The 57,671-nt window shown below is 55.9% G+C and carries 47 protein-coding genes and 4 pseudogenes (2 of these 51 running past the window's edge); 13 read left to right on the top strand and 38 right to left on the bottom strand.

Annotated elements, in window-relative coordinates; genetic code table 11:
- Nucleotides 1-1,501, bottom strand: the 5' portion of a protein-coding gene (locus KI237_RS14640) for a TerC family protein (RefSeq protein WP_212800426.1). It extends 47 nt beyond the left edge of the window; only the first 1,501 of its 1,548 coding nucleotides appear in the window; the start codon lies at nt 1,499-1,501; the stop codon falls past the left edge of the window.
- Between the two features lie 425 nt (nt 1,502-1,926).
- Between KI237_RS14640 and KI237_RS14645 the strand changes: the two genes are divergently transcribed.
- The 4 genes and pseudogenes from KI237_RS14645 to KI237_RS14660 form a co-directional block, all read left to right on the top strand.
- Nucleotides 1,927-2,829, top strand: coding sequence for a substrate-binding periplasmic protein (locus KI237_RS14645; protein WP_212800427.1), 903 nt, complete (start codon nt 1,927-1,929; stop codon nt 2,827-2,829).
- A gap of 31 nt (nt 2,830-2,860) precedes the next feature.
- Nucleotides 2,861-5,914, top strand: a complete 3,054-nt coding sequence (locus tag KI237_RS14650) for a hybrid sensor histidine kinase/response regulator (protein ID WP_212800428.1) — start codon at nt 2,861-2,863, stop codon at nt 5,912-5,914.
- Nucleotides 5,911-8,502 (top strand): EAL domain-containing protein, encoded by a 2,592-nt coding sequence (locus KI237_RS14655; protein WP_212800429.1) that lies wholly within the window; start codon nt 5,911-5,913, stop codon nt 8,500-8,502. Before KI237_RS14650 ends, KI237_RS14655 begins: the two co-directional genes overlap by 4 nt.
- A gap of 631 nt (nt 8,503-9,133) precedes the next feature.
- Nucleotides 9,134-9,372, top strand: a pseudogene (locus KI237_RS14660) (zinc-binding dehydrogenase); the annotation flags it as partial.
- A 163-nt stretch (nt 9,373-9,535) separates the two neighbouring features.
- On the opposite strand, the gene KI237_RS30990 reads toward KI237_RS14660, so the two are convergent.
- The 4 genes from KI237_RS30990 to KI237_RS14675 all read right to left on the bottom strand — a co-directional run bounded on the left by KI237_RS30990 (nt 9,536) and on the right by KI237_RS14675 (nt 13,339).
- Nucleotides 9,536-9,718 carry an outer membrane protein transport protein gene (locus tag KI237_RS30990; RefSeq protein ID WP_502937121.1) on the bottom strand — a complete coding sequence of 61 codons (183 nt, stop codon included), beginning with the start codon at nt 9,716-9,718 and terminating at the stop codon, nt 9,536-9,538.
- Between the two features lie 187 nt (nt 9,719-9,905).
- Nucleotides 9,906-11,213: an OprD family porin gene (locus KI237_RS14665; protein ID WP_212800430.1), complete on the bottom strand. Its 1,308-nt coding sequence runs from the start codon at nt 11,211-11,213 to the stop codon at nt 9,906-9,908.
- Nucleotides 11,214-11,303: 90 nt separating this feature from the next.
- On the bottom strand, nt 11,304-12,956 hold the full coding sequence (locus tag KI237_RS14670) for an AMP-binding protein (RefSeq protein ID WP_212800431.1): 1,653 nt from the start codon (nt 12,954-12,956) through the stop codon (nt 11,304-11,306).
- On the bottom strand, nt 12,953-13,339 hold the full coding sequence (locus tag KI237_RS14675) for a nitroreductase (protein WP_249410735.1): 387 nt from the start codon (nt 13,337-13,339) through the stop codon (nt 12,953-12,955). Before KI237_RS14675 ends, KI237_RS14670 begins: the two co-directional genes overlap by 4 nt.
- Before the next feature lie 138 nt (nt 13,340-13,477).
- On the opposite strand from KI237_RS14675, the gene KI237_RS14680 reads away from it, so the two are divergent.
- A protein-coding gene (locus KI237_RS14680) for an IS3 family transposase (protein ID WP_376741864.1) occupies nt 13,478-14,697 on the top strand; the annotation gives its coding sequence in 2 pieces (ribosomal slippage) (nt 13,478-13,823 and nt 13,823-14,697; 1,221 coding nt in all).
- On the opposite strand, the gene KI237_RS14685 is transcribed toward KI237_RS14680, so the two are convergent.
- From KI237_RS14685 to KI237_RS14695, 3 genes are all read right to left on the bottom strand, one after another.
- On the bottom strand, nt 14,669-15,031 hold the full coding sequence (locus KI237_RS14685; RefSeq protein ID WP_212800432.1) for a nitroreductase family protein: 363 nt from the start codon (nt 15,029-15,031) through the stop codon (nt 14,669-14,671). The two genes, KI237_RS14680 and KI237_RS14685, sit on opposite strands and share 29 nt — an antisense overlap.
- 45 nt (nt 15,032-15,076) lie before the next feature.
- Nucleotides 15,077-16,420, bottom strand: coding sequence for an MFS transporter (locus tag KI237_RS14690; RefSeq protein ID WP_212800433.1), 1,344 nt, complete (start codon nt 16,418-16,420; stop codon nt 15,077-15,079).
- Between the two features lie 354 nt (nt 16,421-16,774).
- Entirely contained in the window at nt 16,775-17,794 is a 1,020-nt protein-coding gene (locus KI237_RS14695; RefSeq protein ID WP_212800434.1) for an AraC family transcriptional regulator, read from the bottom strand.
- 461 nt (nt 17,795-18,255) lie between these two features.
- On the opposite strand from KI237_RS14695, the pseudogene KI237_RS30490 reads away from it, so the two are divergent.
- The 3 genes and pseudogenes from KI237_RS30490 to KI237_RS14710 form a co-directional block, all read left to right on the top strand.
- Nucleotides 18,256-18,468 (top strand): annotated as a pseudogene (locus tag KI237_RS30490) (acetyl-CoA C-acetyltransferase); the annotation flags it as partial.
- Between the two features lie 39 nt (nt 18,469-18,507).
- Nucleotides 18,508-18,945: a MaoC/PaaZ C-terminal domain-containing protein gene (locus KI237_RS30995; protein ID WP_212800436.1), complete on the top strand. Its 438-nt coding sequence runs from the start codon at nt 18,508-18,510 to the stop codon at nt 18,943-18,945.
- Nucleotides 18,946-19,071: 126 nt separating this feature from the next.
- A pseudogene (locus KI237_RS14710) lies at nt 19,072-19,650 on the top strand (TonB-dependent receptor domain-containing protein); the annotation flags it as partial.
- Between the two features lie 156 nt (nt 19,651-19,806).
- Here KI237_RS14710 and KI237_RS14715 read toward each other — a convergent pair.
- The 24 genes and pseudogenes from KI237_RS14715 to KI237_RS14825 all read right to left on the bottom strand — a co-directional run bounded on the left by KI237_RS14715 (nt 19,807) and on the right by KI237_RS14825 (nt 47,436).
- Nucleotides 19,807-20,217, bottom strand: a complete 411-nt coding sequence (locus KI237_RS14715) for an ester cyclase (RefSeq protein WP_212800437.1) — start codon at nt 20,215-20,217, stop codon at nt 19,807-19,809.
- Nucleotides 20,218-20,257: 40 nt separating this feature from the next.
- Nucleotides 20,258-21,025, bottom strand: coding sequence for an MBL fold metallo-hydrolase (locus KI237_RS14720; RefSeq protein WP_212800438.1), 768 nt, complete (start codon nt 21,023-21,025; stop codon nt 20,258-20,260).
- A gap of 67 nt (nt 21,026-21,092) precedes the next feature.
- Nucleotides 21,093-21,674: a TetR/AcrR family transcriptional regulator gene (locus KI237_RS14725; RefSeq protein WP_212800439.1), complete on the bottom strand. Its 582-nt coding sequence runs from the start codon at nt 21,672-21,674 to the stop codon at nt 21,093-21,095.
- A gap of 234 nt (nt 21,675-21,908) precedes the next feature.
- On the bottom strand, nt 21,909-23,108 hold the full coding sequence (locus KI237_RS14730; RefSeq protein WP_212800440.1) for a benzoate/H(+) symporter BenE family transporter: 1,200 nt from the start codon (nt 23,106-23,108) through the stop codon (nt 21,909-21,911).
- Between the two features lie 84 nt (nt 23,109-23,192).
- Nucleotides 23,193-24,119, bottom strand: coding sequence for a catechol 1,2-dioxygenase (gene catA, locus KI237_RS14735; RefSeq protein WP_212800441.1), 927 nt, complete (start codon nt 24,117-24,119; stop codon nt 23,193-23,195).
- A gap of 54 nt (nt 24,120-24,173) precedes the next feature.
- A complete protein-coding gene (gene catC / locus KI237_RS14740) occupies nt 24,174-24,464 on the bottom strand; it encodes a muconolactone Delta-isomerase (RefSeq protein WP_212800442.1) in 291 nt (96 codons plus the stop codon).
- Nucleotides 24,465-24,490: 26 nt separating this feature from the next.
- Nucleotides 24,491-25,612: a muconate cycloisomerase family protein gene (locus KI237_RS14745; RefSeq protein ID WP_212800443.1), complete on the bottom strand. Its 1,122-nt coding sequence runs from the start codon at nt 25,610-25,612 to the stop codon at nt 24,491-24,493.
- A 222-nt stretch (nt 25,613-25,834) separates the two neighbouring features.
- Nucleotides 25,835-26,596, bottom strand: a complete 762-nt coding sequence (locus KI237_RS14750; RefSeq protein ID WP_212800444.1) for a 1,6-dihydroxycyclohexa-2,4-diene-1-carboxylate dehydrogenase — start codon at nt 26,594-26,596, stop codon at nt 25,835-25,837.
- Between the two features lie 31 nt (nt 26,597-26,627).
- Nucleotides 26,628-27,641, bottom strand: coding sequence for a benzoate 1,2-dioxygenase electron transfer component BenC (benC, locus tag KI237_RS14755; protein WP_212800445.1), 1,014 nt, complete (start codon nt 27,639-27,641; stop codon nt 26,628-26,630).
- Nucleotides 27,642-27,706: 65 nt separating this feature from the next.
- Entirely contained in the window at nt 27,707-28,192 is a 486-nt protein-coding gene (gene benB / locus KI237_RS14760) for a benzoate 1,2-dioxygenase small subunit (RefSeq protein WP_212800446.1), read from the bottom strand.
- A complete protein-coding gene (gene benA, locus KI237_RS14765; RefSeq protein ID WP_212800447.1) occupies nt 28,189-29,547 on the bottom strand; it encodes a benzoate 1,2-dioxygenase large subunit in 1,359 nt (452 codons plus the stop codon). The genes benB and benA overlap by 4 nt, the downstream gene beginning before the upstream one ends.
- A gap of 147 nt (nt 29,548-29,694) precedes the next feature.
- Nucleotides 29,695-30,651 carry an AraC family transcriptional regulator gene (locus tag KI237_RS14770; protein WP_212800609.1) on the bottom strand — a complete coding sequence of 319 codons (957 nt, stop codon included), beginning with the start codon at nt 30,649-30,651 and terminating at the stop codon, nt 29,695-29,697.
- Nucleotides 30,652-30,823: 172 nt separating this feature from the next.
- Nucleotides 30,824-31,579 (bottom strand): methyl-accepting chemotaxis protein, encoded by a 756-nt coding sequence (locus tag KI237_RS31000; protein ID WP_502937122.1) that lies wholly within the window; start codon nt 31,577-31,579, stop codon nt 30,824-30,826.
- A 102-nt stretch (nt 31,580-31,681) separates the two neighbouring features.
- Nucleotides 31,682-32,962 (bottom strand): annotated as a pseudogene (locus KI237_RS31005) (PDC sensor domain-containing protein); the annotation flags it as partial.
- A gap of 97 nt (nt 32,963-33,059) precedes the next feature.
- Nucleotides 33,060-33,728: a subtilisin-like serine protease QhpE gene (qhpE, locus tag KI237_RS14780; protein WP_212800449.1), complete on the bottom strand. Its 669-nt coding sequence runs from the start codon at nt 33,726-33,728 to the stop codon at nt 33,060-33,062.
- Nucleotides 33,728-34,816, bottom strand: coding sequence for a quinohemoprotein amine dehydrogenase subunit beta (gene peaD / locus KI237_RS14785; protein ID WP_212800450.1), 1,089 nt, complete (start codon nt 34,814-34,816; stop codon nt 33,728-33,730). Before peaD ends, qhpE begins: the two co-directional genes overlap by 1 nt.
- Nucleotides 34,817-34,821: 5 nt before the next feature.
- Nucleotides 34,822-35,148: a quinohemoprotein amine dehydrogenase subunit gamma gene (gene qhpC, locus KI237_RS14790; protein WP_011334374.1), complete on the bottom strand. Its 327-nt coding sequence runs from the start codon at nt 35,146-35,148 to the stop codon at nt 34,822-34,824.
- Nucleotides 35,145-36,578, bottom strand: coding sequence for a quinohemoprotein amine dehydrogenase maturation protein (gene peaB / locus KI237_RS14795; protein WP_212800451.1), 1,434 nt, complete (start codon nt 36,576-36,578; stop codon nt 35,145-35,147). The genes qhpC and peaB overlap by 4 nt, the downstream gene beginning before the upstream one ends.
- Nucleotides 36,579-36,585: 7 nt before the next feature.
- Entirely contained in the window at nt 36,586-38,133 is a 1,548-nt protein-coding gene (peaA, locus tag KI237_RS14800; RefSeq protein WP_212800452.1) for a quinohemoprotein amine dehydrogenase subunit alpha, read from the bottom strand.
- Between the two features lie 553 nt (nt 38,134-38,686).
- Entirely contained in the window at nt 38,687-40,486 is a 1,800-nt protein-coding gene (locus tag KI237_RS14805; RefSeq protein ID WP_212800453.1) for a sigma-54-dependent Fis family transcriptional regulator, read from the bottom strand.
- Nucleotides 40,487-40,634: 148 nt separating this feature from the next.
- Nucleotides 40,635-42,110, bottom strand: a complete 1,476-nt coding sequence (locus tag KI237_RS14810; RefSeq protein ID WP_212800454.1) for a benzaldehyde dehydrogenase — start codon at nt 42,108-42,110, stop codon at nt 40,635-40,637.
- Nucleotides 42,111-42,409: 299 nt separating this feature from the next.
- Nucleotides 42,410-43,714: a flavin-dependent monooxygenase QhpG gene (gene qhpG, locus KI237_RS14815; RefSeq protein ID WP_212800455.1), complete on the bottom strand. Its 1,305-nt coding sequence runs from the start codon at nt 43,712-43,714 to the stop codon at nt 42,410-42,412.
- A 73-nt stretch (nt 43,715-43,787) separates the two neighbouring features.
- Entirely contained in the window at nt 43,788-45,506 is a 1,719-nt protein-coding gene (locus KI237_RS14820; protein WP_212800456.1) for an ABC transporter ATP-binding protein, read from the bottom strand.
- A 682-nt stretch (nt 45,507-46,188) separates the two neighbouring features.
- The gene (locus KI237_RS14825; RefSeq protein ID WP_212800457.1) at nt 46,189-47,436 is read right to left on the bottom strand and encodes an MFS transporter; all 1,248 of its coding nucleotides are present in this window, start codon (nt 47,434-47,436) and stop codon (nt 46,189-46,191) included.
- 102 nt (nt 47,437-47,538) lie between these two features.
- Between KI237_RS14825 and KI237_RS14830 the strand changes: the two genes are divergently transcribed.
- The gene (locus KI237_RS14830) at nt 47,539-48,504 is read left to right on the top strand and encodes an AraC family transcriptional regulator (protein ID WP_249410736.1); all 966 of its coding nucleotides are present in this window, start codon (nt 47,539-47,541) and stop codon (nt 48,502-48,504) included.
- Between the two features lie 51 nt (nt 48,505-48,555).
- Here the strand turns inward: KI237_RS14830 and KI237_RS30745 are convergent, their stop codons facing one another.
- Nucleotides 48,556-48,855 (bottom strand): zinc-binding dehydrogenase, encoded by a 300-nt coding sequence (locus KI237_RS30745; RefSeq protein ID WP_212800610.1) that lies wholly within the window; start codon nt 48,853-48,855, stop codon nt 48,556-48,558.
- Here KI237_RS30745 and KI237_RS14840 point away from each other — a divergent pair.
- The 4 genes from KI237_RS14840 to KI237_RS14855 all read left to right on the top strand — a co-directional run bounded on the left by KI237_RS14840 (nt 48,845) and on the right by KI237_RS14855 (nt 52,997).
- Nucleotides 48,845-49,450, top strand: a complete 606-nt coding sequence (locus tag KI237_RS14840; protein WP_212800459.1) for a TetR/AcrR family transcriptional regulator — start codon at nt 48,845-48,847, stop codon at nt 49,448-49,450. The two genes, KI237_RS30745 and KI237_RS14840, sit on opposite strands and share 11 nt — an antisense overlap.
- A gap of 19 nt (nt 49,451-49,469) precedes the next feature.
- Entirely contained in the window at nt 49,470-50,453 is a 984-nt protein-coding gene (locus tag KI237_RS14845; RefSeq protein ID WP_212800460.1) for an aldo/keto reductase, read from the top strand.
- 219 nt (nt 50,454-50,672) lie between these two features.
- Nucleotides 50,673-52,298 (top strand): methyl-accepting chemotaxis protein, encoded by a 1,626-nt coding sequence (locus tag KI237_RS14850; protein ID WP_212800461.1) that lies wholly within the window; start codon nt 50,673-50,675, stop codon nt 52,296-52,298.
- Nucleotides 52,299-52,361: 63 nt separating this feature from the next.
- Nucleotides 52,362-52,997: a LysE family translocator gene (locus KI237_RS14855; protein WP_212800462.1), complete on the top strand. Its 636-nt coding sequence runs from the start codon at nt 52,362-52,364 to the stop codon at nt 52,995-52,997.
- A 66-nt stretch (nt 52,998-53,063) separates the two neighbouring features.
- On the opposite strand, the gene KI237_RS14860 is transcribed toward KI237_RS14855, so the two are convergent.
- From KI237_RS14860 to KI237_RS14880, 5 genes are all read right to left on the bottom strand, one after another.
- Nucleotides 53,064-53,852 carry a hypothetical protein gene (locus KI237_RS14860; protein ID WP_212800463.1) on the bottom strand — a complete coding sequence of 263 codons (789 nt, stop codon included), beginning with the start codon at nt 53,850-53,852 and terminating at the stop codon, nt 53,064-53,066.
- A gap of 147 nt (nt 53,853-53,999) precedes the next feature.
- Entirely contained in the window at nt 54,000-54,419 is a 420-nt protein-coding gene (locus KI237_RS14865) for a group I truncated hemoglobin (RefSeq protein ID WP_502937095.1), read from the bottom strand.
- The gene (locus KI237_RS14870; protein WP_212800611.1) at nt 54,419-55,279 is read right to left on the bottom strand and encodes a DUF3034 family protein; all 861 of its coding nucleotides are present in this window, start codon (nt 55,277-55,279) and stop codon (nt 54,419-54,421) included. The genes KI237_RS14865 and KI237_RS14870 overlap by 1 nt, the downstream gene beginning before the upstream one ends.
- A 5-nt stretch (nt 55,280-55,284) precedes the next feature.
- A complete protein-coding gene (locus tag KI237_RS14875) occupies nt 55,285-57,642 on the bottom strand; it encodes a putative bifunctional diguanylate cyclase/phosphodiesterase (RefSeq protein WP_212800465.1) in 2,358 nt (785 codons plus the stop codon).
- Nucleotides 57,626-57,671, bottom strand: the 3' portion of a protein-coding gene (locus tag KI237_RS14880; RefSeq protein ID WP_502937096.1) for a methylamine utilization protein. It continues 632 nt past the right edge of the window; the window shows 46 of its 678 coding nt (coding positions 633-678); the start codon falls outside the window, past its right edge — the gene reads right to left on this strand; its stop codon occupies nt 57,626-57,628. Before KI237_RS14880 ends, KI237_RS14875 begins: the two co-directional genes overlap by 17 nt.

Genomic DNA, 57,671 nt, shown 5'->3' on the forward strand with positions numbered 1-57,671 from the left:
CCATCACGGTCATGTTCCATCCTTGCCAACTGAGTGTGTCTCCAATGATTGGCAAGCGATCAAGCAGGCTCATCACCAACCCGGCAAGCGTCTGGTAATCCTCCGTCGCTTTCGCCTGGAAGCCGATGTGTTCGCGAACCTGACTGAGATTCAAGGCGCCGCTGACAAGAAAACCTTCTTGTTGGGGAACAATGTTCGGGCCTTCGATTTCACTGGCATCCGGCAATTCACCTGCAATGGATTCCAGGATGTCGGTCATCGTGAGAAGCCCCACGAAGTCACCGAACTCGTTCACCACGAACGCGATATGGGTCGACTCCTTACGCATTTGTTCCAGTGCATTGAGGATCGTGAAGCTGTCGAGCAGGTTGATGGCTTTGCGCGCCATGACTTCCAGATCCGGCTGATTGCCCGCGAGTATTTCTTTAAGCAGTTCTTTCTTATGGACAAAGCCTAGCGGCTCATCCACGCGTCCCTCCCGAATCACCGGCAAGCGGGAGTAAGAAGAGTGCATCAGCGTCGTACGGATTTCTTGCGTAGCATTTGCCAAGTCGAGGTGGTCGATTTGCGCACGAGGCGTCATCACGCTGCGTATCGGGCGCTCGGCCAATTGCAGCACCCCACTGATCATGACTCGTTCGCGCCGATGGAAAACCTGTTCGGGTTCGTCGCCCTCCAGCATGTCGGCGATTTCCTCACCGACTTCATCGGCATCCAGCTTTTGACCACCCAACAGGCGCAATACCGCATGGGCGGTACGCTCGCGCATCGGCCGAAGACCTTGCAGGCTTTTCTTGCGACGGGAGCGCGCCAACTGGTTGAACAATTCAATCAGGATCGAGAAACCAATCGCGGCGTACAAGTAGCCTTTCGGAATGTGGAAACCCAGGCCCTCGGCGGTGAGGCTGAAGCCGATCATCATCAGGAAACCCAGGCACAGCATGATGACGGTAGGGTGGCCGTTGACGAATTTTGTCAGCGGCTTGCTCGCGATCATCATCAAGCCGATGGAGAACATCACCGCGATCATCATGACCGACAGGTGCTCCACCATACCCACGGCCGTGATCACCGCATCCAGGGAAAAGACCGCGTCCAGTACCACAATCTGCGCAACGATAGGCCAGAACAGCGCATAGGCGGCATTGCCGGCACGTTGCGCCACGTGGCCCTCGAGGCGCTCATGCAACTCCATGGTCGCCTTGAACAACAGGAACACACCACCGAACAGCATGATCAAGTCCCGGCCCGAGAACGTCTTGCCGAACACATCGAACAGCGGGTTGGTCAACGTCACCATCCAGGAGATGCTGGCGAGGAGGCCAAGGCGCATCAGCAATGCCAGGGACAGGCCGATGATACGGGCACGGTCGCGCTGCTCGGGCGGAAGTTTGTCCGCCAGGATGGCGATGAATACAAGGTTATCGATGCCGAGCACCAGCTCCAGCACGATCAAGGTCAGCAGGCCGAGCCAAGCCGTGGGGTCGACTATCCACTCCATGGGTTATTCGCTCCCTCGTGCGATCAATGCGAGGAAAGGGGGCTGCAACGCACATGTGCAGGCCCTAGGGGCGCAGGAGAGCAAACGGTTATTTGAAAGGCGACTGGGGGGTTCCTGGGGGGTGTTCATACAGACCTGGAAATGATTGGGGAAGAAATCCTACAACGGTTTCCAATACTTCATACGAGACGATTTATTACAGGATCTGACAGGGCAGTCCGAGAACGCAGTGATTGGCACGGACCGGTAGCCGCTGTGTTGAAAACCGTTCCATGCGCGCCAGGTGATCCCGTAGACGACAGGCCTGGCCAAATGCCAGGCTTGTTACTATTTTTTTGTGTTTCTGAGGGTTAGACTCGTTAGCGGAACTATTCGCAGACGTCGCTGCATCTGCCCAGTTCGCTGCGGAGAAGGAAACCCGGAGTATGCAAATCCCATCGTTTACGCAGAACCCCGCGGCGCATTTTTCGTGGTTCCTGAAACTTGTGGTTGTCGCCGCTATTTCGCTGAATTTGTTCGCTCATCCCGCGCAAGCCGCGGACAGCAAAACGACTCTTCGTTATTTCCCCTCCGGGCCCATCTATGAGTATCGTTGGCAGCTCCTTGAGTTGGCACTCGCGCATACACGGGCTACTGATGGCCGCGTCCGTCTCGTTCCCTATACGGAGGAGATCAGTCAGAACCGTGGCATGGAGTTGTTGCAGGCAGGGGAGATCAATGTGATTGCCCTGGGGACCAACGCCGAACGCGAATCCCATATGCTGCCGATCAAGATCGATATCTTGCGTGGCCTTATCGGCTTTCGCCTGCTGGTGATTCGCGCTGCCGATCAAGCTCGCATCGCTCAGATGGATGAGCATGCTCTGCGCCAGCAGTTGATTCTGGGCCTTAACAGCCAGTGGGCCGATGTGCCCATCATGCAAGCCAGTGGGTTCACAGTGGTCACCTCGACCAACTATGAGAATCTTTTTGGCATGCTTGCCGCAGAACGCTTCGATGCCTTCCCGCGCGGGTTGAATGAGGCGGCGCGTGAGCTTGAAGAGCGCAAGGATAGCTATCCTCAATTGGTCGTTGAAAAAACCAAGGCGCTGTTCTTCCCGTACCCTGTGTACTTCTGGGTCAACAAGAATGACACTGCACTGGCCGAACGAATTGAACGCGGGCTCAAGCTTTCCTTGGAAGATGGGTCTTTCCGCAAGCTCTTTGAGACTTACCACGCAAACGAGATTGCGACGCTTGCCAAGGAGCATCGGCAGGTCATCCGTCTTTCCAACCCTGTTCTGCCTGAAAAAACGCCAGAGCCGGATACTCGCTGGTGGTGGAAATAAGATGCCAATCACTGGGTTGGAGTAAACCTGGATGTTTTCCTCTCAGACGCTTTTCAGGCGACTGCTGTACACCATGTTTCCATGGTATCTGCTGATTGCTGTCAGCATGACGGCGGTGCAATTGAGCATCCAGTATTTCAGCGTCAGCAGGGACATCAGTAATGACCTGGCCTCCCTGGGCCGGACCATCGGCCCCAGCGTCACAAACGCCGTGTGGGAGTTGGATAAACCTCAACTCATGAACATGGTCACCGCAGTGCGCCAGAACGCCATCGTCACCGGTGTCCAGGTAGCTGCAGCCGACGGCAATGTTCTGGCGGTCTCAGGCAATGTTCCAAGCGTGATGAAAGAAGGGGAGGCTTTCTTCCCCGCCAGCTTCCGCCAGGTAGAATTGCCGCTCACGTCCCCCTCGCAGAACGGCGAGCATACTGTGATCGGGGTCCTGAAAATGTATTCCGATCGCAGCGTGCTATGGGACCGTACCAAGTACGCCAGCCTGTTCATCCTGCTCAATTCAATCGTCATTACTTCTGCACTGTGGCTGATCATTCTCTGGACCATTCGCTATCGACTGTCCAACGCCGTTACGCAAGTTTCCCTGGCTGTGACGAACTGGCGTTTCGGCCCGGACAATGCCCCCGTGGAGAAAGTCGAATATCCCTACAGCGACGAGCTGGGCGAATTGGTCAATGCCTTCAACGAAAGCCGCAGTCGACTCTTCGATTCGCTGCAGGCGCTCAACCAGCTTAATCACAACCTCGAAGACCTCGTTGCCGAGCGAACCGAAGCGCTGGTCCTGGCCAAGGAAGAAGCGGAGCGGCTGACCCAGGTCAAGAGTGATTTCCTGGCTAACATGAGCCATGAAATTCGCACCCCCATGAATGCCATTCTCGGCATGCTCTATCTTGTCCTGAAAAAGGATTTGCCGCCGGTCTTGCGTAACCAACTGGGTAAGGTGCAAACGGCCGCCCACTCACTGCTCGGTGTGATCAACGACATTCTCGATTTTTCCAAAGTCGAGTCGGGCAAGCTTAAGCTCGAACAGATCGAATTCGGGTTGGATTCCGTGTTAGAGCAACTGACGGATGCCATTGCCTTCCAGGCCGAAGAAAAAGGTGTGGAGTTTCTTATTCGCCATGACCCAACCATTCCTGCGCGGTTGATAGGCGATCCATTGCGTCTGGGCCAGATCCTCCTCAACTTGTGTGGGAACGCCGTAAAGTTCACGGATAAAGGCGAGGTGGAGTTGGCTTTCCGCAGCCTGAGCATTCGTGACGACACGCTGCATATGCAGATTAGCGTGCGCGACACGGGCATCGGCATGAGCCCCGAAACGCAGCAGCATCTCTTTGAAAAGTTCACCCAAGGCGATTCATCCACGACTCGCAGGTTTGGTGGGACCGGCCTCGGACTTGCCATCAGCAAGAGCCTGACCGAATTGATGGGCGGGCGTATCTGGATAGAAGACTCGCAACCAGGCAAAGGCAGCACGATCAGTTTCACCGTGCAGTTACCCATCGCGCGGCAAGCACAGGCCCGCCAACGAGAACTGGTCGACCAGACCGGACCGCTGCTCAAGGGCATCCGCGTTTTGCTCGTCGACGACAACGCCGTGTCTCGCGAAATTCTGGCCGAGATGTTGCGCTTCTTCCAGTTGGACGTGGTCACGGTTGCCAGTGGCCCAGCGGCCCTTACTGAGCTGCAGAGCGCCACCGCCGAACCCTATGATCTGGTCCTGATGGACTGGCGCATGCCCGGCATGAATGGCGATGAGACCACCCAGCGCATCCGCCGCGATCTCCGTTTACCTCGTCCTCCGAAGGTGATCATGATCACCGCCTACGGCCGCGAAGACGTTTTGCGCCTGGCCGAGCAGGCCGGTGTGGAAGGTTTCTTGATCAAGCCGGTTTCACCTTCGGTGCTGCTCGACTCCATTCTTTCGGTCCTCGGGCGGGGCCGCATTCTCGGCGTGGATGCTCAAAGTAGACCCGCGGCGCCTGATCCTGCGAACAGCGGACAATTGGTCGGTGCACACATCTTGCTGGTCGAAGATAACGATATTAACCGGGAGTTCGCCACCGAATTGTTGCGCAGCGAAGGCATGGAAGTGGAGGAGGCCGTGAATGGGCAGGATGCTCTCGACAGGGTTCAAGGCAATGAGTATGACGCGGTCTTGATGGACATCCAGATGCCCGTGATGGATGGACTGGAGTCCACCAGGCGCATTCGGGCGCTGGCTGATAACGAGGGGGGAGAGCGCTTTGGGGCACTGCCGATCATCGCCATGACAGCACTGGCAATGACCCTGGATACCCAGGCCAGCCATGAAGCGGGAATGAACGATCACATTACCAAGCCAATTGCGCCGGATCGGCTGATGACGGTGCTTTCCAAATGGATACAGTTACCCAGCCGGCGCAGCGGCCTGCGGCCGACGGTGCCGGATGTCGAGACATCGCCGGTGTGCGGCATGCCAGCCGACCTACAGGCAATGACCCACATCAATGCGCAGGACGGGCTGCGCCGCATCGGCGGAAAGGCTGATGCCTATCGAAAACAGCTAAGGCGATTCCGCCAGCACTATGCTAATGCGTTGGTAAAGGTGCGCGATTTTGTTGCCAGCGGTGACCAACACGGCGCCGGGAATTTCTGTCACACCCTCAAGGGCGTCACTGGAAATATCGGAGCCCAGGGCCTCTATGACATCGTCTCGAGCATCGACGACCAGCTCAAGCAAGACATTACCCCCGATGCTCGCATCCTGGATGAGGCCGAAATCCTCCTGCAGCAGGTGCTGCAGGAGATCGACGGGATTGCCAAGGATGATGGCCTCGCTCAGTCGAGTGTCGCCGAACCCTTTTCAGCACCCTTGCTGCACACCTTGCTGAGCCAGCTCGCGCAAGCCTTGGAATCGGATCTTGGTGCGGCAGAACCCATACTCGCACGATTGCTCATGGGGACTCGCGGAACCCAGATCGAGCAGGAAGTATCCGCTATTGCCGCCTTGATCGATGATTTTGAAATTGACGCGGCACATTCCCGATTACAGCACCTGAATATGATCGATCCGGACACGTCACCATGACCGAACTTGCTCCCAACAACAAACGTGCGCGCATTCTGATCGTCGATGATGTCCACGAAAACTTGCATGCTTTGATGGGGATGTTGCGTGACGATTTTTCCCTGTGCGCCGCAACCAGCGGTGAAAAAGCGCTGGAACTGGCCAACCGTCAGCCGCAGCCCGACCTCATCCTGCTGGACATCAAGATGCCCGGCATGGACGGCTATTCCGTTCTTTCTGCCCTGAAGCTCGATCCTTGCACCACGAATATCCCGGTTATCTTTGTCACCGCCCTGGCCGATGCCATGGATGAGGCGCGCGGCTTGGCGATGGGCGTCGCAGACTACATCACCAAGCCGTTCAGCCCTGATCTGCTCAAGGCACGTATCCACAATCAGCTTGAGCTCAGGCGCCTGCGCCAGAACCCCATCCGTTTCGATATTGCCGCGAACGCAGACCCGGCCAACCGTCCGACGCTCCTGGTAGTCGACGACATCCCGGAAAACATCCACGAACTGCTCGAAGCACTCAAGGATGACTACCGCATCACGGTTGCACGCACCGGCGCGCAAGCACTGGATGCCGTTCAGGGCGGCACACCGCCAGACCTCGTCCTGCTTGATATCGTGATGCCGCGCATGGACGGCTATGAAGTCTGCAAGCGCATCAAGGCAACGCCGGCAGGCAGTCGCATTCCGATCATCTTTGTCACCGTCATTAATGCTACGTCGGAGAAAGTCAAAGGCTTTGAGATCGGCGGCGCCGACTACATCACCAAACCCTTTGATATCGATGAGGTACGAGCACGTATTCGCACCCACCTGGAGCTGGCCAGACTGCATCGCTTCCTAGAGGATTTAGTGGCGCAACGCAGTGCATTGCTGCAACTGACGGAAGACAAATATCGCATTCTTGCGCACCGTGACCCTCTGACCGGCTTGCCTAACCGCGTACTTTTCGCCGAACTGCTGGACCACGCGATCCTGCATGCCGAGCGCGATCAGTCTCAATTTTCCCTGCTCAACATCGACCTCGATAACTTCGCAACGATCAATGAAAGCCTGGGCCACAAACTCGGTGACCAGTTGCTGACCCAAGTTGGCCAGCGGTTGCAAAGGCTGTTGCCCGAAAGCGATAGCATTGCACGCATCGGCGGTGATGAATTCAACATTATTCTGGAGCACCTGGATGTTCCGGTGGACCTGATGTCCCAGCGCATCATCAATGCGTTGGCAGAACCCTTCATTCTGGGCAAGCAGAATGTCTACATCGGCGCCAGCATCGGAATTACGCTCTATCCCGACGATGGGACAGACTCCGAAACCCTGCTCAGCAACGTTGACGCGGCACTCCATCGAGCCAAAGAGCAGGGGCGGGGCGTCTTGTGCTTTTTTTCGCCAGAGATGACCGATCACGCCAAGCGACGCTTGAAACTCGAAGCCGAGTTGCGCAACGCCCTTGAACAAGGAGAGCTGCGGGTTTACTACCAGCCTCAGATTGATCTGGACACGGGTAATATAGGCGGCCTTGAAGCACTGGTCCGCTGGCAACACCCCGAACGCGGGTTGATCTCTCCGGGTGAATTCATTCCCCTTGCGGAGGAGAGCGGGCTGGTCATTCAACTCGGCGACTGGGTGTTGCGCGAGGTGTGCCAACAAATCAAGACGTGGTCAGCAGCCGGGCTCGCACCGCGTCAGACAGCGGTGAACATCTCCGCTGTCCAGCTAAGCGCAGGGAACCTGGTTGAGTCCGTCAAAACCGCCCTAGCGGAAACCGGCATCAACCCCGACCAGCTTGAACTGGAAATCACTGAAAGCTATGTGATGGTCGACCGCGACCAGTCATTCAAGTCCCTGACCGAACTCAAGGCCCTGGGTGTACGACTGTCCATCGACGATTTCGGAACAGGTTACTCGTCGCTGGGCTATCTACAGCAACTGAAGGTGCACCGGCTCAAGATCGACCTCTCGTTTGTCCGCGATATGACGACTAACGCGGGCAATGCCTCCATCGTCAGGGCGATTATCGCGCTCGGGCACAGTCTCGGGCTGGAGGTGGTCGCGGAGGGCGTCGAAACGCCAGGCCAGGCGCGCTATCTTCGATCCATGCACTGTGATCTGATCCAGGGCTACCTGATCAGTCATCCCATGCCAGTCGAGGACACTAACCACTTTCTCTCTTCGTACCAATCGCCGCACGTTGTACTCGAGGATGAAACCTCATCCACCTTGTTGCTGCTGGACGACGACCCGGGCGTTTTATTCTCGCTCAAGCGCCTGCTGCGCCACGAGAACTACAACATCCTCACGGCGACGACTACGCTGGAAGCACTCACGCTGCTGGCTGAACACCGAGTTGGCGTAATCATTGTTGACCAACGCATGCCTGGCATGAGCGGTACCGAATTGCTCGCCTGTATTCGAACCATGCACCCCAATACGGTTCGGATGGTCCTTTCTGGCTCTACCGAAGTCGATAGCGTGACCGAGGCGATCAACCGCGGCGAGATCTATCGTTTCCTGACCAAACCGTGGCAAGAAACAGAACTGATCGAGACTGTGCGCGAGTCTTTTCGCCACTACCGGACGTTGGCTGGAGTGAAGCAGTAAACGCTCAAGTTGCCATGCTTCCTGAGCATGGCAACTTGAGCGGATTTCCCCGAGGTCATCCAATGACAGAGCTGATTCATGATTATGATCCTGCGAACACGCTGGATGATTCAGAAACCGTAGCAGTCTTTCTGGCCGAGGCTTACGACACAGGTGACTGGCGAAGGATAGGAGCCATCGGCCTGAAGCCGTGTTGCTACTGGCAAAACACATCAGTAGCTGGTGAAAAGCATCGAGGCAGAGGGCCACGAGGAGAATCCATGGGTTCACATAATGTATATTATGTTAAACAATGTGTTATGAACGATGTCCACTTCCACAGCATCCTCACATCCTCTAAACGTAGATGCACCACTCAGAAATTTTAGCGCGCGGGTTCACCCATGACGTGGCCGTTTATCCCATTCCCAATCTTTCCTCCGTACAGCCACTGGCGTCCTCAGTCTGCAACCCGTTTTCCGGGAAACCTTCAAGTCTCCGCTCGCTTGAGCGCAGTCACGAGTCGAGTCAGCCGTTCATTAGTTTCCTTAGTCACGGCAAGCCGCCAGAATTTCATCAGCTAGCGCAGAGTCATCGGGCACGCGCGCGACATCATAACTGCGCCTAAGGAATGAGCCATGACGTCAAGAAATTTGTCTTCGGCTTGATGAACCGGAAAATTATGCGCTTAGCGAAGAAAACCAATGTGATGTATTCGTTTTTGTTCGTTCGACCGGATGGTACTCAACTTGATGAGATTGGTAAGCTCATCAAGTGGAGCGTATCAAGCTGGTGATTGATCAAGTATTTGCTTTCGAGCAAGCCAAGCAAGCGCTTGAATATTTGGCGCAAGGCCTAGCGAAAGGTAAAGTCGTCGTAAAAATCAAATGAATTAACCAGGAAAGAGAGGCTTATCTTATCAAGAGAAGCCCTTCCCCCTTCCCCCCCTCGCCCATAAATTCAAGAGCAATGAAGATACTCGTTCAGTCATGAACAGCACACTCCCTTATGCAACCCTTCCGGTGCCTGAGGAATATGAGTACATTGGCGAGATTTAAAACTTGTTCGTTAGCTGTGCAGCCACAATATGCGCACTATTGTTGTATTCAGCTTTATAACTAGGTTGTGCGCCATTTGTATTGGCTTGATTAACTGTTGTTGAGGGCTCGCGCAAGTAGCCGTAGGCAATATCGACGGTCAACTTATTGCTCGGCGAAAAGGCTGCGCCCAGAGCTATTGTTCATAACGCCTCGCACTCAATTCGCAAGGTCGGTAGACATTTTTACAGAATTGATCGATATCCTGATCTTGTGCTTGCGACACAAAAGGCCGTTATTAGGCCTTTTGTGTGAGTCTATCAGTAGAGAGTCAAATTGACTTGCTTAAAACTCTCGAAATTAGTTTGATACGGTTATGCTGCGTTTTTAGAGAAGTGGGATGCTGTAGCTTACAAACACCCGGTTCTGATCTTGATCGCGCGCAGCTTCGCTATTGGATTTACCGTTACGCCAACCCAAGCCAACCCCTTTGAGCGCTCCCGACTGAATGACGTAGTCCAGAAAGATATCCCTTTCCCATTCCTTCTGATTGTCGCCGGATCTCGTCTTGATATTGTCCCCGGAGAGGTACATGACTGAGGCTTTCAGTCCAGGGAGACCCAAAGCGGCAAAGTCATAGGCGTACTGACCAAATGACGTACGTTCCCCAGCGCGGGTGAAGCTCTGGATCAGACGGTCTGTGTATAGATAAAGGCTACTACCACCGGCGCCTTTATCCACCAAACTCCCCTGATTTAACTGGGTGAAGCTGCTCCCGTCCGAAACGCTTTGGTAGCCCGCAGTAAATGCGTGGGCGCCAAGGCTATAAATGAACGTAGCACTCCAGAGGCGGTTGTCGATCACGCCATCAGCGTTCTTGGTGTAGCCACTGATTCGGTAACCTGATGTACCGGAGCTGTTTTCACCTGACGAGTCAGTTTTGAAGTAGCGCAGGTCTGTCTTCAGAGATTGGTTATCCGAGATTGCAAGCGTGTGGATCAGTCCGAAAAATTGCTGGTTATAGTAGTTATCGAGATGAGCGTAGTAGTACTGAGCCGTCAGGTCCTTGGTGACTTTCCAGTCGCCCCCGACGAAGTCGAACTGATTGCTTTCACGCGTTCCGCCCATAGCGGCCAGCCCTGTCTGATCCGTTGAACCGCGACCGGTGGCATGTTCAATTCGCCCGCCCGTCAGGGTCAGATCCTTGAACTCGCTCGAGGTGATTTGGCCGCCCTCGAACGTTTGTGGAAGCACCCGTGTATCGTTGGCGACAAGAATTGGAAGTTTCGGAATCAAGGTGCCGTAGCGCAGTTCGGTCTTCGACATTTTGACTTTTCCAGTCAGTCCCAGTCGGCTCCATTCGTCTACAGTACGGTCGTCACCGTCCGAGGGAATCATAGAACTACCGACGTGACGTCCCTTGCCAGTGTCCAGGGTGATGCCCAGCAACCCCAGGGTATCAATGCCAAAACCAACCGCACCATCGGTATAACCCGACTTGAAGTCCAACATGAAACCCTGCGCCCATTCTTCGGTTTTCGAAGGGGCAGCGGTACCATCTCGGTTGTCATTATTGAAGTAGAAGTTTCTCATTCCCAAGGTGGCTTTGCTATCACTTTGAAAGTCAGCAAACGCCTGGCCACTTATGGCAATACTGATAACTACCAGATTTATTGATACTTTCTTTAGGCTCACTGTTCAATGCTCCGATTTTTTTATTATTTGTAAGTAACAGAAGCAACAAGGAAATCTTTTAACTCAGCTATTTCTAAGATAATGCAAGCACTAGCAATTTGAAGCTAAACGGACAATCGCATCACGACTGCCTGCTTGCTCTCGAAGTAAAAATTTCTGGATTTTCCCAGTTGCGGTTTTTGGCAGCTCCATAAAAATTACTCTGCGCGGACATTTAAATCGAGCAAGACGAGCTTGGCAGAACATCATTATTTCTGCCTCGGTCGGAGGCTCCATACCAAGTTTCAACTCGACGAACGCGCAGGGTACTTCTCCCCATTTGTCATCAGGCTGAGCGACAACAGCGGCATGTAAAACAGCTGGATGACCGTGAATGGTTTCTTCGATTTCTACGGACGATATATTCTCGCCACCGGAAATAATGACGTCCTTGCAACGGTCGGTAATTTGCACGTAGCCGTTGGGATGCACTACGGCGACATCACCCGTATGAAACCAGCCGCCTTCAAAGGCTTTTTGGGTTGCGCTTTCATTCTTCAGATAACCCATCATTACGGTGTTGCCCTTGAGCAGTAGCTCACCCGTTGTCTGGCCGTCTTTCGGTACCGGCTGCATAGTTTCCGGGTCCGCGACCATTAAGCCTTCAAAGGCTGCTGCTCGAGCCCCTTGCCGTACACGCAAAGCGCCCTGCTCACTCGGTGTTAGATCATCCCAACCGTCTTGCCATTCGCAGCTGATTGGGGTGCCGGAAACCTCCGTAATTCCATAAACGTGGTTAACGTCGAAGCCTTGTGAGACTACGGCGTTGAGTACGGTAGCAGGAGGTGGAGAGCCAGCAGTCAGTACTCGAACCGACGTTTTAAGTGGCGGGCGATCTGCGGCGTTCGCAATCATGGCCATAACAATAGGCGCCGCACAGAAGTGATCGATACCATGGTTGTCTATCGACTCAAAAACCGTCTCTGCGGAAACTTTTCTTAGACACACATGCGTGCCCGCGGCAGCAGTGATAGCCCACGTAAAACACCATCCGTTTGCGTGGAACATTGGGAGTGTCCACAGGTAACGAGGAGCCCGAGAAAGCGGCCAGTTGGTGATCTGCAGCATACTCATCAGGTAGGTGCCGCGATGACTCGCCACGACACCCTTCGGATCACCGGTTGTGCCTGAGGTGTAGTTGAGCGCTATCGGCTGCCACTCGTCACTGGGCCATACTCCCTCGAAATCAGGGTTACCACTGCCGATGAACGTTTCGTAATCGACTTCCCCAACGCTCGCGGAAAGTGGTGCTAAGTGATCATTGATGTCGATGACCATCGGACGATGCTCAAGGAGTTCAATAGCGGCATTAGCCAGTGCAGCAAACTCTCGATCCACCAAGAGGAGCTTGCATTCCCCGTGACGAAGTATGAATGCTACGCCTTCAGCATCCAGGCGATAGTTAACGGCATTCAGAACCGCGCCGCAGAGGGGTATCCCAAAATGCGCTTCAAGCATTGCCGGGGTATTGGGAGACAGAATTGAAACGGTGTCTCCGGCACCCATTCCCTTTTTTGAAAGAGCTGAGGCCAGTCGATAGCAACGTTCGCGGGTCTCACTCCAGGTTCTGCGAAGTTCACCATGTACCACAGCTACCCTATCCGGGTGCACGAGCGCTGCCCGATCGAGAAAACCAAGTGGAGTCAGGGGCAAATAGTTAGCCTTGCAGTGTTCAAGCCCATTCTCATAAGCGCTAGGCTTCATGGTGTTGTCTCCTTATTATTGTGATGAAAAGTGGAAAACGCGCTCACCGGCTCCCGATCAGTGACCAAGGTGTTCTCGATACTGGACTCGTCGGCGTATCCCAGACTCATTCCGCAAACCAACATTTGATCTGCCGGGATCGCGAGGGCTTGCGAAATAACATGGTGATATTTCAAAAAAGCTGCTTGTGGGCAGGTGTGCAAGTTCCTCCCCCGCGCCGCCACCATCACCGCCTGCAGGAACATTCCGTAGTCAAGGAGACTCCCTTCTTTTAGGACTCGATCAATGGTGAAGATCAAACCAACAGGCGCGTCAAAGAAACGGTAATTGCGACTGTGTTGCGCATGCATTCGCTGCTTGTCACCCTTCTCAATTCCCAGCAATCCGTAGAGTTCCCACCCTACTTTCCTTCTCCGATCCACGTAGGGTGAAGTCCATTCGCGTGGGTAATTGAACGAGCCCCATGAAAGACAGGACACCGTTTCCCCCTTACGATAAGGGATAGGCAAACGGTTATGTTTATGACTAATAGCAACGATAAGAGTGGGGAGCTTTTGGGCCAGGAGCGGCGACGCCGCTGGAGTCCAGAGCAAAAGCTGGCCATGGTTCGCGAGAGCCTTGAGCCAGGGCAAAGTGTGTCGGTCGTCGCTCGACGCAACGGCATCAATGCCAACCAGTTATTCCTGTGGCGCAAGCTGTATCAGGACGGCAGCCTGTCGGCGGTCAGTGCTGGCGAAGCCGTGGTGCCGGCCTCCGAGCTGAGCGATGCGCTCAAGCAGATCCGTGAACTGCAACGGATTCTGGGCAAGAAAACGATGGAAGCCGAAATCCTCAAAGAGGCCGTGGAGATCGCCCGGTCGCGAAAATGGATTGCGCACTCACCCTTGTTGCCGGGGGACGACCAGTGAAGCTGGTCAGCGAATGTCTCGGTGTGGCGCGCTCGCAATTAACGGTTCGAATCAAGCAATCGGTATCGCCCAAGACACGGCGAAGCAGACCTGTGGACGACGCTGAGTTGGTGGTTGAAATCCAACAGCAGGTCAGCGAGTTGCCCAGCTATGGCTACCGTCGTGTCTGGGGATTACTGCGTCGGGAACGTGAAACCCATTCGCTGCCGGCGATCAATGTGAAGCGGGTTTACCGGGTCATGCGTGATCACAACTTGCTGCTGGAGCGTCGACTCAAACAGCCCGGCGTGCCGCGTCGGCACGAAGGCCGTATTGCCGTGAAAACCAGCAATACGCGTTGGTGCTCGGACGGCTTTGAGTTCCGCTGCGAGGACGGCGCCAAACTGAGCGTGACCTTCGCCCTCGATTGCTGTGATCGCGAAGCCATCGGCTGGGTGGCAAGCCCGACCGGGTACAGCGGCGATGATATCCGCGATTTGATGCTGGAAAGCGTGGAGAAGCGCTTCGGTGATCAATTGCCCACCACGCCGGTGCAATGGCTAAGCGACAACGGCTCGGCGTACACCGCCGAACAGACACGCCTGTTTGCTCGGCAGATCGGTTTGCAGCCGGTGACCACGCCAGTTCGCAGCCCGCAGAGCAACGGGATGGCGGAGAGCTTCGTGAAGACGATCAAGCGTGACTACGTGGCGCACATGCCCAAACCGGATCGGGAAACGGCGTTGCGTAACCTGGCAATTGCCTTCGAACATTACAACGAGCAGCATCCGCACAGCGCTTTGAAATATCGCTCGCCGAGGGAGTTCAGGCGCTTGGCGGCAGCATCAATTTAACAGGGAGTTGGTGTCCGGTTTTGTAGGGGCAAGTCCAGTAATATTCATAAGCATCTTCAAGGTGGTTGCTGAGTGACGGATTGTTGTCGACCTCGGCGATGGCACATGAAAGATGAGTCTTTGCTTCTCCAGTGACAACATGGACGCGCCAAGGCTGCATGTTCACTCCAGTTGCGCAGAACCGAGCGATATCAAGGATCGATTCAATTTCTTCGCGTGGTACAGGAGTGGGCAAAAAAGCCCGAATGCTGCGTCGTGAAGCTATCGCCCAATCAACCGTTTGGCTGAGAAACTCAGACGATATTGGCGGTTTGGATAAGCGATTCATTTTCATACCTTCAACTCCACGGATTCAGCTTCGGGCAGATGCATCAGGGGATTAGCTAGACAGTGCCGGGGCCTTTCTGACTTGAGTGGAGTCAGCGCGCGACTGATTGATCATGGTGACTGCGACTGCGCCGATGAGCCCAGCCAGGCTGATGGCCATGAAGTTTTTCTCAAGTGGCAGGTTTAACGACACCAGCCAGCCGATGAGAACAGGTGCGACGATTGCGCCTATCCTTCCCACTCCGGACGCAAAGCCCACGCCGGTTGAACGAATCGATGAAGGGTAGAAATCCCCAGCGTACGCATATGCCAGCAACTGGGTTCCAAGGGTCGATGCACCGACAATGAACACCACTGGGAAAAGCAAAGCCGTTGAGCGCGTATAACCTAGGATGGTTAAAGCAATTGCTCCAACGATGTAGAAGCAGACCAGTACGTGTTTGATGTTTAGCTTGTCACTCAACCATCCACCACCAAGTGCACCGGCGATAGCCCCCACATTGAAAACAATCACAAAGTTCAACGCCGAGCCAAGACTGAACCCGGCCATTGCCATCAGCTTGGTTAGCCAGGAGTTAAGAGCGTAAACCATAAACAGTCCCGTCATGAATGCAGCCCAAATCATAACGGTGCTAAAGCCTCGACCCTCCTTGAACAAATTACGAACTGGCGCGTCCTGTTTATCCAATACTGTGGCATTTCCGGTCATCACCGTGTTTTCGTCGATAATGAGTGCAGGGTCTAGCTTTCGAGCAACTGCTCGCAGCTCATCCTGACGTCCGGTTTTGAGCAGGTAGCCTATGGATTCGGGCATGGTCTTGAGAATCATTGGAATCAGCAGCACTGGTAGCAGCGCCACATAAAACACCCACTGCCATCCGTGACTCTCAATGAGTTGCTTGCCAGTCAGTGCAACCAAAATACCGCCAACGGAGTACCCCGCGAAAACGAGGGTTACCAGCCGGGTACGGAGTTTGAGTGGAGAAAACTCACCCATCTGAGCAGTGCAAATGGGCAGTACGCCGCCGATGCCAAGGCCCGCGATGAAGCGGCAAATGCTGAAGCTGATCGGGTCATTGGTGAGGCCTGCCGCAGCAGTGAACACACTGAACAGTGCCACGCAGATTGCGATCATCTTGGGGCGTCCAATACGATCGGCTAGCGTGCCAAGAAAAATCGCTCCCAACATCGTTCCGAATAGCGCAGAACCCGCCATGATGCCGGCGCTGGTGGGATCTATGTTCATGTCTTTCATGATCGCCGGAAGGGCTGCACCGACTACGGCGAGGTCGTAGCCATCGATGATCAGAATGAGTACGCACCAAAATAGAATGAGTCCATGGAAGCGGTTGAATTTCGACTCAACCGCGAGTGTATAAACGTTTACCGGCTGCATAGCGCGTCTCCTTCGATCTTGTTTTTTTTGTGAAGTGAACTTGTATCGGTATCGTCAGGCACCTGGTCTGTGATGCCATATCGAGGATGAAGACGCACCGGTTGGAAGGCTCGGTGGTTTACTTGATATGCAACGCCAGGGTGACCTGCGTCGCATCGTAGGAGTTGCCTTTGCTGCGGCCTATGCCCGACGACATCGTTCTGCTTGACCGATTTGGACACCCTAAGCTGGCCAGGAACGATCCGGGATGTTTTGGGGAGGAGATGCCGATGGCATTTGGCGCGTGAAACGCGTTGCGGATCTAAGTACGTAATCTGGAGGGGATGTATCTATTTTGTTACGAAAGAAAGGCTTTTAGATTTCACCCGGTTCATTGGAGCGGCGATAAGCGCCAGGGCTCACTCCCGTCCACTTCTTAAAGGCACGATGGAATGCACTACTTTCCTGGAAGCCCGTGAGAGCGGCCACTTCGGTTACTGTCATGTTCGGCTGGCACAGTAGATTGATTGCCATGTCACGACGCAGATTGTCTTTTAAACGCTGATAGCTAACCCCCTCGGCTTGTAGCCTTCGCTGGAGCGTCGAGTAAGACATGCGGAGCGTGTTTGCTACCTTATCCAGCTCGGGCCATTCCTCGGGATCCAGGCCTCTCAAGTTCATTCGGATCTGAGCGCTAATGCTGTCCTCGTTACGATATTTCACCAGCAGGCTGGCAGGCGACTCTTTCAAAAATACCGATAGGCTGGCTTTGTTTTGCGCGATCCTGAGGTTCAGAAAAGTGCGATCAAAACGAATCATCGTAACGGGAGCACCAAACCGAATTTCTTCACAGAAGCGCATCCGATAGTCGCTGTCGTCCAGCGGTCGATTCGGCTTGAAGCAAAGCTCCTTTATCGGAATACGCCTGTTACCCAGCCAGCAGAGCAGTCCATGAACCAAAATCAGCCATGTTCCGTAGCTAAAGAGGCGGCGCTCAATTCCATTGTCATGGATAAGAATGACGACGGTGTCATCTTCAAGCTTCAGTTCACCGTGAATATCGTCCAATACGAGGCGTAAGAATTTCAGAATCCGTCGCAACGCTTGTTCTAACGACTCGCAGTCAATTGAAGACTGGCACATCAAGCGGAAGCTGCCGCGTCGCATGGGATGGCTATCGATCCCGAAAAACTCATCGTCGAGCAGATCTGAAAGAGCGACCCACAGGCGGGAGAATGCAGCAGCCGAAACCCTGGCTTGGGGAGAAGTCAGGAGTTCCGGGTCTATGCGCGCTTGATGCAATGCGATGGATGTGTCCAGTTGGCGTCGCGATGCGCCTTCTAGAGCTTCCAGCACCAATCCAATTGAAGTCGTTCCCTTGTCCTGGATGAGCACGCTTATTCCTCTGTGCAGTTAATTTCTGACTTGATGCTGATCTTCATGTCTGTTTGGGAATTCTACTTCGAGCAACCTGACGAGCCTAAATTCTCAGTCTACGTTCCAGCTTCCCTGCATTGCATGTCAAGCGCATGTGCTCCCCTCCTCCTAGCCTTGATGCCTACCTCGATTGTCCAAAGCATTCAAACACGCTGAGGCGTTTGAGCATTGTCGGGATCAATGACCGCCGACACTATCGGTTCAACAATCTTCGGCGTGGCTGACACCAGAAGTGAACCGATCCGGCCGTTGGGCCTTTTATCTCTCAAGTAACCGCTTATGCGGTACTGCCATTTTTTTGAGGAAACATCATGCGCATCGAAAACTCAGTCTTTCTGATCACCGGCGCAGGCTCTGGACTCGGACTGGCATCGGCGCGTGAATTGGCCGGCCGGGGTGCAAACGTAGTACTGGTTCCCATGGTTGTTATTCGAGACTTGAACGTCGGACATGAGCAATTAAATGTCCACGGTGGAGCATGCGCTTTGGGTCACCCTATTGGCGCGTCCGGGGCACGTGTTGTGGTTACGTTGGTAAATGCCTTGCGACAGAACACGCTGAAGCGTGGCATCGCTTCCGTGTGCATTGGTGGTGGCGAAGCGACCGCTATTGCGATCGAACTCCTCTCATAAGCCAGCGTCGCGTGCTCAACGATGGAATCGCGGAAAAACATGACCAATAAAAAGCTGTACTGGGAAGACCTTACCCCTGGTAGGACTTGGGTTGCCACGCAATCTGTACCTATCACGTCGGAGCAGATCATAACCTTCGCTGCCGAGTACGATCCTCTCGATATTCATATAGATCCTGACCTTGCCCGTTCGAGTCCGCTTGGTGTGCACTGTGCCAGCGGGGTACAGACCTTCGGTATATCGCAGCGCTTAATGTGTGATGCCATATTGCTTCAAACAAATATCGTGGCGGGCGGGAAGATCGATGGTTTTCGAATGGTGGCTCCAGTAGTACCTGGAGACATTCTTAAGCTCTCAGCTCAAGTCGTTCGATCACTCGCCCACGCGGAAAACCGTCAACGAGGTTGGGTGGTATTCAAAGTGGACGTCACTACTACGGGGGGGAAACCGTCCTTGTTTATGAGGTCGCGGTACTGATACTGCGCAGGGAGTGGACGCCCGGTGAAGCTGTCGATACGCAGTCACCAACTGCCCCAGATTGCGCCTATTTGCCATCAAAATACGAATGACGCCTGAGGCGTCTCAGCACACACGTGGACCAAAGGCAGCAAATTCGACTTTCTCGACGGTCGCGGCTCGGCGACTGCCGCGGCCTACCGCATCGTACGCAAGGACATCTGCGTACCCTCCTCGACGGTGCCCAACACAACTGAACAGGCGGGTCAGCAAACCTCAACCGGTATCGAGCTGGCAGCATCATTCAAGGTCACTCCCAAGCTGTTGGCAGCCGGTAATTTCAGCTGGGTCAAGGCCGAATATGACGAGTTCAATGAAACCATCGCAGGCGTCGTGCACTCACGCAAAGACAAGAACTCTGTGAATATCCCAGACCGCGTCGCTAATCTCTGGCTGACCTATGACGCGGCTCCTGACTGGCAACTCGGGGCGGACGCGCGCTATGTGTCATCGGCCTATGCCAACACCGCCAACACGACGTGGGTACCTTCGTACACCGTCTATGGTTTATACATGACCCACGACCTGGACAAACACGTGCAGCTCAGCGTGCGTTTGCGTAACGTGACGGATGAGGTTTATGCCCGCTTCATCCACCAGAGCAACACCCAATATTACGTGGGCGAACCGCGTAGCTTGGAAGTCGCTGTGCAGTGGCGCTACTGATGAAACAGATGCCGTCGCATTATGAAGAGTCCCGCTGGACTAACATCCCAGCGGGACTTTTCATGTCGAGCAACCGGTCGTTCCCGTTCGATAAGTTCGAAAAAGTCGCTGAAAGAACGCAGTTGGCCAGGCTGCTTTTTTCGATTTCCTTCAGGCTCACTCAGTTGCGACCAGCTGCTTACGAATGTCCATTTGGTCAAAGTGAGCGCGCTTTTCAATGATTTTTCCATCGGCGACTTTCAGGAGCATCATCAACGAAAATCGTACTCTGGCCCCTTTCGGCTCAATCCCTTCAAGCATCCCGGTTTGCCGGCCATCGAACATCATGTATGCCGCCACCTGATCGCCCTCGGCGAGCAGTGATTGGATCTTGAAAGTGAAGCCTTCGAAAGCATCGAAATTCTTTTTCTCTGACTGGATAAATCCTGCTGTGCCTGGAATAGGAGTGTCTACTTGAGTATAGAAAACAAAATGCTCATGGCAGTAACTCGCCGCAGCCGCATAATCCTCACGTTGAATAGCGGCATAAAAATTTCGCACCAGTTCTTTGTTCGCTTCGACCGACATTAACTTTCTCCTTGCTGGATGGCTGTTTGCGTTTACTGAATCAGAGACTGCAAGTCTCGCCGTCTTCGGGAATAAGCAAGCGATCAGTCATGCCCTTCTCCATCGAGAACTCACGAAGCTCTTTACGCGTCAGCACCGCATGGTTTACAGACTCCATATGGGTAGCGATAAGCGTCGCCTGAGGCGCTGCCTGGAAAACTTCGTAGACGTCGTGCTTACCCATGATGATGGAGCCGAGCCCGATCACTTGGGCATCCCCGGCGTTTAGAATGACAACCTCGGGCTCAAACTGCCGCAGCGTGTCCTGGACGTATTGATTCCAGATCGTGTCGCCAGCGAGATACAGGGTTTTCTCATCTGAATGGCTGAACATTACCCCGCACACCTGGCCAAGAATCTCGCCCATGGCCGCCATTGCGCCGTCGGTGCCGTGTTGGCCTGCGGTCTGGGCCAGCGATACTCCATTAAATTGCGCCCCTTTGATCAGGCGAACATCGCCGAAACCCTGGGACAGGATCAACGCGCGATCTTCTTCATTCTGAACAAAAATCGGCAGTTGCTTGGGTACCAAGGCTTTAGCTGCTTCGTCCCAATGATCGGGATGGGTATGGGTCACGATGACAGCGTCAACGTTCAGGATTTCTTCAATCGACACCGGCAATGCCACCGTAGGGTTGGATAAATGGCTATTAGCCGTCCCTTCAAACCCTGGATAGGCTCCTTTCTTTGCAAGCAAAGGGTCGATGAGAAACCGAGTCCCTGCGTATTCGATAATCAACGTTGCGTTACGTATCTGGGTGACTTTCACGATATTTTCCTCGGCGTTGGTTAAGATTTGGACCGATCGGTCCATAACGTATAAAATTTTGCTACGGTTAAGAATCCAAATTCGACAGCAACAGATGCAGTGCACTGTCCAACGCTTCTTTTGTGTATCCGGCGCGTGCCATGACTTGCAATCCAGGAAAAGCCAATACCAGGAGACGGGCTAATTCTCGGGCACTCCTCTGACTACCCAATGCCCCATCTTCTTGCCCTCGTTCAATCACTTGCTCCAATGCCTCCTCAATGAGCTGAAAGTCCTCCATGACCCTCTGACGAACATCAAGGTCATGCGCCGCCATCTCCACAGCTTGGTTGATGCTCATGCAGCCACGGGATTCGCCCAGGTCACCAATGTCAGCGAAGAGAGAACGGAAGAAGGACTCGATAGACTGACGCGCAGGGCCCGCCTGCAAGGCTCTATGCATGTCTTTAGTTCGATCACGACGATAGGCGTCGAATGCCATGATGAACAACTCGCGCTTACCGCCAAATGTTGCGTACAAGCTGCTTTTGCTCAGCCCCGTGGCGCCGAGAAGATCAGTTATCGAAGTAGCCTCGTAACCTTTACGCCAGAACACGACCATTGCCTTGTGTAAAGCTTCTTGCGTATTGAATGCCTGGGGTCTGGACATGATCGATTCGAGCGCTCCGATGCGTAAGCCGATTGGACTGTATGGAGAGCTACTCTAGCCATTAAGGACCGATCGGTCCAGAACAATCTCAGACCATTGGTCGGTATGCCAAAGCTCATCAGTCACGTGGCACCACCAGGCAGATGCCATAGTCTGACCAGACATACAGGCCGTGATCATAAGGTTGCGGCACAGGATTACCGCCCGCTGAATCGACCCATGGACCAAGCCTCGCTAGCTGTCGGTTTTCCCTTTAACCAAAAGTTTTTTACATTCTGGACGCTTCAGAAAATGAACGGCCAAACCAAAAATCAGCCCCCAAAAAGGGGCGGAGAATCCACAAAAAGACACCCCAGAAGCAGTAACGAGAAAAGTGAAGAGTCCTGCGTCGAGTTCTTTAGGCTCACTCAAGCTGCGTACCAATGCGTCGCTGATCGCGCCGTACAACGCCAAGCCTGCAAGTGCTGCGATCAACGCTCGAGGAAACGCTGCAAACAAGGAAACCAGCGTGGCACCCGCTGTACCAAACAACAGATAGGTTGCGCTCCCGGAAAGTGCAGCGACATAGCGCCGCCGTGGATCCTCGTGAGCTTCGCGGCCGGTACAAAGGCTCGCCGTAACTGCCGCCAGGTTCAGACCATGACAGGCAAAGGGCGCCAACAGCATCGCGCCAATTGCACTGACACTGATAATGGGACTGGCCGGCGTGTTGAACCCTGCGTTGCGCAAAACCGCCATGCCAGGCATGAACTGGCCCGTCAGCGACACCACAACCAACGGCAACGCCAAATTCAGAATGACCGTGGCAGAAAACTGAGGAGCGATCCACTGAGCAGTGGCCAAGCCAAACACTACCGCTTCGGTTCGCAAGTGCCCACCAAACATCGTGACGGCCGCACCGACCAGCAAGACTGTCAACACGGCATAACGTGGCCAGACTCTGCGCATCAGGATGTACGCAATAAACATCGACAGGACCAAGGTTGGCTGCTCCGGTAGCACCCGAAACACCTCGATGCCGAACGAAAAAAGAATGCCAGCTTGCATGCCCGCCGCGATCGAGCCCGGCAAGCGAGCGATGATCCGATCGAAAGCACCGCTAACGCCAATCAGCAGAAGGATGGCATTGGCGACTATAAACGCCCCCACCGCTTGATTGATGGTCATTTGCGGCAACGCCGTAACGAGCAGCGCCGAACCGGGAATGGACCAGGCAATAACGATCGGCACGCGATAATACAAGCTGAGCAAAGCCCCGATGACAGCACTGCCAATCGAGATCGCCCATATCCAGGATGAAAGAATTTCTTGTGAAAGTGACGCACTCTGTGCGGCATGAAAAACCAACACAAGCGGGCCGGCATAAGAAATCAACGTTGCAATGATCCCCGCCACCAAAGCCGATAGCGAAGAATCTCTGAGCACACTTTTCATGGCATTCGCAATTTTTCAACGCAACAAGGAACGACAAATCACCTGAGCGGAGCCCGTTGCGCAGGCCCCGTTCTGTTGAGTTAATCAAGCATCCTGGAGGGCCCGTGGGCGCTGACTGCGTTGCTCAGCGGCTGGGGCAACAGCGTGCTGCAGTTGGAAGTCAAACTTGAGTTCAGCGTACCGCCCCGAGACACCTCGTGCGCCATCCTCCTTGAATGCCACCTCGCCAACCAATCCATCGCGGGTGGCGTATGCAAAGTCATCCCAGAGGTACTTGTCTCCTGAAAGGTTGATCTGAGTAGTCAGGTGCCGGTGTCCTGGAGCCGAAATGAAGAAGTGCACATGCGCGGGGCGTTGGCCGTGACGACCGAGCCCGTCCAGGCATTCCTGGGTCGGGCCCTGCGGATCGCAACCATAGCCGGAGGGCACGATACTGCGCGCACGGTAGCGCCCCTGCGCATCGGTAATGATGCGACGACGCAAGTTGTACTCAGACTGGCCCTGATCGAAAAATGAATACGTGCCCTTGGTATTGGCGTGCCACAAATCTACTGTGGCACCCGCCAGTGGATGACCCTGCGTATCGAACACTTGGCCTTCAAGGAACAACACGGTGGCGGTCCCCTCCTCGCTGCCATCGTCCATACGGACTTCGCCTTCGCTTATGGGCGCACCGGCAACGTAAAGAGGGCCCTCGATGGTACGCGGCGTACCGCCCGTCAATCCAACCTGCGCGTCCTTGGCGTCTTGAAGCAAATCCAGGAAATGCTCAATACCAAGGCCTGCGACCAGTAACCCGGCCTCACTGCGGCCGCCCAAACGGTTGATATAGTCAACCGCTTTCCAGAACTCATCCTCGGAGATCTCAAGATCTTCGATAATCCGGGCGGTATCGTTCAGTACACGCAGTACGATGCTTTTGAGGCGCGCGCTGCCCGCGGCATTTTTCAACCCAGCGGCATCCTCAAAGAACTTCTGAATCTCGGCGGTCTGTGAAATCTTCACGGTCATGGTGTTCACCTCATCTTGTTTTTTTAGAGTGATCGAATAGCTATTGCAGGATGTTCAACGGTCGTCCGCATGGATGGACGAAGGGTGGCGACACAGTCCGTCGACCTCGATGCTCATGTATGGAAAGAGAGGCAACTGCATCAGGGTGTCATGCAGCGCCTCGACGCTAGGTACATCGAACACGCTGTAGTTGGCGTAGTGGCCTGCTATGCGCCAAAGGTGGCGCCAAGTGCCCTCGCGCTGCAGACGCTGGGCCAGTTCTTTTTCATCGGCTTTAAGCTGCGCGGCCTTGCTCGCGTCCATATCGAGTGGAAGGTTCACGGTCATCTTGACGTGGAATAGCATGGTTCTCTCCTAACAGTGTTGCGGGTTCAGGAACGGCGAAAATGAGCCAGGCGATCTTCATCCAATGCCAATCCCAGACCTGGCGTGGATGGAACAAGGAGATGGAAATCACGGTACTGAGGTCGCACGACCACGATGTCTTCGGTCAATAGCAGCGGACCAAACAGTTCGGTGTCCCAGGTCAGGTTTTTAAGCGTGAGGAATGCATGAGCTGAAGCCAAAGTGCCGATAGCACCTTCCAGCATTGTTCCCCCGTACAGAGCGATGCCGGCGGCTTCGGCAATCTGCGCCGTGCGCAGTACCGCACGAGGGCCGCCATTTTTTGCGATCTTCAGTGCGAAGACGCTGGCTGCGCCGTCCGCTGCCAGGCTGAAGGCGTCCTCAACGCTTTCGATGGACTCGTCGGCCATGATGGGTGCCGGGCTTCGCTGGTTCAGCCGAACCTGGCCTGATCGATTAACGCGGGATATAGGCTGCTCGATCAGGTCGATTCCGTTCTCCCCTAGCACCTGACAGCCACGGATCGCCTGGGACTCGTCCCAATACTGGTTGACGTCGACCCTTACACTGGCACGATCGCCAAGCGCCTTTTTGATCGCAACGACATGTTTGAGATCCTGTTCTAGAGGATTGGCGCCGATCTTCAATTTAAAGATGCGATGACGGCGCAACTCCAACATCTGCTCGGCCTCGGCAATATCCCGAGCGGTATCGCCGCTGGCAAGCGTCCAGGCTACCTCCAGGCTGTCACGTACCCGACCGCCAAGCAGCTCGCTGACGGCCATTCCAACTCGTTTGCCCTGGGCATCGAGTAACGCGCTTTCGATACCGGACTTGGCAAAGGTATTGCCCTTGGCGATCTTGTCGAGTTTTTGCATCGCTGCATTGATGTTGTCCGCGGCCATGCCCACCAGCGCGGGCGCCAAGTGGGCATCGACATTGGCCTTGATGCTCTCCGGGCTTTCATAGCCGTAGGACAAGCCGCCGATGGTGGTGGCTTCTCCTATACCTTCGATGCCGTCGCTGCATTGCAGACGCAGAATGACCAACGTCTGCTTTTGCATCGTGTGCATGGCGAGCTTGTGCGGACGAATAGTCGGCAGGTCGACGATGACCGCCGATAGGCTATGGATCAGGACTTGGCTCATGACAATCTTCCGATACGTGAACTTAAAGACACCTGGTTCCGCTCAAGGAACAAGGCAAGATTGATTACGGTTTCGCAGTCATCAAAACATTCGAATGGGCCATGCTTCTTTTGCCAACCAGGGTGAAAAGCGCCATGGCTATCGCCGCGATGACACCGGGAACGGCGAACGCGACGAAGTTCAGCGGCAGAGTCGCGCCTGACGTGCGACAGACTTGCCGGGTCAGCCGAGGTCGCCGCCACTGACTGGCAGCGTCACACCGGTGATATAGGAAGCGTCATCCGAGGCAAGGAACAGGATTGCCGCGACCTGTTCGTCGACCGTCCCGTAGCGCTTCATCAAGCTGCTTTGAATCGTCTGATCGACGATTTCCTGATACCAAACCTTTTCTTCTTCGGTTGGCTGCGCGGTATTGCGAGGAATCCGTCGTGGTGGCGCCTCGGTGCCTCCGGTCGCGATTGCATTGACCCGGATACCACGTTCGGCATTCTCGAAAGCCAAGCAAGCGGTCAAGGCGTTAACGCCGCCTTTGGCTGCGCCATAAGGAACCCGGTTGATACTCCGAGTGGCAATTGACGAGACGTTAACGATCGCGCCACTTCCTTGTTTGAGCATGTAAGGCAGCGCTGCGTGACAGCACCAAAGGGTCGGGAACAACGAGCGACGCACCTCCGCTTCGATTTGCGCGACTTCGTAATGCTCGAACGGTTTGGTCCAAATCGTCCCACCCACGTTGTTGATCAATACATGCAGGCTGCCAAAAGCCTCCACGGCGGCCGCCATCACCGTCATGCATTCGGTGTGCATTTCCAGATCAGCGACCAGCGTTATTACGTTGTCTTGTTTGAGCTCATGCACCAGCTCGGATCGATCAACAGCGACAACTCGCGCGCCCTCGACCAGAAGTTGCTCGCAAACGCGTCGACCGATGCCTTGAGCCGCACCGGTCACGAGCGCGACCTTGTTTTCGAATCTGTTTTTCATAACAACCTCGGCGAAGTGTCTGCGTAACGATTCAGGCCGCGGCAGGCGCGAACTTCTCGAAATAGAAATTGGCAGGGTTAATCCCTTGCTCGCGGATGTAATGGTTTACCGCTTCGACCATAGGTGGCGGGCCGCACAGATAAACATCTACCTCGCCCCCGTTGAGATGACGTGGCTCGATGTGTTGAGTGACATAACCCTTGAACGGATATGTGCTTTGCGGATTGGCCACACAGGCGCGAAAACTGAAGTTGGGTATGCGCTCGGCGAAAGCTTCCAACCGATCCAGCTCGACCAGATCGAAATCATTGGTGACGCCATAGATCAGGTGCACCGGGTGGTCACTGCCCTGCTCTGCGATTTTTTCCAGCATTGCTGTAAATGGCGCCAACCCGGTGCCGCCAGCCAGCAGCAGCAAGGGTCGCTTGATTTCCCGCAGGTAAAAACTGCCCAAGGGACCGGCCAGATTCAAGCTGTCGCCGGCCTTGGCCAGGCCTGTCAGGAAACTGCTCATCAGACCGCCCGGTACATTACGGATCAAGAAGCTGACCTCACCGTTCTTCTGCAATGAGCTGAAAGAATAGGCACGCGTCTGCTCGCTACCCGGTACTTGCAAGTTGACGTATTGGCCCGGCAGGAACGCCAGCTTGTTCAGGCCATCCCCCTTGATCGATAGCGCGATGGTACTTTCAGACAGTTGCCGCACATCACTGATCGACGCGTGGAAACTCGCCTGTTCGGTCTTGCAGACTTGCGAACCTACGGGCACCCGCACGACACAATCGCTCTCAGCACGCATCTGGCAAGTCAGCACGTACCCTTGGGCGAGTTCTTCTTCGCTCAGGGCGTCTTCGATGAAGTTGTCACCCATGTCGTAACGCCCGGCTTCGGCGAAACATTTGCAGGTCCCGCAGGCGCCATCACGACAGTCCAGCGGGATGTTGATGCCTTGACGATAAGCCGCATCAGCAACGGTTTCGTGCCCCTCGGCCTCGATGAAGCGGGTGATCCCGTCTTCGAAATTCAATGCGATCTGGAAACTCATGTTGCACCTCACTCACAGCGTCGAGCCGACATTCGAATGCGTCGACAGCGCTCGCCGCAGCCTGATCAGATGTGGTAGATGTCGATGACCTGGCGGACATAATCGTTTTTCAGAACAACTTTCTTTGCCTTGATCAGCGGCTGTTCGCCGCGCAGATCGAGGGTGTAGAAACTGCTGCCGAAATAGCTGTCCGTTACCTGGTAGCGAAAGCTCAGGGTGTGCCAGTTGAAGCGCACCACACACTGCCCTTCGGTCTGCTCGACAATTTCAATGTTGCTCAGGTTGTGAGAGGTGCGCGTGTCCGGAATGGTCGCACTCGATCGCTCGGTCTTGATGCGGAATACACGGTCTTCCAGGCCGCCACGATTGCCGTACCAGATCAGCGATATTTCGCTTTGCGGATCTTCGGTGAGCGTGTCGTTGTCGTCCCATGCTGGCATCCAGAAGGTGGCATCAACGGCGTACAGCTCCAGCCATTGATCCCATTGGCCATCGTCCAGGTAGCGAGCTTCGCGATAGAGAAAGTCGCGCACAACTTCATAAGTACTCATTGCACGGCCTCCACCGGGATCAATTCCTGCTCGGCGGACACGGCCTTGAGCATGGTCTCTTGCCAATACTTGTGCTGCAGTACAAATAGGCCCTCGTCTTCGGTGCGTTTGCCGGAGAGCAACGGTTTGAGATCGATCTCCTGCGCTGCGGTGTCTGCGCCCTCTACCCAGTGGTTTGCGCCGCGAGACATGTCATTCCATCCGCGACCAGCGCCGTAACCGGTCTGGCAGGAGCGGAACTCCTCCAAATCGTCCGGCGTTGCCATGCCACTGACGTTGAAGAAGTCTTCGTATTGACGAATACGCTTGGCGCGGGCTTCGGCGCTCTCGCCTTTGGGGGCGATGCAGTAAATAGTGATTTCAGTCTTATCGACCGAGATAGGCCGAGCGATGCGAATCTGCGAGCTGAACTGATCCATCAAATACACGTTCGGGTACAAGCAGAGGTTGCGGGAGTTTTCGATCATCCAATCGGCGCGAGCCTGCCCGAAGTCACGGGCCAGCTCATCGCGACGCTCATAGGCAGGTCGATCCTCGGGGTTGGCCCAACGAGTCCATAGCAACAAATGGCCGTGGTCGAAGGAATAGAAACCCCCCCCATTTTTTGCCCAGCTACCGGCGCTCATGGTTTTGATTTCTTCGCCCGACTCGCGTTGCTTGCGCTGGTTCTGGGTCGCGGCGTAGTTCCAGTGAACAGAGCTCACATGGTAGCCGTCAGCGCCGTTTTCGGCCGTCAGTTTCCAGTTGCCTTCATAGATGTAGGAGTTGGAGCCACGCAACACCTCCAACCCTTCCGGCGATTGATCCACGATCATGTCGATGATTTTGGATGATTCGCCCAAATGCTCCGCCAATGGCTTTACGTTGGGGTTCAGGCTGCCAAACAGAAAGCCACGATAGGACTCGAAACGAGCGACTTTTGTGAGGTCATGGGAACCTTCACAATTGAAACCCTCGGGGTATCCAGCCTCGCTTGGATCCTTGACCTTGAGCAGTTTGCCGCTGTTATTGAACGTCCAACCGTGAAATGGGCAGGTGTAGCTGGAACGATTGCCGGACTTGTGTCGGCAAAGCATCGCGCCGCGGTGACTGCAGGCATTGAGAAAAGCGTTGAGTACACCGTCTTTGTTGCGCGCGATAAAAATCGGCTGACGCCCCATGGTGGTGGTCAGGAAGTCGTTGTTGTTGGGAAGCTGGCTTTCGTGGGCAAGGTAAATCCAGTTGCCTTCGAAGATGTGCGTCATCTCCAGTTCGAACAGACGCGGATCGGTGAACATCTCCCGCTTGCAGCGGTAGATGCCTTTCTCCTTGTCTTCTTCAAGCAGGGCATTCAGGTAGTCGTTTCCCAGGGACATGGCCAGGGCCTCCATTGTTATTGTTCAGGCCCAACCAGATTAGGCAGACAACTCAGGAGGAAATATCCGATTCCTGCAGATCGCTATCCATTTTGCGCAGTCGACGCGCCATATGGATTAGCGGTATCAGCGCGCAGGATGGCGCACTTAGACGCGGGATTTGAGGGTGTGCGAAGGAAGCTCGCCGAACTGCAAACGGTAAAGCTCAGAGAAGCGACCCAGGTGCAGAAAACCATAGTCCAGCGCCACTTCAGTAAGGCTGCGGACCGGACAGCCCGGGTCGCTCAGGCAAGCTTGAATGCGTTCCAACTTGCGCTGGCGAATGTACTGCAAAGGTGTGATACCCAATTGGCGCTCGAACAGTAAGTACAAGGACCTCGTGCTCACGCTGAGCTGTTGTGCCAAGTGCTCAGCGTTCAAGTCTCGTTTCAGATTCCGGTCTATATAATCGAGAATGCGATCGAAGCTGGCCGATTGTGCCCCGGCGCTTTCGCGGCTGACGTTGGTCGTCATGAGCGACAGCAACTTACTACCGATTATCTGGGCGTAGTGCTCTTGCACCCGCATGATTGGAGTACTGGCCTCGGACTCCTGGCAAATCATTGCCAGCAAGCCTAGGAACCCCTCCAGTTCGTCCAGCTGATAATGATTACGCAGAAAACGTATGCCCGTCGCAGGCCGGAACCACCGCAGCTCATCACATATCGATTCAAGCAAATGCACGGGTAATTTAAGAATGAATTTCTCGCAATCCTGCGAGTACGTCAGGTCGACAGGATCGTCTGGATTGATCAACAGCAACTCGCCGGGAAGAAGGTAGTGCTCACGCTTATGGCCCCGCCACAGACAGTTGCCGCTTAGCAATACCTGAAGGTGGTAAACGCTCTCCAGTGCGGGTGACGTAACACGCACGCTTCCGCCATAGCTGATGCGACACAGGTCCAGATCCGCAAACTTTCGATGGTTCAAGCTGGCCTGGGGGTGGGTGGTTCGAGAAAGGCCGATGCGATGGGATCCAACATGCAGATTCACATAGTCGGACACTGCGTAAGGATCCGCATCCTGAAAAATGCTACTGCGCTCGCTGAGCAGATGGTTATCCATCGTTCTGGCACTCGAACTTGCAAATAATAGAGTCATTACCCTCACCCGAAGAGAAACCCGCGCCTGGCGTGATACGAATGCCTCCAGGCTTAACGGCGTATCGGCAACGACACGCCCCTGTTGGACTGACGATCAAGCAGGCCGCAATCTGAGTGTACACCCACTAAAATCGTCAGACTTTGAATTGCGCCATCAACTGTTGTTGATGATTGGCCAGGTGATTCAATGACTGGCTGATCTGCGCGGATTTCCTTGATTGATCGGAGAGGGACTCGGTGACATCACGTATAGACGCGACGTTCCGATTCACCTCCTCTGCTACGGCACTTTGCTCCTCGGCCGCACTGGCAATCTGTAGGTTCATGTCATTGATGATCGAAACCGCGCCGCTTATACGCTGCAGTGCCGTCACCGCTTGCACGACCTGTCCTGCGCTCCCCTGGGCCTGTTGGTGACTGTTGTTCATCGCATTTACCACTTCACTGGTACCGCGCTGCAACGTCTCGATCACCAGGCGGACTTCTTCGACGGAATCCTGAGTTCGTTTTGCCAATCCCCTCACTTCGTCGGCCACGACTGCGAATCCCCGCCCCGCGTCACCCGCCCGCGCAGCCTCAATGGCCGCATTCAATGCCAACAGATTGGTTTGCTCGGCGATCGCCCGTATCACGTCCAGCACAGAACCAATCTTGCCGCTGCTGGCTGCCAAACCTTCGACTTCTCTGACCGCAAGACTCATGTCTTTAGCCAACCCATCAATCAGTTGGGTGGTTTGCTGTATCACCGTCAGGCCATCCGAGGTCGCCTGTTCCGCACCACGAGCCGCTTGCGCAGCCTGGGCCGCGCTATTGGCCACATCATGGGCCGTTGCGCTCATTTCCTGCGAAGCGGTGGCCACCTGTTCGATTTCCCTGAACTGATGCTCCATCCCTGTACTGGTTTGCTCGGACAGTGTTGCTGATTGGTCTGCGGTTGTACGGGCATCGTGCACCGACGCCTTCACGTCTCGGATTATCGGGTGGAGTTTGTCCAGGAAGCGATTGAACCAACCGGCTAACTGCCCCAGTTCATCACTGCCTTGATAGTCCAATCGTTTGGTGAGATCACCCTCACCGCTGGCGATGTCGCGAAGCATGTTGGCCACGCTCAGGATCGGCTTACTGACGCCGCGGGCGGTCAACCACAGCACAACCAGACCTAACAGCGCGACGCCGCCGGCAAGCCCTGTTTCCCAGAGCGCACCGGACAGGCTTCGCTCATCAAGTTCCTGGTGAAGCGCAAGCGCCGGTTCCAGCAAGATTGCGCGCGGAACCTCTATAACCAGCCCCCAAGGTTTCCCTTCAGGAGTCACCTTCAGCGGCTCCAGAATCCGTAGGCTCGTAAGCGTGTCCATGGCCTGGGATTTACCAGAGCTCAACATCGACAGTAGGTCAGCTCCATCCTCTTGGACGCTTTCCAATGTGCGACCGAGCGAACCCGGGTTATGGCTATCCCCAGCGACCAAACCGGCGGAGCTCACGATTCGCAATGTTCCCCTGCCCTCATAGAGTTTTTGGCTGCCATCCAGGCTGAGCTGCTGCAAGCGGCTCAAGCTGATATCCGCGCCAATGATTGCTACGACTTTGCCTTTTTCGATGACTGGAAAAGCAAGCGTGGTCATCAGTAAAGGCTGGCCAGACGTGTCGTCAAAATAAGGATTGAGCACGCATGGCCTGAGGGTCTGCTCTGGGCAGCTATACCAGGTGTTGAACGGGGTGCCATCCAACATAGGTGTGGTGTCCTCGATGATTTTCTCAGGCACCGCCATGTAACTGTCTGTCGAATCCTTTTGACTCCAGTAAGAAGCAAATCGACCTTTTTCATTACTGCCGGAGGTAGATTCATCCGTAAAGGGCGCGTCCTGGCCGTCCAGTGCATCAGGCGCAAAGACCACGTACAAGCTCAATAGCGAAGGATTGGCTTTAAGGCCATCATGCACCAGTTGATTCAGATCCTGGCGCAGCTCACGGGGATCGGCTCCATGCTTGGTTGCTTGCTCGCGAAGTTGTTGGACTTGGCGAGTAAACTGGTTGCCGTAATTATAGATGTCCGAAAAAAAGCGCTGAGTGGTCTCAGCTTGCTGTTCTCCACGGGCTTCCATGCGGGCACGGGCAGCCGCCTCAAGCATCTGCGAATTGGCTGATTTAACCAGTTCGAGACTGGTGTCCATGCGATACAGGGAGGTACCCACCAGCAGTACGACGGTACACAGCAGACAAAATCCCGCCAATAAAGTGATTTTCCACTTGATGGACACACGCGCGAAACGCATAGATACCTCCCCGTATCCGGGATATTTTTAGTGGGGCTAAATCCATCAAACAATGTGACTGCGCCCTGATTGATGTTTCTGCGCGAACAAAATCTCTTCAGCCTGTTCTTTTTTCAGACCCAAAGTAATCGCAGCACTCGCCCATCAGGGTAAGAGCCTCCTCGAACTCCAGAGCACGCCCCTCTCGCAAGAGGATGTTGGCCAAATGCCCCGCCACCCGCGCGGCGCCCAGGCTGGCTCCGGCCATGCCCTGCCCGGCCTGTTCAGGTGAATTACTCCAGGCGCCAAACAAGCGGGGGCCCAAGCGCGAGAGCTGCTCCCAATGACAACGAGCATCTCCGGTACCCCCGATCACACTCGCATAACCCGCTGGATAACAAGCGACACCGCGGGCCGGGCTGGCCGCAACGACCAGCATTTTCTCAGCACACGCGTTGTAGATAGCCTCGCGCAAAGGCGCACGATCCGCAGCAAGTCCCAGGCTCATGCAAACAATGTCCATTCGATGAGAAGAGGGTTGCGAGACGAACCAGTTGAGCGCCATGGCTACCTGAGCGGCAGTTGTTACCGGCCGCTCACGAAACACTTGCGCGTGGGTAATGATTGCCTCAGGGCAGCTATTGCGAATCACCTGCGCAACTATCGTTCCATGCCCCAGGCGATCGGGTATGCACGCCTCGATCCGCCCATCGGGAAGAAAAGCCAGAGAACCTCCGATTTCCATCAAGGGTCCTCCGCTGTCAATCACACCAATACGGACGGTCATTACTGAACCGTGAACAATCGCAAGGCTGAGTTGTTTGACATGTTCGCGTTGCCTGGCAGTTTCAACTCCCCCACCTTTTCCAGGGTGGCACCGTCATAAATAAGCAGATCGCCCCCAGCGCCACCAATCCAGACATATTTGTTATCGGAACTGATGGTGACGGAGTAAAACGTATGGGGAAGGCTTACTTGCTTGAGAGGTTTCCCGCGCTTTTCCAGATCGAACGACTGCAGCACGTTATAAACGGCATAAGCGCGTTTCTGGTCCGGACTGGCAGCCATTGAAAAATAAATAGTTTGGGTGGGCTCAATATCGTTCATGTGCAGCTTGCCCTTATTCAAATCAAGAGTAAGCAGCCCAGTTTGGAATGTTTCAGGGTTCGCAGGATCCTTATTGCGCAACTTGACATAGTACGGTGCGACCATGAGCTGAGAGTTGTCATACTGGTACCAGACATTCAGCATATCTGGAGGGAAATGATCCTTTTGCGACCATTTCTGGATAGGCATCTCCTCCAGTTGTTTTCCCGATTCAGCATCGAAGACATACATATCTTTGCCCAACGCATAAATCTTTTTCCCGTCAGTCGAGTACATCAACATCGTCACCTGGCGAGGGGCAGGCGCTGTAAACTTCAACGTCAAGGTCTCCGCATCGTATAACGCAATACGGGTGGGCTGAACTTTGAATTCGTTGCGCAATTGCTTCACGGGATTCTGATACACCGCGAGGGTCTTGCCGTCAGGCGAAAGATTCATGCCCCACGTTGCCCAGACACGCTCGTCGGCTTTGCTCATATCCAGTCGGAGCAGATTTTTGCCTGTCTCCATGTCCATCTTTATGACGCTTTGGCTTCCATTAGCCAAGACGTACACATATTTGGCGTCAGGGCTTACTGCGGAAACAATCGGCGTAGCGCCACTGTTTTCAACTACAAAGTCTTTCAGGATCTTGCGGTTGTCCATATCCACGATGAAAACTTTGTCAGGGTGCGCTACAACAGACAAAAAATCTTTAGCCACGGCAGGCGTGACGCCGCTCATTACACCGATTACCGACAGCACGGCGAAGCAGGTTGACTTTATCATTATTATTAGCCCTTGGATTCGGGGAATACGGAATTCAGATTGCGCCAATCTTGAGTTGGATCTGCAGTGTCCTTGCCCCATGTTGGGTAAGTAGACATCGTGTCTGGAACTTGTGCAGGCCACCAGCAAGGGTCGGAACATGCATACAAATCGGCTTCCATGGGCTGGCACAGGTTGGAAACGCCACCAAATCCATCGATTTCCCATCCCGGATCAAAAGAAGTCGAGCAGCCCACCAAGGCATTCATCGCTACAACTTCTTCCTCACGACCTTCGGCGTGTGCTTCAACAAAGGCCTTAGCCTTTGCATTGGCTGGAGTCAAATGTTTCATGGTTTGGCGCTCCGTGGTTCGATATGATTACGGAAAAAGCTTGGATTATTTTTCATTATTCGCACGTAAGATTCGATTCCGAAATCTACCCAGTCACGCAGCAAGTCACAGTAATGATAAACAGGCGCAAATGGATCACCTTGTTTTGCATAAGACTCGTGATAACACCCGCCCGCACAGATAGAGCGAATTCGGCACGTTTTACAACCGAAACTGCTTCGGTCTTGGGCGCCCTCAATGAACGCTGCCAACTTAGGCACATCGATACCGCGATCGACGTTGCCATAGGTCGGTTGATCTGACCCAACAAAACGATGACATAGATGCAGATCCCCATCCTTATCCACGGCCAGCAATCCCAAACCGGCACCACAAGGCACTACTTTTTTAGTGCCCTGTGCGATGTCCGTCAGCAGTTGGTGCATGTTTGAAAAGCCGATATTTTCGCCACGGCAAGCCGCCTCGACATACCGCCGCCCCAGGGTCTTCATGTCGTTGAAAACCTGCTTCAACGCATCGTTATCCAGATTGAAAGACGCAATGGGGCCCGAAGTCGCTGGCCCAAATCCAACTTCAGCAAAACCCAGATCATTCTTCAGGTGATGATGGATACCCAGGACGTCTGTCACTCCGCGGGTCAGTGTCACTCTCACCCCGACAGCCCGTGCGGTATAGCGGGAGAGCAACATCCGTACCTTGCGCGCCACCACGTCATAGGTTCCGTTGCCCCCCACCGTAATGCGGTTGGCATCATGCATCGCTTTCGGGCCGTCCATTGATACTGTCAGGCCAAAGCGATGTTCGTTGAGCCAATCGACCATGGGCTCCGTTAATAGCGTGCCGTTGGTGGTCAACGAAAAATCAATTTTCTTGCCCTCTTGCGCCGCACGGGCTTCGGCGTAAGGAACCATCTCGCGGATGAGTGCGTAGTTGGAAAGCGGCTCACCACCAAAAAAAACAAGATTCACCTGATCCCGATTTTTGGCCTGTTTGAGTAGCATCTCAAACGAGGCCTTGGCAATTTCAAAGCTCATCTTGACGCCCTTCGAGGGAGTCGTGAGATCTTCCTTGTAGCAGTAAGTACAGGAAAGATTGCAGCCGGTATTCACGTTCAGAACAATTGTTGAAAGTGGTATCTCGTCAACCTTGGCGATAACGCGAGGCGATTGCGCAATACCTGGCTCTCGCAGGATGTCCAGGTCGATAAAACTGCTAATACACTCTGCCAGGCTTTCCGGGGAATGCCGGGCACCAAGCTCGGTGCGCATCACCTCGCTGTCGACACTATCGAAGCGACTAAAAAGGTCGTATACGTCGCGACCAACCCCATCAAGCTCGAAAAGGCTGCTGCTGGGGACATGCATCATCATGGCATGACCATCCACATCGATCTGATGCGCGTTATGCCGAATAAGGGTAAGCGCTGTCATGGGAGCCTCAACGAATAGGAGTGTCGACGAAACGTTGGACGGTGACGTAGAGACGCGCCTCGCCCGGGAGAGATTTGCCGTTGTCATCGACGGTGGCGATCACCTTGAGATTGCCAAGGTTGTTAGTGGACATAGGTCGCTCAGGATTGAGACCGGCATCCGCGGGCATGAAGCGGCCGTTCTGTTCGATAGAGCCGGCGTACTTGACGTCCTGCATCTTCGCGGCCCCTTCGTCCCAGTTATCCACCGCCCAGGAAGCATCAAACGCCCCAACACGGATGTCGTCATCGGTTCCCAGTTTCCCGTCAGCGCCCTTGAGCATGCCTATTGCCTCAAACTGCGCGGGGACCTTTGCGATGGGACCACCATTGCCGCCAACTCGAGCGATCGTTTGTTCAGGCTCAACACGAACACCGTCGAGCTTGGAAAAAACCACCAATGGTGCTGTTGCCTTTCCGATACCGACCTTCACAGTGCCCAGAGCTTTTCCTGATGAAAGCTTCATCACGACTTTGTTATCACTCTGAGAAACAACGGTTCCTGTGACACCTTTTGGCAGAACCGGCTGACCTGACAGCCCCACACCGACAAGCGTGATCTCACTCTCTGCCCCGGATCTAAGATAAGACGGGCTGACAGAGAGAATCCGAGACGAGGCATTGGTGGGCATCGCGATCACGCGGCCGCCAATCACTTCATTTGATTTGTCGAACCAACGGCCAGTGAGTGACCCATCTGCATTAAGCGCAAAAACCTGCCGAATTTCCTGCTTACCGTCGCTTAACGTAGCGCGCCACTCACCTTCGCCCAAAAGCACTCCCCGCCCTTGGTACGTCGCTGAACCCGCTTTGCTCTCGAGTACCATGGAAACATCATAGCCCTCCTGCGCTGGCTTCAATGACAGCGTTCCGGAATAGTCGCCACGCCCTGGCTGATGACCCGTCACAATCCAGCTCTCGCCCAATTTGACGTTGACTGCTTTTGGCGCCTGACCAAGGGGATAGTTTTTCGCCAGGAATGGCAGGACTTCGCTATTCACATATGTCCACCAATCCCGATCACGCGCCATGGCCTGAAGCTCCAGCGTCGGGAATTGACCAAGGTGGAAGTTGAGCAACTTCTCCCAGTCCGCAGGCGTTCGACGTTGCAATGCGACTCGCGCATAGGAGTGACATCTGGAACAGGTTTCAGTCATCATCTGATTAGGTGCCACGTCTGTCGCTACAGGCTCCTTTTCCAAGACGTAACGACGTCCCTCGGTTTCCTTCACGCTCAGCCCGCGTGTCTGGGCTAGATATCTCACGACTGCGGTGCGGTCATCCTGGGTCAGCGGAACATGATGGTTACGCATCATCCGCACGACTGTCATATCCCAGGCCTCAGGGGTTTTACGCACGGCGTCTATACGCTCGAAACTTCCATCGGCAGCGATATGACAAGCGGCGCACATGGTATTTAGAACCTGCTCCCCTGTCTGAGCTACCGAAAACGGCGAGATGGCGAGCGCCAACACCGTACTACATGAGATGAACGCAAGACGACGGAGTGGTTTCATCGATCAGAATTCCTTTGGCTCTTCACAGGGGACAAAGCCCATGCTGGCGATTTTTTATAATGTTGACTTTAGTTATTGTTTTATCGCACTCCAAAGCCCGGGGTAGCCTCAGGGTGTCTTGCCACATAGATACATATTTCGTGCCATGCGGCGCAACGCACTGATTTATATATAAAAACACAGCTAAATCGTGGCGAGAGATCAAAGAAGTGATCTATTTCTGAACACGGTGTTCAATGCGTCTCACAGCGAGATACACGCCCGAAGAAACCATGGAACAACGTCTGTTCAATTGGCGGATCAGACCGCCTTTCCCCACCATGAAAGGAAATACAGGGAAGTCCGTCCGGTGGCCGAAGGATAGCCATGGCCAGGCTTTGAAAAGGGCTACATATCGGGTGGCACGGATCGAAACCGATAAAGCCTTAGAAGGTGCGTTAGCGCGAAGCCGCGTCATTCGCTATGATTGCGACATGACTCATGTGTGATCATTAAGCGCCGCACGAAGAAATAGGGGCTGAGATTAATTGCCCTCAGCCCTTGCTCCAACTAACTACTCCATCCTTAATTTACGATAAATAGTGCCGCGAGCCACGCCAAGCTGTTGCGCGGTTGCTTTCACATTGCCGCGATTAGCATCCAGCGCGTCTTGAATTTTCTTCCTTTCAAATTCTTTTAAGGACTTTTCATCTCGTTTGAATTCAGGCTGCACCAAACCTGGGAAGTGCTCAGGAAGAATCGCCAGCCCTTCGCCGGCCAACGCCACAGCCAGTCGAATAACTTGCTCCAGCTGCCTGATATTCCCGCGCCACTCTTGAGTTTTGAGGAGCTCCAATGCCGCAGGATGCATGGCGCCTCCTTGGTAGCGGTGAGTCAATTTGGCGATGATGTTGTCCATATCTTCCCGCTGGCGGAGCGCCGGAATATGAACCTGCATACCATTGAGGCGATAGAAAAGATCCTCTCTGAAACGCTGCTCCTGAATCAGCTTGTGGATGTCGCAGTGGGTAGCGCTGATAACCCTGACATCCACTGGATGTCGTTCTGAACTGCCGAGACGGGTGACCTCTCTCTCCTGCAGTACACGGAGCAGTCGGGTCTGAAGATTGAATGGCATATCCCCGATCTCATCAAGCAACAGGGTCCCCCCATTCGCCTCTTCGATACGACCTTTTGTGCCCCCTCGACGCGCCCCGGTAAATGTCCCCTCAACGTAACCGAACAACTCCGCCTCAATCAGATTTTCAGGTATCGCAGAACAATTTATGGCTATGAATGGAGCCCCGGGATTCAACGAGTCATGAAGTGCCCGGGCGAAAACTTCTTTCCCTGTGCCCGTTTCGCCTTGCAGGATGATCGGAATACTCGCAGCGAAGGCCTTCGAAGCCATGTTGAATTGCTGGTTAAGCGAAGGGTCGTGCCCGATTCCATCGGTAGCATGACGTCCACGAAGAGAAGGTTGGGAGCCACCAGGCAACGATAACGATTGGGCGTAAACCGAGGACCCATCGTTCAACGCTACCAGACTGGGTGAGTGTACAACTATAGACTGAGGTCCCCGCTCAAAAAAGCTATCCCAATCCAGTGAGGCTTCGACTAAAGCAGAAGCATCAATGCCTAATATTTTCTTTGCAACTTTATTGGCTGCACAGAATTTCCCGTTCTGATCGAAAGCGACCAAACCTTGAAAAGGCGTTCCGATCAACCTTGCATCAAACTGGAGTGCTACGATTCGGCAATCTACCAATTCTGAGTACAACCTACTTTCAATGGCCATGGCCGCGATTTTGAGCTGCTCTAAAACGGCAGTTGCATTGCGCTGGCCAATGCCGGTTATGTCGAGCGCCCCCACCAGTTCCCCGCGCACGCCAAAAACGGGTACAGATACACAGAAAAAATTTTCAAATTCTTTTAAATAATGCATACCTCCGCAGACAATAAACGGCTGCTGCTCATGAAGTGTGCAACTGGGTGCGGTGGTCCCGATGTCTACTTCATGGACACGCTTTCCCACTTTTAATGGGTCCACAATGTCCGACGCGGATGCATGCTTGGCATAGACAATTACGCCTTCGAGGTTTACGCAAAACAGTGCCCAGTCTTGCCCGCCAAATATTCCCCATAACCTGTCGATTTCAGGTTGAGCGCAAGCGGCTAAACGCGAATCTGAGCCACTCAACTCATGGGCGCGCCAACGTCCTGTCAGACGCTTATCCCAAGGTGATAGCCCTGCTTTCCTGGACCGTTCCCAAGAACTGGCCACAGCTGGAGGCAGCAAATCCGTCGGCAAGGAGTGTCCATCCAGAAAGCGACGCCGAACCTCATCAAGGCCATGCGTGTCTTTTATATTCATGTGCTGACCACTCATTACCTTTCGACATTCTGGTATGTTTTTATCATCAATAACGGCCGCTCGCATATAATTACATCGCATAAAAAAGCGCCCGTTCAGAACGGGCGCTTTCTCTTCATGATCTTGCAGTTATGTTCGATTCCGCTGCTTACAGGGCATAAGGAGTGGCTTCATCCTTGATGGTCACCCATTGCCATTGAGTGAACTCTTCCCAGTTCGCCGCTCCCCCCACGCTCGTCCCATTTCCAGACGCACCCCAGCCACCGAAAGGATTCACCACTTCGTCATTTACCGTCTGGTCATTGATGTGAAGCATGCCGGTGCGAAGCTTTTCACCGACTTTCATCGCCCGTCCAATGTTCGAGCTGATGATACCGGCAGCCAAGCCATATTCGGTGTCGTTAGCGAGTCGTACTGCCTCCTCATCAGAGTCAAAGGGCACGACAACGGCGACAGGTCCAAAAATTTCTTCACGGAATGCAGGATTATCCGGCTTGACATCGCTGAGCACCGTCGGCTGAAAGAAAAGCTCTTCGTAACGGCCACCGACTTCGAGCTTCGCACCGGCCTGCTGGGCCTCATGGACAATTTTAGCCACTTGATCGCGCTGGTGTGCATTAATGAGCGGCCCAAGCGAGACCTTTGTTGTTGCGGGGTTGCCGACCGAGAGCTTGCCGACTTTGGCGATCAGTGCTTTCAGGAAAGCGGGGTAAAGACTGCGCTGAACCAGGATGCGCCCAGTCGCCATGCAAATTTGCCCCTGGTGCAGAAATGTCCCCCATATGGCGTTGGCGACTGCTAGGTCCAGATTGGCGTCGTCCAGGATTATTAACGAGTTCTTCCCACCTAGTTCCAGCGACACCTTTTTCAGATTGCGGCCGGCCGCTTCGCCGACTTTCCGACCTGCGGCGGTCGATCCGGTAAACTGGATCATTGCCACATCGGGTGACTCCACCAGCGCGGCGCCCGCATCGCCCGCACCAGGCAAGACGTGAAGAACCCCCTTTGGCAGCCCTGCAAGCTCAAATAAGCGAGCAATGACCAACCCACCGCTAACGGCGGTTCGGGGGTCCGGCTTCAGTACGACACTGTTACCGACGGCCAAAGCAGGCGCCACCGAACGCATCGCGAGGTAAAGCGGAAAATTGAAAGGTGAGATGACCCCGACAACCCCAAGTGGACGGCGCCGGGCCAGGCTGAGGCGACCGGAGCCCGGTGCATTGGGCAGTACATCCCCCTGACTGTTTCCAGGCATCATGGCGCTTTCCTGCAACGCTTTTATCGTCACACGGGTTTCAAATGCAGCTTTCAACTGTGTCGAACCGCTTTCTTTAACCAACCATTCGACGATATCGCCAAAATGCAATTCTGCAATTTCCGCGGCTTTACGCATGATTGCGGCACGCTCTTCATAAGCGGTGAGAAACCAATCCGTTTGTACTTCATGAGCCACACGAGCAGCAGCTGAAACCGACGCAGCGTCCGCCATGCCTATGCGCCCCAACGACGCTCCCGTTGCAGGCTCTACTACATGACTTACATTAGGAGAAACGTTTATCCAGGCACCGTCGAAAACACAGTTACTCCAGAGCTCCTCCGGCAGAAATTTCGAAGTTTTATTCATGACGTTACCTATATGAATTATTTTTAGGGTAGTAGTGCTATGTCTGGAACTACTTCCGCAACAGCACAAGACGTGCCAATGCCATTTCAGGAATGCGCACTGAATAATGTGTTTAATGTTTGCACATCCTACGGAAAATAGTGTTCCACAATTGAACACCTGCTAGCGGTACGAGAGTGACTCTTGGGGTTCGACATAATGCCAACATCGACCCAAGAACAATCTGCTGGTTGGCGGTTGTTACTAAGTTAATTGCTAATGTTTAATTAACGGCCCTTTAGTCGATCGCTTACACTGAATCAGGCGGGCCTGTAGCCCTGCGACAACAGCCAGCTCCTGACCCCACGCCTCTGCGATTGCGTCAAGCCGGCAAGTACCTGCTCATGGGGTTCCGAGCGCAACCGTCGCACAAGCGGCGCCAGCTCGACCTCTTGCACGCGCCAGGCGCCCAACGGCTGATCCTTGGTGATCACCACCTCCGCCTCAACCACAAATCCATCCTGCAGCACGGGCGCCCGCTCAATCTTCAAAGCGGCGAAGTCCACTTCGGCATGAGCGGCCTCCGCGTCCGGCCACTGTCGACGAGCAAGCCAGAATGGTTGGTCTTGCCATCGCTGTTCGTCCAGGTAGAAATCCCGACCGATCCGCGCGAAGCGCATAAACAACTGCTCTACTCGCTGCTGGTGAAACCGCTGGGCCAGGGCCGCCCGTTCTGGTTTACACAGCAACGTATTGATCACCGTCGGCGCTTGCAGCGCTGACGATAATGATTGGAATATGCCGTTTCCCGAGAGCGGATCGACCGCCATCGCAGCATCGCCCACTCGTATCCAGTGACCGCCGCATACTTGGGGATTCAAAATTGCCGTACTGCTGCGTGCGTGCACTTGCATATCGATCTGAGGCTCCGGGCCAAAGAATGTTTGCGCAACAATCGAGTCCCGACGGCGCTCAAGACAATACTGGTGCAGATCTCTCTTATCAGGCAGATCGGCACTAGCGACATCCAGCGTCCACTGCCAATAACACTGACCATCGGCTCGCCGGGCCATCCATACCCAACCGTCCTTGAGACTTTCTATTGCACTGGCTGTGGCACCCGGCCGACCTTGCCATCGATTCAGCAAGCTGACCGTCTCCGGTCCACGTACTCCTTTACCAAGCGACGGTGCCTGACGTCCACGCGCCTCCACCAAGAAGTCCGTTTTCATTGCACCATGCCCTTCGACCTCAACTTTATGTCCCACCGTCGAGGTTTCTATGCTCAGCACACGCCCTTCTATCAACTCCACCCCCGCCAGACGCAAGTCTTCCCGGATCCCTTTATCGAAGGTCGGACGGTCCAATAAATACTCTATGTTCTGTGCATGATGCTGATCGTTCCACGCCACTTGCCGCTGTGAAGGCAATGTCGCGTCTCCCAAGGCGTGATGGAATCCCGCACTGTGCAACGCCTCGAGCACACGAATCGAGACGCCCTCCAGTGCTGCAAATCTTCGCCACTCGCTGACCACCGAGACCGGATAGCCTAACCGCCGCAACCCAAGAGCGACCGCCGCTCCAGCGGGCCCGGCACCGAGTATGAGTATTCTTGTGCCGGTCATCTATAAGGCCTCTCGCGCCATACAAGTGAACGGATACAAGGAAACTGCGTGAAGCATCATGCCGACCCTCAAATCAGATTTCGTATTGGGCCGATTTGGGCCTCAGCACGCCGTCAAGCAGCTCAAAATATAGATCTGCGTTGGCCAGCGTTGAAGGGCGATGACTGATCAAGATTCGCGTGCGCCCGGAAAACAATCGATCAATGGCTTCGATGACTTCACGTTCGGTGGCCTCATCTACCGCAGATGTCGCTTCGTCCATGACCAGAATCATCGGATCCTGGAGCAGTGCCCGAGCGATCGCTATGCGTTGTTTTTGTCCGCCAGACAACTGTTGACCACGCTCACCCAAAGGGCTGTCGAGCCCCTCGGGGAGCGACGCGATCAAACTCTCCAGCTGCGCGAGTTGAGCCACTGCGGTTATGGCTTCACGACTGGCATCGGGCACGGCGTAAGCCAGGTTGTCAGCGAGACTGCCACGGAACAAGACGATGTCTTGACTGACCACGGCAATCCGTTGCCGTAGCTCAAACAGGTCCAGCTCTCGCACATCGACTTCTCCCAGCAGCACCCGCCCAACTTGTGGATCGAGATGCCGCTGAAGAAGGTCTATCAACGTCGACTTACCAACGCCGGAGCCGCCGCTCAGCGCAACTTTCGCGCCATAAGGAATGCGAGCATCGACACCGCGCAATGTGCTGAGGCGACCGGGATGGGAGAAGTGAACGTCATCGAAACGCAGGTCCCCGTGAGTGGGCATGGGCTTGGGTAATACGGGACTGATGACAGCAGGCTTCTCACCGCGTAGCTCCATGACCCGCCCGAGACTGACCGTCATCCTTTGTATCGCAACATAAAGACCCAGCAGGCTCTGGACTGGCCCTACCGCCATCCCCAGATAGGTGGAAAACGCAATCAGCGCTCCGAGTTGCCAGGTTCCTTGCACAACCCAGTAGCCGCCCAGTAGAAAAGCGCAGGCACGCGCCAACGACGTCAAAGTCCCAGGCACCGCCTGAGTGAAGAACTCCGTAATCTGCAACTTCAGCAACTGGTGCATATAGCCCTGTCCCAAGGCTTCCAATCGACGGGACTCTCTTTTTTGCTGACCGGCTGACTGAATGAATTTCATGACTGGCAACGTCTCGACCATGAACGACGACACGTCCGCTGAACACTCACGCAACCGGCGGACATCGCGCTCGACCTTGCGACGCATCCAGCGCAACCACAGTATGTCGAGAGGAATCAACACTAGGACCAGCAACGAAAGCTTCCACGACAGCGTGACCAACATCGCGACTGCAAAGAGCAACCCGATCACACTCGATACAGCCGAAAACAATGAATCCACGGCGAAGCGCTGAATTTCCGCGACGTCACCATCCAGCCGTGACATCAAATCACCAATGCGTCGCTGGGCATAAAAGCCCGGCGACAAGGTCTGCAGGTGTCGATAAAGGTCGTCACGTAGCGAAAACAGAATCCGCCCGGACAAGCGTGTGTGCAGGTACCGATTTACCCCTGAAAGAGCTGTTCCCAATAGGCCAGTGATTATCATCAGGCTTGCGATTGTTAACAGCTTTGGAAAGTCACGTGCCAGCAAACCATCATCGATCAGCAGTTTCGTTAACCACGGTTGCAGCAACACTAAAAGCGAGGCGCAAATCGATAAGCCGAGCAGCCCGACGATCGCTAGTCGATGCGGGCGTACAAAGCTATAAAGCCAACGCAACGCAGCCATCAAAGATTCTGGATGTTGACTGTCGATCAGCCGGGAAATCAGCCGTTGCATCGAACAGCTCCACACGGCACAAAGATTTTTATTTTTCTCATGATCAATCCCCGCGCGAACGTCGTATGTAGATCTGCGCCTTGAACATCCGGTACACATCACGTCGCCTGCAATTTATGAACCAATCTGGAAATCGATTGGTGTGTGCACTCGCTTACTATGCTCCTTAGCCCTCCCCTCGCCTAATACCAGTTGACCTCCCAATGATTAAGGGCGCCAACCTCAACAAGCTCAAGCCGAGCTCATGCTAAGCGCGCTACCTTGACCGCCATAAATATTGGCAGGCCGCGAGGAATGATTCAGTAAGGATCATGGCCACCGTTGAACCGGCCACCGAGATGCCTGATTCCGCTGCCCGACTGAGTTATGGAGAACACACGTGTTCAGGAACTGAACACATTCCGTTGATTACGCCGCCTGAAGTTCCGACCGTCACGGTTGAGCCTCAATACGTTTCACAGGGTGAGTCTTGAAAAAGTCATAGTTTGTTTGCGCTTGCTTGGTTTTCTTGAGTTGCGCTGAGGCCGCTCAAGAGCCCGAAGCCGTATTCAACCGTAGCTGTGTGATGTGCCACAGCGGCCAACTCCCGGCCCCCCCACCGCCGTTGCCGCCATGACCCCGAGCGTCACCCCGGCATATCATGGATTTCAGCAAGGGGTACGGGAATACCCGAAGGGCAGGCTCAGAGGTGCAATGCAACCCCAGCCGTGGCGCCTTGCGCGGGCGTCTCCACGCGCACACGCAGGGCAATCAGCAGCGCCGCGAGGAACATCAGTACGGCGGCGGCGACGAATACGCCGGCGATGCCGCTGAAACTGAACATCAGGCCACCCCCGGCAGCGCCAGCGGCGATCGCCGACTGCACCGAAGCGACGACCATCCCGCCAGCACTTTCGGCCTGGTCCGGCACCGCCCGGGCGACCCAGTTCGACCACGCCACCGGTACGCCGCCGAAGGCCATGCCCCAGACAGCCAACAACACGGCCTGTCCTGGTACGGAGGCCGGTAACAGGACCAGGCCCAGGGCTGCAAGGCCCACCAGCGTGGGCATCAGGACCAGTACGCCCTTCGGACTGCGCTCAAGCAGCCAACCGCTCAGTAAGGTGCCGATGAAGTTCGCCACGCCGAAACCGAGCAGCATCAGCGACAAGCCCAGCGGATCGACACCGGTGGTACTTTCCAGGAACGGCCGGATATAGGTGAACAAGGCAAAATGGCCGCTGTGCACCAAGACGCAACCCAGCATGCTCAAGGCGATGCCCGGGCGTCGCAAGACCTCGAACACGGTCCGCAGGCGTGCAGGCTGCCGGGGTGCCAGCGGCGGCAAAGTGAGCGACTGGAACACCAGCGTCACCGTGCCCACCGCCGCTGCCGCGATGAATGCACTGCGCCAGCCGTAAAGCTCACCCAGGTAACTGCCCAGGGGGACCGCCACTACAGTGCCTACCGCGATGCCACTGAAAATGATGGACAGCGCCCGCGGCAACAGCGCTGCCGGCACCAGGCGCATCGCCACGGCTGCCGCCATGCTCCAGAAACCACCCAAGGCGATCCCCAGCAGGATCCGCATCACCAGCAGCAACGTCAGGCTCGAGGAAAAGGCGACCAGCAGGTTGGACACGATCATCAACATCGAGAACCCCAGCAGCACCCAGCGCCGGTCGATGGAACGGGTCAGGCCCGGCACGAGCAAGCCGGCGAACAAGGCCACCACCGCCGTCACGGTGACCGCCTGTCCGGCGAGCGCCTCCGATACGCCAAGTTGAATCGCCATCGGTGTCAGCAGGCTGGCCGGCAGGTACTCGGCCGTCAGCAATCCGAATACCCCCATGGCCAGGGAGAACACCGCCATCCAGGCCGGTGATGTCGGCGCCTCGTCCAGCGCCGCGCGGTTGTTGTCGAACTCGGCGTCACACACGCATTTAGTCATTGCAGATCTCCACATTTCATCGCAAGCCGCAGTCTAGGCGCGTGAAAATGGATGATCTATGATGCACTGTCTCTGTTTTTTGACCGAAACCCCGGAAGCCCCATGACCGATCCCCTCTTCCTTTCTTCCGACCTCATCGACGAGTTGCTACGCGGCATGCGTCTGAGCGGCGTGCAGTACCGCCGTATCCAGACCGGCGCCGACTTCGGCCTGGGCTTCGCGGCCAAGCCCGGCCACGCATGGTTCCATTTCATTGCGGTCGGCAGCGCGGTATTGCGGATGGAGGATGGGACTTGCTTCGCCTTGTCGGCGGGCAATGCCGTGTTCATTTCCCATGGCGCCGCCCATCAGTTGCTTTCCGATGTCGACGTGTCCGTCCAGGACATCGACAGCCTGGACGCCGCCTCGCTCGGGGACACCGTCAGCGCAGTGGACGTCGGCACCGGGTCGGATAGCCCGTCCTCCACGATCATCTTCAATAGCTGCATGGCGTTCGAGCTGGGCAGTATTCAAGGCCTGAGCAAACTGATGCCGGGTTTGATGGTGATCGATGCCGGGGGCCAACGTTATCCAGGACTGGTGCCGATACTGGCGACCATGGAACGCGAGGTCAGCGCCGCTCGCATTGGCTTTGCCGGCATCCTCGCACGGCTGGCCGATGTGGTGACCGCGATGGTGGTTCGCGGATGGGTCGAATGCGCCTGTGGCAACGCCTCGGGGCTGGTGGCGGCCTTGCGCGATCCGCGCCTGGCCCGCGCACTGCTGGCCCTGCACCAGGACCCGGGGCGCGATTGGACCGTCGCGCAACTGGCTGAGCAATGCAATACCTCGCGCTCGGCGTTCGCCGAGCGCTTCCAGGCCACACTGGGCATCGCACCGTTGCGATATGCCACGCAGCTGCGAATGAGGCTGGCGAGCCAATGGCTGACGCTTGAGCGACTTCCAATCGAGGAAGTGGCCCAGCGGCTGGGGTATACGTCGCAGGCGGCGTTCAGCCGGGCGTTCAAGCGGATCACCGGGCAGCCGCCCGGAATGAGTCGTCAAGGGCGGCGGCTTGCAAGGGCTTGAGACGGTTAATGCCTCACTTATTGCCTGCCACCCCGCTGCATTGATCGCGTCTCAAGCAGGCGCTTGATCCTGCTTGATATGCACCACAACCTTGCCTTTCGCCCGCCCCTGGGCCAGGTAATCCAGGGCCACCTTGGCCTGGTCGAAAGGGAAGACTTTATCGATCACCGGCTTGACGTGACCGGCCCTGATCAAGTTGCCGATTTCGTTGAGCTGCCCGCCCAATGGCCGGCTTCGTCCGCAGGATAATGATTGCGTTCGAACTCTAAAAGTGTCAAGTTTCTGATGTCGATCGACATCAACGTATACTGCCGGCTGCGAACAAGCGCTTGGAGAAGCGATGAAAGTCAGTAAAAGTCAGGCACAGGCCAACCGTGCGCACATTGTGGAAACCGCGTCTGCGCTCTTCAAGGAACACGGCTACGATGGCATCGGCATCGCTGATCTGATGGCGACGGCCGGCTTCACGCAAGGCGGGTTCTACAAGAACTTCGCCTCCAAAGCCGCGCTCATGGCAGAGGCCGCGACGTGTGGCATTGGCCAGTCGACTGCACGTGCAATTGACTTGTCCCCGGAAGAAGCCATCAAGCGCTATCTCAAGCGCGAGCACCGCGATCAACGGGCAACCGGCTGCACATTGGCCGCATTGTGTAGCGATGCCGCCCGCAAGGACGACGAAGTCAGGGCTGCATTTGCCGCAGGCATCGAAAGCCAGCTTGCCGGCTTGATGGACGGCGCGTCCGAGGCAGGTGATCAGCAAGCCCAGCCCGCCCGGGCAGAGTACCTTGTGATCATGGCGCAGCTACTGGGTGCCATTGTTCTTTCACGTGCCTGTCCGGACGATTCGCCGTTGGCCGATGAAATTCTCGCAGCGTGTCGCCACTCGCTTCTAGGAGCAGTTGCGCCATCGCAGGGCAATAGTGTGTCCGATCAAACGCAACCCTAGTCGTTATTCAGGAGCTACGATGCGCTACACATCCTTCGGCCAAACCGGCCTTCAGCTGTCAGAATTAGCCTTAGGCACCGGCAACTTCGGTACAGGTTGGGGCCACGGCGCCGACCGTGACATGTGCGAAGCCATGCTGGGCCACTACCTTGAGGCCGGCGGTAATGTGATTGATACGGCGGACATCTACCAGTTCGGGCAGTCGGAAACCTTGCTCGGCGATTTGCTGGGTGCACGCCGCAACGAGGTGATCCTGGCCTCGAAATTCACTCGCGGGGACTCCCCCGAGGCCGGACCGCTGGCGACCGGAAACAGCCGTCGGGCCATGATCGCTTCACTGGAAGCCAGCCTCCGCCGACTGAAGACCGACAGGATCGATCTGTATTGGGTGCACTACCCCGACAACGTCACGCCGTCCGAGGAACTACTGCGTGGGCTGGAGGATCTGTCCCGATCCGGGAAGATCCTGTACGTCGGGTTGTCCAACTTCCCCGCATGGCGCCTGGCCCGCATCGCGACCATGGCTGAACTGGACCGTTCGGTGCCGATCGCCGCCGCGCAATTCGAGCACAGCCTGGTGCGCCGAGAGTGCGAGACGGATCTGCTGCCAGCGTGCCGCGCGCTGGGGATAGGCGCGATGACCTGGTCTCCCCTGGGCGGTGGCATGTTGACGGGTAAATATCGAAAAGGTGAATCAGGCCGAGCCGAAGGTTTTGGTGGGAAGGTTTTCCAAGCGGAAAACACTCCTCAGCGCAGCGCGATTCTGGACACCGTCACGGCGACAGCCAACGAACTGGGCGCTACGGCGGACCAGGTAGCCATCGCCTGGTCCCGCTCCCACGGAACGACCCCGCTCATCGGCCCGCGATCGCTGGAGCAATTGAAAACCAATTTGAAAGCAGTCGAACTGACGCTTTCTGCCGAGCAACTGCAACGATTGGACGAAGTCAGCCGGTTGGCAGGTATGCCGGTCGAGCGCACTACCCTCCCTCCAGTGGCCTGAATACTTGGCCCTGCCGGACAGTATCGGGTCCCCAGGTCGTAGCAGACTCGTGGGCCCGATGGGGCTTTGAGACCTAAAGGCGACGCGCAGCTTTAATCGCCATTCTCAAAAAAACCACGCGCAGCTCACAGAATTTTCATCGGATTTGGCCAACCCTGCAGTGGCTGGCAAAGAGCCAGCTCCCACAAGGCGTACGTGGCACGCCACTGGAGCCAAAACATGAATCTGAGATCCCTCAATATCGCGCGCAGAGCTGCATTCTGCTTTGGTGCCATCACCCTGCTGTTGATCGGGCTGGGAGGGTTCTCCTACGTCCAGATCGGCCACTTGCGCGCCGCAGAACAAGACATAGAAGAAAAATCACTGCCCAGCATTCAAGTGGTCGATGACATTCAGATCGCGCTTCTACATGCCCGCCTCGAGAGCATCAGAATGCTGGCCAGCACCGATCCCTCGGTCAAGAGCGCATCGCAGGCCAAAGTACGAGAAGCCATGGAGACCTTGCAGTCTCGCAGCGAATTCTATCGGCAGAACCTGATTACAAGCGATAAGGATCGCGCGCAACTTGATGACGCGCACACGGCGATGAACACCTACATCGATGGGTTGAAGCAAGTTATCGCGATGGACGCTACCGAACATGACAAGGCCGTAGCCTTTGCCAACTCTGAACAGGCAAACCGCGCCAGCGCCTATCAGGAAAAGCTCACGGCCATGCGCGAGCTGAATAAAAAAGAGACAGAGACGTCGGGGGCCATTGCAACCGCCGTGTATGACCACAGCGTCAACATTCTGATGATCGTCGTGGTCGTGGCGCTGATGCTCACGGTTTTCCTCGCTATCGCCTTGACCCGTAGCATTGTCGACCCGATCAATACCTCGCTGAAACTGGCTGAAGACATCGCCGAAGGCGATCTGACCCGCCAGTTGGAGGTGACCGGAAAGGATGAGGCCTCCCGCCTGATGCAGGCGCTCAACATCATGTCGCAGAAGCTGCGGCGCACGGTCCTGGAAATCGCCGGTGCGTCCACTCAACTGAGCACGGCTGCCGTCGAAATGACCTCCATCACTGAAGACGCCGGCCGCACCTTGCAACAGCAGAACAGCGAGATCGAGCAAGCCGCGACGGCAGTCAACGAGATGAGTGCAGCGGTTGAAGAAGTGGCACGCAACGCGACGTCAACCTCCCAGGCCGCCCAACAATCGAGCCTGTCGGCAGACCTGGGCAATGAACGCGTCACTGAAACCCTGGCGGCCATGCGCAACTTGACGAGCCTGGTGGAAGGTTCATCCGCACAAGTCCTGGCGCTGGCCGGCCAGGCCCAGGACATCAGCAAAGTGCTGAGCGTCATCCGGGGCATTGCCGAGCAGACCAATCTCCTGGCCCTCAATGCGGCAATCGAAGCGGCGCGGGCCGGCGAACAAGGTCGAGGTTTTGCCGTGGTCGCCGACGAAGTCCGCGCCTTGGCGCATCGTACGCAAACGTCGACCCAGGAAATCGAGCAGATGATCTCGGCGATACAGGCAGGCTCCTCTGCCACGGTAGCGTCGATGCACAAAAGCACCCAGGAGGTGCACAGCACCCGAAAAACCGCAGAAGACGCCGGGCAGTCCCTGCAACAAATCACCCATGCCGTGCTGGAGATCAATGAGCGCAACCTGCAAATCGCGACGGCGTCCGAGCAACAGGCGCATGTGGCCCGGGACGTTGACCGAAGCCTGGTCAGCATTCGCGACCTGGCAATGCAAAGCAGCGAGGGAACCCGTCAAACGCTCATTGCCAGCAACGAGCTGTCGCACCTGGCGGTGAACCTGAACAACCTGGTGCTGCGATTCAAGACGTGACCAGGTGACGTTTGGCATGTGAGCACCTAAGCTCCCTGGCACGTAACGCTCAAGGGATTGCCCATGTCATTTGATTTGCACCACCTGCTACTGGTCTTCACCGTCTACATCGTCGGTGCGGCCAGCCCCGGCCCGAGCAACATGCGGATCATGGGCGTGGCGATGCATCAGGGCAGGCAACCTGCGCTGATGCTCGCGGCCGGCGTCATCAGTGGTTCTTTTTTCTGGGGATCGATGGCCGCCATCGGTGTGTCGGCCATTCTGGCCCAGTACGCGCAGGCACTCTTCGCGCTCAAGGTAGTCGGTGGCCTTTACCTGCTATTCCTGGCCTTCAAGGCTGGGCGCTCTGCCCTGACGCCTGATGCGCGCCTTGAAAAGGAGCTGGCGGCAGCGCCAACCTTATCAGGCTTGGACCTCTATCGACGCGGCTTGCTGATGCACCTGACAAACCCCAAGGCCCTGCTGGGGTGGATGGCGACGATGACGCTAGGGTTGGGGCCGCAAGCAACCCCTGGAACGGTGGCGCTCATCCTGGCGGGTTGTGCCGTGTTGAGCATCACCATTTTCTGCGGGTATGCCATCGTTTTCTCCACGGCTGCGATGACTCAGGGGTATCGCAGGGCGCGCCGATGGATCGAAGGCACCCTGGCGCTGGTATTTGGCGCCGCAGGTTTGAAGCTGTTGTTTTCGCGCCCTTGATCCAAGACCCGCGCTGCGCATCGTAGTGAACGGGTTGGGCACGGCATCCTTGCCAGCCCTCCCCACTCAGGCCACTTGCAATCCCGCCGCCTGCGCAACCTGCAACCGCCAGTTTTCCGCTTCCTGCCAGTCATTACCAAACGACCAGGTTGTCCAGCCAGGCGTACCGGAGCCGATCTGAAACTGAATCTGCAAGGTAAAGGTGTGGTAGTTCGTACTGGTTGTGTGGGTGGTGGAGTTGGAAGTGCCTCTGCCGATTTCGCTGCCAAAGTGCGTTCTGTTGACCTGCCGCTCACTGTGGTTGGTGTGGGTGTTGGAGGTGTGGACGGTCTGGACTTTCTCATCCACCCGCACTTGGCGGACCACCCGCGGCGCGTCGATCAGTGCATGCTGGTAGCCGGACTCTTCGGCGTAGAGATAGAGCACCGCGGTCTCCGGAAACAGCCCGAGCATGTTCTCCCCGCGGGAGATCCAGCGATAGGGCCCCAGGGCCTGTTCGGCGAGGAAGTCCGTGCATTCCTTGTGCAGCACGACACCGACGTTGTCTTGAACGCGCTTGAGTTCGCGGCGTTCCTTGCGCCAGAACAAGGTCAGTGGCAGGCTGAAAACCCAGGTTGCGCACCAGAGCAGTCCGGCGAAAATCGGGCCGCCGATGTAGTGCCCCTGGGCCACCCATTTGATCAGGAAGTACCCGCAGACCAGTCCCTGGACGATCATGAACGGCTTGATGAACACGTGCTTGCGCTGCGCCAGCCGTGCTTGGGCGGGCGGTATCAGCTGGCGGGCCTGCTCGACGCTGGGGGACAGTGGGAAGTGGGTGACTTCAGGGCGGGTTGCGATTTCGCCATGGGACATGTGAAGGGGTTCCTGTGACTGCCGTGTCAGTGCCGGAGCGGCGTAGAGCGCGCACTATAGCGGTTGCCGGGCGGGCTGCCCATGCACCGGCAATCAAAATATCGAATGGGCTATTCCTTGCCACGCCCGATGTCACTGGCCGGCCCATCACTTTTCGATGACGTCGCCACGCATCGGTGCCAGCCGCTTGATCAGGCGATTCTGCACCGGCACCGCAATGCGCTGGTCATCCATGGCGGCGATCAGGTCCTCTACCAGGGCGTTGAAGTCGCTGCGGCTGATGCCCTGGCCCTTGTGACTCTCGGCCATGGTGTCGCCGGTGTAGAGGCAGGGACCACCCGCTTCCACGCAAAACTGCTCGATCAGCTTGTCACGCAAACGCTGGATATCAATCTTGCGGAAGCGCTCCACGATGCGTTTATCACGGGCGATGTTCAACAGCATGCCCTCGACGATCGCGGTAATTCCCGGCTGGCCGCCAAGGTCCCGGTAGAGACTGTCGTCCTTGGGCAAGGGTTGCGCACAGGCTCCCAGGAGCACGCTGAGTATCAGCAGGAAGATGCGCATCAAAAACTACCCTGGAGGGAAAGGTACAGGCCGTTCTGGCTATCGAGGGTCGCGATTTCACCCAGTCGCGCGTAGGCCAGCACCATTGAAAGGTGCTTGTTGGGGAAGTAACCCACGAACAGGTCGGACCAGTCGCTCTCCCCGCTGAAGGACAGGTTGTCCGGCTTCTGCCGGTATTCGGCGCCCAACGCCCAGCGCGGATTGAGCAGCACGGCCAGCGAGCCTTCCTTCAGCACACGGCGGGTGTCGCGACGATCGCCGCCGAATCCCAGCAGCCCCAGTTCATTGGCACGGCTGTAGCGCAAGCTGCCATTGACCAGCAGGTTGTAGCCGAAGGCCGCTCCCATGAATAACCGACTCGCGGCCAGGTAGCCTTCGGTGTCGCTGTCGCGCCGGGCGCCCACCAGGCTTGGGATGAGGAAATTGTTCTGGTGCTTGTATTCCAGGCCCAGGGAGACCTGTGGCAAGGCGTCATAGATCACGTCGCCGAACAAACGCACCTTCATGGCGTAGATGTCCTGGCCCAGGCTATCCTCAGGCAGGTTCAGCTTGTTCGCCAGCGAGCCCAGGTCGAAGCGCTGCTGGGCGTAGGACAGTTCGACCCGGTTATCATAGGCCACGGCCAACCCGGCGACATCCAGCCGATAGTCCGGCAGATTGACCGAGGTCGCGAACGCGCTCGCCCCCCACTCGCCCTGCTCGCCGTACCCGGCCAACATCGCCCACGGCGTGATCCCGCCGCCTGCCGCGCCCTCCAGGCTGCTGGCGCCGCCCGTGGCGATCAAACGCCCATCGGCAAAAGCCTGTTGGAAGGCCAAGGCCACGCAACAGCCGATTGGCAGGAAATAACGTGAAGCCATCATCTTCAATGAACCAGCGCTGTACGGAAATTCAGGGGTAACGCCACCCAGGCCTCGAACGCTTCGGCGGTCAGCGGCCGGCTGATCAAGTAACCTTGTGCGGTATCGCAATGCCAACGTTCGAGCAGCCTCAGGCTGTGGGCGTATTCGACGCCCTCGGCCACCACCTTGAGCCCCAGGTTGTGGCTCATTTCGATGGTCGAGCGGACAATCACCGCGTCTTCACTGGCTTCGTCCAGGTCGCGGACAAACGACTGGTCGATTTTCAGTTCTTGCACCGGCAGCCGCTTGAGGTGCGCCAGGGAAGAGTAGCCTGTGCCAAAGTCATCCACCGACAGGCTGATGCCGCAATCGCGCAGTAAATGAAGGTTTTTCAAGGCCCGCTCGGGCTCGCGCATGACCGCGCTTTCAGTGACTTCGAAAATCAGCTGTTCGGCGGGTAGCCGGTGGCTGCGCAACAACGCCACGACCCGCGTGGGCAGGTCATCGCTGATGAGGTCTTCGGCGGATATGTTCAATGACAGCTCCAGGCGCAGGCCCCGCTCATTCCATTCCGAGAGTTGACGCATGCCCTCGTTGATCACCCAGTGGGTCAACGCCTGGATGCTTCCGGTGCGTTCTGCCATCGGAATGAACTCGGCTGGAGAGATGGAGCCCAGTTGTGGGTGTTGCCAGCGCAACAGGGCTTCGGCCTGGCGGACGTGATTGTTCAAGATGTTCAGCTTGGGCTGGTAATGCAGGAGCAGCTCGCCGTTGCCCGCCGCGTGGCGCAGGTCCCGAATCAGTGTGATCTGGCGACGGTGGGCCAAATCGCGCCCGTGCTGGTAGACCTGCAGATGCCCGGGCATCTGCGCCGCATCCTTCATCGCAATCGATGCGCGCTCCAGCAGGCTTTGGGCGCTTTCGCCATCGGTTGGATAGGCGGCTATCCCGAGCCTGCAGTCCAGCGTCAGGTCATGGCCGTTGATGCGCTGGGGCTTGAGCAGGAACTGCTGCAACTGGTCGGCCACCGCCACCGCCGCATCGCTGTCCATCCCATCGAGCAGGAGCAGGAATTCCTCGGCGATCAGATGCGCCACGGTGTCACCCGGGCTCAACAGCGCCTGGATACGTTGACCGGTCTGGCGAAGCAAGCGGTCGATCGTCTCAGGGTCGACCGTTTCGTTGATGGCGCGCAGGTTATCGATGCCCATGAATATCACCGTCATCGGTCGCTTTGCGGCAATCGCACTGCCCAGGCGTTCCATGGCAAGTGCCCGGTTGGGCAAGTCGGTGACCGGGTCATGCAGGGCGTTGTGAGCCAATTGTTGCTCACGGTCGGCAATGCCCCTTTGCATGGTGTTGACGGCGTTGGCCAGCAGGCCGAGTTCATCCTCCCGTTGCAATACCACGGGGGTCTGGTAGTCGCCCTGGCCGATGCGCTCCGCCGCCAAGGCCAACGACCTCACCGGCCGCGACACCCCGCGGGCCAGAAGCAAGGCGCCGACCAACGAGGCGATCAGCGCAACCAGGGTGATCGCCAGGATCTTTTCATCCAGCGGAGCGAAGGCTTGCATGGCCACGTCGAGCGGACTCTGCAACAGGGCGATCACCTGTCCGTTGTATCCACCCGAGCCGTCTGCCAGCGTCAGGAACTGGCTGAGGTAATTGTGGTTCAGGTGCTCCGTCAGCGTGGCCTCGCCGGGCAGGGACGAACCGAGCATCAGGCTGGAAATCGACCCGTGCAACGCGTCGGGCTGCGTGCTGACCAGTTCCCCCGGCTGGTGTTGGTCGACGGCAAGAAACGAAACCTCCAGGTTGGTGAGCGAGCGCAGCTCATTGGCAAAGGCCTTGTCCATGCTGAAACCCATCACCACCCTGGCGACGGGCAGCGGCGCGAGCACGGGCGTCTCCACCAGCAAATGCGGTTTACCCTGCAACGGCACGATCACCATGGACTGGCGCGCACCTCGGGCCAGGCGCAACGCGCCGTCGTACTGGAACGGTGACCCATCGGGCATGTGCTCAAGGGTGCTGGCGAGTACGGTGCCGTCCATGCTCAGCAGGATCATGTCGCTGGCATTGATCCGCTTGCCGTGGTTGATCAGCACCGAGCGGATGGTCGCCGCGTCCCGGCTGGCTACCGCTTCGCGAAAACCGAAGTCGGCGGCCAGTAACTGCACGCCATCGGCCAGGCGCCTCCCCTGCGCTTCCAGCAGCCGCTCAAAGATGCGCGTGCCGACGTCCAATTGCGCGTCGGCCTGGCTGCGCACCGCCGTATTGGTCGCCGCGTTGACGCTGAAATACAGCAAGCCGATCACCAGCAGCGACAACAGGATCATCACTGCGGCGACTTGTGCCTGGAAACTATTGCGCAGTTTCACGGGTGGCTCGCTTGAATGCATCGCCGAAC

It is taken from the genome of Pseudomonas sp. St316 (genome assembly GCF_018325905.1).
Classification (GTDB): Bacteria; Pseudomonadota; Gammaproteobacteria; order Pseudomonadales; family Pseudomonadaceae; genus Aquipseudomonas.

Excerpts from the sequence above, each read along its gene's own strand:
- KI237_RS14865 (WP_502937095.1), bottom strand. The coding sequence starts at position 54,419 with ATGCGCATCTTCCTGCTGATACTCAGCGTGCTCCTGGGAGCCTGTGCG.
- KI237_RS14730 (WP_212800440.1), bottom strand. The coding sequence starts at position 23,108 with ATGAAAAGTGTGCTCAGAGATTCTTCGCTATCGGCTTTGGTGGCGGGG.
- KI237_RS14860 (WP_212800463.1), bottom strand. The coding sequence starts at position 53,852 with ATGTCCCATGGCGAAATCGCAACCCGCCCTGAAGTCACCCACTTCCCA.
- KI237_RS14850 (WP_212800461.1), top strand. The coding sequence starts at position 50,673 with ATGAATCTGAGATCCCTCAATATCGCGCGCAGAGCTGCATTCTGCTTT.
- KI237_RS14770 (WP_212800609.1), bottom strand. The coding sequence starts at position 30,651 with ATGGATAACCATCTGCTCAGCGAGCGCAGTAGCATTTTTCAGGATGCG.
- peaA (WP_212800452.1), bottom strand. The coding sequence starts at position 38,133 with ATGAAACCACTCCGTCGTCTTGCGTTCATCTCATGTAGTACGGTGTTG.
- qhpC (WP_011334374.1), bottom strand. The coding sequence starts at position 35,148 with ATGAAACATTTGACTCCAGCCAATGCAAAGGCTAAGGCCTTTGTTGAA.
- benC (WP_212800445.1), bottom strand. The coding sequence starts at position 27,641 with ATGAGTTTCCAGATCGCATTGAATTTCGAAGACGGGATCACCCGCTTC.
- KI237_RS14750 (WP_212800444.1), bottom strand. The coding sequence starts at position 26,596 with ATGAAAAACAGATTCGAAAACAAGGTCGCGCTCGTGACCGGTGCGGCT.
- benA (WP_212800447.1), bottom strand. The coding sequence starts at position 29,547 with ATGTCCCTGGGAAACGACTACCTGAATGCCCTGCTTGAAGAAGACAAG.
- benB (WP_212800446.1), bottom strand. The coding sequence starts at position 28,192 with ATGAGTACTTATGAAGTTGTGCGCGACTTTCTCTATCGCGAAGCTCGC.
- KI237_RS14810 (WP_212800454.1), bottom strand. The coding sequence starts at position 42,110 with ATGAATAAAACTTCGAAATTTCTGCCGGAGGAGCTCTGGAGTAACTGT.
- KI237_RS14725 (WP_212800439.1), bottom strand. The coding sequence starts at position 21,674 with ATGTCCAGACCCCAGGCATTCAATACGCAAGAAGCTTTACACAAGGCA.
- KI237_RS31000 (WP_502937122.1), bottom strand. The coding sequence starts at position 31,579 with ATGGAGCATCAGTTCAGGGAAATCGAACAGGTGGCCACCGCTTCGCAG.
- KI237_RS14685 (WP_212800432.1), bottom strand. The coding sequence starts at position 15,031 with ATGAAAATGAATCGCTTATCCAAACCGCCAATATCGTCTGAGTTTCTC.
- peaB (WP_212800451.1), bottom strand. The coding sequence starts at position 36,578 with ATGACAGCGCTTACCCTTATTCGGCATAACGCGCATCAGATCGATGTG.
- KI237_RS14845 (WP_212800460.1), top strand. The coding sequence starts at position 49,470 with ATGCGCTACACATCCTTCGGCCAAACCGGCCTTCAGCTGTCAGAATTA.
- KI237_RS14830 (WP_249410736.1), top strand. The coding sequence starts at position 47,539 with ATGACCGATCCCCTCTTCCTTTCTTCCGACCTCATCGACGAGTTGCTA.
- KI237_RS14870 (WP_212800611.1), bottom strand. The coding sequence starts at position 55,279 with ATGGCTTCACGTTATTTCCTGCCAATCGGCTGTTGCGTGGCCTTGGCC.
- KI237_RS30995 (WP_212800436.1), top strand. The coding sequence starts at position 18,508 with ATGACCAATAAAAAGCTGTACTGGGAAGACCTTACCCCTGGTAGGACT.
- KI237_RS14840 (WP_212800459.1), top strand. The coding sequence starts at position 48,845 with ATGAAAGTCAGTAAAAGTCAGGCACAGGCCAACCGTGCGCACATTGTG.
- peaD (WP_212800450.1), bottom strand. The coding sequence starts at position 34,816 with ATGATAAAGTCAACCTGCTTCGCCGTGCTGTCGGTAATCGGTGTAATG.
- qhpG (WP_212800455.1), bottom strand. The coding sequence starts at position 43,714 with ATGACCGGCACAAGAATACTCATACTCGGTGCCGGGCCCGCTGGAGCG.
- KI237_RS14645 (WP_212800427.1), top strand. The coding sequence starts at position 1,927 with ATGCAAATCCCATCGTTTACGCAGAACCCCGCGGCGCATTTTTCGTGG.
- KI237_RS14670 (WP_212800431.1), bottom strand. The coding sequence starts at position 12,956 with ATGAAGCCTAGCGCTTATGAGAATGGGCTTGAACACTGCAAGGCTAAC.
- KI237_RS14820 (WP_212800456.1), bottom strand. The coding sequence starts at position 45,506 with ATGCAACGGCTGATTTCCCGGCTGATCGACAGTCAACATCCAGAATCT.
- KI237_RS14825 (WP_212800457.1), bottom strand. The coding sequence starts at position 47,436 with ATGACTAAATGCGTGTGTGACGCCGAGTTCGACAACAACCGCGCGGCG.
- KI237_RS14690 (WP_212800433.1), bottom strand. The coding sequence starts at position 16,420 with ATGCAGCCGGTAAACGTTTATACACTCGCGGTTGAGTCGAAATTCAAC.
- qhpE (WP_212800449.1), bottom strand. The coding sequence starts at position 33,728 with ATGACCGTCCGTATTGGTGTGATTGACAGCGGAGGACCCTTGATGGAA.
- KI237_RS14650 (WP_212800428.1), top strand. The coding sequence starts at position 2,861 with ATGTTTTCCTCTCAGACGCTTTTCAGGCGACTGCTGTACACCATGTTT.
- catC (WP_212800442.1), bottom strand. The coding sequence starts at position 24,464 with ATGCTATTCCACGTCAAGATGACCGTGAACCTTCCACTCGATATGGAC.
- KI237_RS14655 (WP_212800429.1), top strand. The coding sequence starts at position 5,911 with ATGACCGAACTTGCTCCCAACAACAAACGTGCGCGCATTCTGATCGTC.
- KI237_RS14715 (WP_212800437.1), bottom strand. The coding sequence starts at position 20,217 with ATGTCGGTCGAAGCGAACAAAGAACTGGTGCGAAATTTTTATGCCGCT.
- KI237_RS14745 (WP_212800443.1), bottom strand. The coding sequence starts at position 25,612 with ATGAGCCAAGTCCTGATCCATAGCCTATCGGCGGTCATCGTCGACCTG.
- KI237_RS14805 (WP_212800453.1), bottom strand. The coding sequence starts at position 40,486 with ATGAATATAAAAGACACGCATGGCCTTGATGAGGTTCGGCGTCGCTTT.
- KI237_RS14855 (WP_212800462.1), top strand. The coding sequence starts at position 52,362 with ATGTCATTTGATTTGCACCACCTGCTACTGGTCTTCACCGTCTACATC.
- catA (WP_212800441.1), bottom strand. The coding sequence starts at position 24,119 with ATGACCGTGAAGATTTCACAGACCGCCGAGATTCAGAAGTTCTTTGAG.